Source organism: Ruegeria halocynthiae (assembly GCF_000743705.1).
In the GTDB taxonomy this organism is placed as follows: Bacteria; Pseudomonadota; Alphaproteobacteria; order Rhodobacterales; family Rhodobacteraceae; genus Ruegeria; species Ruegeria halocynthiae_B.
In genome coordinates this window covers 1-42,630 of record NZ_JQEZ01000009.1, presented here as the reverse complement: position 1 = coordinate 42,630, position 42,630 = coordinate 1, and the positions used below count along the sequence as shown (strand labels likewise).

Here is a 42,630-nt window from a genome sequence, read left to right as displayed (position 1 = left end):
TGTCAGTTCAGTCGGGCAATCATTAGATGTACAGCGGGAAAAGCTGAACGAATGCGACAAGCTGTTCGAAGAAAAGCGCAGCGGCACTACCGATGCCCGTCCTCAGCTCAAACGGTGTCTGGGATACGTTCGGAACGGTGACCAGCTGATCGTGACTCGCATCGACCGATTGGCGCGCTCAACTCTACACCTGTGCCAGATCGCCGAGACCCTGCGCGACAAAGGCGTTGATCTGGTGGTCCTTGATCAAAATATCGACACATCAGACGCAACCGGGCGACTGCTATTCAACATGCTGGGAGCCATCGGTCAGTTCGAAACCGAAATCCGCGCCGAGCGCCAAATGGACGGGATCAAGAAGGCTAAAGATCAAGGCGTTCAGTTTGGGAAGCGGCCTGCGCTTACAACCAATCAGATCGTAGAACTGCGCGCAAAACGCGCGCAGGGCACCTTAATCAAGGACCTCATGGCTGAATACAGCCTCTCTAAGGCCACTATTTATCGATATCTCGCTGAAGACGAGGCTTGAGCGCAATCACAGAAGCCCAATCCGAGCTTAACGCCCTATTCTGCACTCAGCCGGACTCGACCCCAATGTCGGAACACAGGATCAGGTCTCGAAACGGCTCAAGATATTGCTCGAGATATGAGGCGGGCAGGGTGGTCTCAGACTCTAAGGTGGCTTCTGCAGCAACCTTCAATGCTGCACGGCCAAGATCAGAGGCGCGTTTTTCCAATAGCTTGTTCATATCGGACCAGGTCCTCCCGATCTCAATAAATGACGACATCCCTGTCCACCAGCACGGTGACCATCGCGCCCTGATCGACATAGATGGTAGGCGCGATCGAGACCTGATCCGCGATCACGGAACTTGTGGCCTCTTCCAGATCTCCTGTGATTTCGCGGGCGACATCGCGGGCCAGGTCCTCCTCGATCTGATCGGCCGCCACCGCCGGGGCGGCGCCGATGATCGATATCAGGGCCGCGCCGCCGAAGCGTTCATCAAACTTGGTGTCGACAAGACCCGTCAGCCCTGAGCGTCCCAGCTGATCACCGCCAACGGATGCAATCTGCATCGATGTGCCATCCGGCGTGAGAACACGGGTCCACAGGATCAGGATGCGTTTCTGATTGACCTCGACGCCTGACCGGTATTGGCCAAAGAGGCGCGATCCACGGGGGATCAGTATCGCGTCCCCGGAAAAAGCGTAGACCGGCTCAGCCACCACGGCGACCACGTTCCCCGGCAGGTCGCTGTTGATTGCCGTTTGCAGGGCCGCCTGAAGGACCGAACCCTGCGCAAGCGTTCGGTCGGGCTGCTCCATACGAGCGGCCTCTTCGACTTCCAGCGGTGGTGCTGCCAGGCGCAGATAGGCTTCGTTTTCATTCAGAGGAAACTCGGCACCTGTCGTGCCGTCTGTTGGTCCACCTTTAGCTTGCGCCCTGGCTGTTGCACCGGTGGAATAGACCACGGCCGGAGATGTGATCTGGGCGGTCAGGAGCTGTGTCGCCTGATGTTCCGCCTCACGACGCTTTTGCTCCTCCTCTTGCCTGCGCCGTTCTGCGAGCAGTTGCTGATCCCGGATCAGTGCATTGTTGGCCTGCTCAGCTTCCAGTGCCTCCCGCCCTGCGCGTTCGGCTTCCAATTGGCTTTGCAGAGAATTGAGGCGGGCCGCATGCTCACGCTCCAGCTGGCTTAGCCTGGCATCCCGTTCATCGACCGTCGCTTCAAGGGTTTTGGTCTGATCGGCGAAAGCAGCCCGCAAGTCGCTGACGGCCGACTGGATCTCGGCGTTTCGTTCCGCCTGTGCTGCGGAAAGGGCATCGCGCAGCTCCGCCAGTTCGGCCAGGACGTCCGAGTTCGGTTCATCTGCAGCTTCGGATGGGGCAGGGAGTTCAAGCGCTTCTTCGATTGCAATCAATGCCTCGTTGACGCGCTGATCCCTTTCGTCGGCGGGAAACTCCAGCCGACCGCCGGTTGGGAGGCGATCCTCCTGAAACGGTTCCACATCCGAGGTTTGCAATAAATCCGGATCCGCATTCCAGTCTGCTGCAAGAAGATAGGCGATTGCCGCACCACCCAGACTCAGGACAAGCGCGATGGCTGTGACGCCAAACCTGCGTTGCGGCCCTGAACGTTTGGATCCGCTGAAGGTCTCGAGCCGTTTCCGGAGGTTTGGATCATCCGACATGTCTCAGTTCCTCACCGGTATCGCCGAGTTATCGCGATAGATGCAGAGGGCCGCCTCCCCGAGGCGCAGGGTCCAGTAGGTGCTGGTGCCGGACACCCGGACGGTATTGCCCTGCTGGGTCCAGTTCACCGTGCGTTCGCGACCCTGGCTGTCGGCCTTGAAGATCGCGGGTTGTCGTCCGTTTTGTGGAAAGGTGAAGTAGGTGAAACGCCCGTCATCATAGACGCCAACAGGCTGGAAATCGGCCTTGCCGGATAGTTTGTAGTCATAATTGCGCGGAGCAGCAAAACCTTTGGCCTGCGTGTTTGCCGAACTTGTCCGTCTCGCGTCTCCCGGATACCGAAACCGGACTTCAAAGAACATGCCGCCGCGGCCTGGAATGGAGCCTTCGCGCAGATGGAACGCATAGCTGCGGCGGTTGGTAATGACTGTCATGTTGGTCGAGGCATTCTGCACATGGGGTTTAATGGTCAGGATGTTGCCAAGCTCCGGGATCGGATCGACCTGAAAGCTCTCCGTGTCGCCCACGATCACGGCTTCAAACCTTTCCCCTGCGCCGAACCGGATGGTGGTGGAATGGCGCAGATCGGTTTCGATCCGGAAAACCTGGTCGCCGTCATAGACCGCATAGCGGATGCGCGTGTCTTTGGGCCCACCCTGCGGGGTGGTCTCAGACAGGGCAAGAATTGGAGCGGCTGTGAGAAGGAGAGCGATGAGGGGTGCGCGCGTCAGCATTGCTCAGTTCTCCAGGGTTTCAGCATCGACGCGGTAAGATGTCACGACAAATCCAAGCGGATTGGCCCAGACCTGCTGCAGGCGCTGGCGGGTCTCTGGCCGGAACGCATAGCCGAGGGTGGCCACATAGGGTCGTGTGACCGTTCGTGTGTCGCGCTGTTTGCGCAGGGTTTTGGTGAAACGCACCTGCGCCACGCCGGGTTCGATCTGGTTGACCGAGCGGATCACCACGTCAATCCTGGCGTCGCGCCCGTAGACGGTGATCGGGTAGTCAGGGTTTGTGGAAGACCAGAGATCTCGCAGCGTGCGTTCGGCATCTTCATCGGAACGCTGGAGAACGGAATTGATCCGCTGCTCGCCATCGCTCAGATCATAGGTTTCCCTGTCATCTACATAAGCCACGAGACTGGCCTGGATGATCGCATCGCTTTCATCGAGGCTCAGCGCTTCGACTGCGGCCACGCGATCCATCTCGCCCGTGTCCTTGTCCACAACAACCACAAAGGTCTCGATAGTTTTCAGGGGAAACAAGGTGACGGCTCCGATGAAGCCGGCCAGGCCAACGATCACGCCTGCCGCGGCGATCCCGTAAGCAAAGCGTTCTCTGCGTCGGGGTCCGAAGATGAAATCCGCTTCAAAGGCGTCCTGATCGAACTGGCCCCGGGTCATGTCTTCTGGGAAGCCATGAACGCACGGAAGGCTTTTATGCGTGCAAGCGACTGTGCGGGGGTGTTTCGGATAAGCTGATTGCTGGCCGTGGCTGCGCTGCTGATATTGCGGCGCAGCTCATATGGGGTCCGCCCGGTGAGAACACGCCCGGCACCACCGACTCCATATTCGCCTGCGTTGACCACGCCCTGGCGAGCCAGACCAGTGAGGCCGATGGCGTTGGAGGCAATCCCCATGACGCCGGTCAGGTTTGAGGCAATGAAAGGCACCGCGGCCATGATCCCGGCCGAGAGAAGAAGGATCACAAGGAAGGGCAGAATGAGGCTGACCGTTTCGACATTGCCGGGATCGACGGAAGCGTCTCCGACGGCTTCGGCAATCGCCACGATGATCCCGGCCGCGCCAGCTGCAGCAACCGGCATCAGGGCGTATCCGATGGTGGCGCGTGTCCAGGCCTCGAAGAGAGATTGAGTGGGTTTGAAGAGCGAGGTGAGGATCATGAAGGGGGCGATCACGATCATCAGGGTGAAGACGATCCTGGCATAAGCGATTATGCCCGCCGTGACCGCGGCGAAGATGGCGGAGAGAACAAAGAAGATGGCACCGAGGACCGCGCCAAACACCCAGCTCGCCCGGTCTCCGATGGCATCGCCATAGGCGGTGATCCGGTTCACCATGCTATCGAGGCTTTCGTAGACACCCGCTTCGTCGCCAGTGTCTGTGAGATCTAAAATTGAAGCTCCAATGCTTTCGGGGACATCGACTGCAATGCGGTAGACAACCGAAAAGTTGTCCCAGCTCTGGGCAAAAACGCCGATGAGCGCGACCTTTATGCCAAACGCAAAAGTACTGCCGAATGTCATCGGCCGGAGTTGCATGACCACATTGACTCCGATCAGGATCAACAGGACGGCCGAGCCAACGGACAAAACATCTCCAACCGCTCCGGCGGATGCAACGAAGCCTTCTTGAGAAACCGTATCAATGGCGTTGTCGACTTGGTCGAGTATGTCACGGATAATGCCCATCAGTTCGCACAAGCTGCGTCGCGTTCAGCAAGCAGATCATCCGCTCTTTCTCTCAGAACGGAAGTGTCGAAAGGCCGCTTGGGATCATCTGAGGATTGAAACGTGGGCCCTGCTTCCAATACCTCCTCCCATTTGATGACAGCCAGGAAGCAGTCGCAAGAACCTGTTTCCTGCCATTTCTCAGCAGCCATGATCCGCAGGATCGCGCGGTATCCGTTGCGAATGTAGGCTGTCTCGGCCAGGTCTTTTGGTGGTTTTGGCGCTTTGCACGCGACCTTTTCATCCGTTGGCTGCGCCATGGTTTCGAAGCTGCTGTGCGTGGATTGGGCCGCCGCGACAAATGGCAGGCATGCAATGGTGAGTCCTGTCAGAAACACGTGTATTGATTGGATCATTTTGGCACCTCCATGGAGCGGAATTTGCGTTCTTCGGCCAATGTGGCGGCATCAACAACGCCAAGCTGGCCGCCATTGACACCGGCTGCCGCCTCAAGCCGCCAGATCTGGGTGAGAATGATACCCAGCTCGGCGGTCACGCGGGTGTTGAGGTCGACGGCGGCTTTCAGCCCGTCCTGATCGTCGATCAGGCCGACCATTGTCTCAAGCCGCCCGAGGCTGTCTCCGGCCTCCGCATGGGCCTCTGAGGCTGCAACGGACAGCATGGCGCTTGACCCGGCTCTAGTGGCCAGCCTGTTGTCCGCTGGATCCTCGCTTGTGGCGAGAGATGACAGGCGTTCCGGTGTGAACCCGTTTCCGGACAGCACGCGCTCTAAAGCCGTATCCAGTTCGACCCCGGGGCGGAACCCGCTCAGGAAATCTCCGCTCGACAGGGCGTCAGCCGTGGCCAGCGGAGCGGTCAGCTTGCCTCGGACCCGTTCGAACTCTTCCACGGTCGCGAAAATCTGGCCCAGCTCATTGCCCTCGCTCAGCGAAGCCAGTTGTGCTTCGAGGTTCAGAAGCTGGCTTAGCTGGGTTTCCAGCTCCTGCCGCATGGTGGCGAGCTGCTGAAGCTGAACATTCAGATCTTCGGCCATGTGCTCGAGCTGCAGCACCAACTGGCGCAGGTTTGAATTGTCGAAGGTTGGAACACCCTGTGCACCGGCATGGTCGGGCAGCAAGCCAAGCGCCATCAGAGCAGTCGACAAACCAAAGACGGTCGTTTTCATCGGATCACCTCCATCTGCATGAAGCTGCGTTCCGCGAGACGATCGGCGGCAAGATGTTGGCCATGGGCCGCATGGCGCTGGTGGTTGGCGGCCATCAGACGCAGGCGCAGGTTGAGGATGCGGCCGATCTCGGCCTTGGCATAGGTGTTGAGCTCAATGGCTCGTTTGACGTCGGGCGTTGCGTCGATCTGGCGGATGATCGCGGCAAGCCGGTTGATCACCTGCCCGGATGTGGCGTGGTTGTCGGCGGCATAATAGACACTGGCCTCGGAAATGCTGTTATATTCCGCCAGCGCCCCATCGGATGGCGAGAGTGTGCCAAGCGCGTCGGCACCCCCAATGACGGCCAGGTATTCATTGTAGTAGCGCGCGATGTTGCGCACATAGCCCTGGGTTTCCGGGAAAGGTGGCACGCCCCCGTATTCCTGTACACGGCCGGGACCCGCGTTATAGGCGGCAAGCGCATGCGGGATGGTGCCGAAGGAGTGCAGCTGGGTTGTGATATAGCGCGCGCCGCCGCGCAGATTGTCCATCACATCATAGCGGTCCACACCCAGATCCGCAGCCGTGCCCGACATCAGCTGGGTCAACCCGTAGGCGCCAACCGGGCTTTGCGCCGAGACACTGAACCGGCTTTCCTGTTTGATAAGCGCCTGGAACAGGCATCGCCATTGGGTGGCGGAGAGGCCGGCGCGCCGCACCCCAGGGGCATCGGCGTATTCTCCAGCCACCCGGACGATCATCCTTTCTACGGTTTCCCGGCCATCGCCAAAGAGACGGCTGTCCATCGGATGGTTGGATGCGGCGGGATAAACCTCCTCTGCCGGGAAATCGGCATTGCCTTCGAGCGCGAGGATATCAAGCCCGGGTCCTGAAAGCGCTGCGGACATCGCTTCCAGAACGCGCAGCTGATCCGCCTGCACGGAAGAGAGCGTCCGGCCCGTTTCCATATGGTCACCCTGCGTCTCGAAGTCGTCACTCAGCTTGGACAGCAGCGCACCAAGCTGACCCAGACCCGCCGTGTCCTGAACCGGTACACCTTGCCCGTGACCTGACTGTGCGGCACAGGCGAGGCATAAGGTGAGGAGGGCAGCGGATCTCATTTGGGTGCTCCGATGTCTTCGAAGCTGCAGTCTTTTGTGGTGGAAGCAGCAAAGGGCAGGGCCGCGCTGCTGGCACGCGTGACGGCAGGTTTGCCGTCACTGCCAAAACAGGGCGAGGTTGCGTCGGTGTATTTCTCACAGGCGCTCAGGGGTGTGATCAGCAAGAGTAGGGGGGGTATCAGCCGCATGTCTGCCTCCAGAACTCTGGCGTGGCGCGCCAGTCTGTTCCGACCTGCGCCGCACCTGAACGACCGCCGCCCAGGATCGGCAGCAAAGGTCCAAGCGCGGAGAGATCAACATCCACAAACACGCTGTCGCCCGCCGAGCGCACCAGCGCGATACGTTGCCCGGTACTGGGTTGGGTCAGCAGGGCAGCTTCTTTTTCGTTCACGCGCAGCAAGTCATAATCGGTGGGTGTAGCGCGATCATTGGGAAACAGGATTTGTGTGGGCACGGTTTCAACGATGATCTTGCCAACCCGCGCCGCGCGTAGCTGGCTGGGATATTGCGTCAGCATCACAACGACGCAGTTCATCTTGCGCATGGTGACGAGCCAGTTTTCCAGCCGGGCCGCAAAATAGGCATCATCGAGCAGCTTCCAGGCCTCATCTAACACGATCACGGTCGGGCGCCGATCTTCCACGATCCGTTCGATCCGGCGCAGGATGTACGAGAGCACCGCCATGCGCTCGGTCGACATGTCGAGGATTTCGGTCATGTCAAAACCTGTGACATCGCCGTCCATGTCCAGTGCGTCGCCATCACCCGGCTCATCAAAGACCCAGCCAAACCGTCCGCCGGGAGCCCATTCGCCAACCCTTGCCTGCAACTCGCCCTCATCATCAAGCGCCTGAAACAGCGTCTGAAACGACCCAAAGCGTTGTAGCGATGCGCCGGCTCTGGCGTTCTGAGACACCGCGCTCTGGATCTGGCGCGATTGTTCTCCGGAAAGATCTCCGCCCCGCGACAGGAGCGTGGCCAGCCAATCGGTGAGCCAGGCCTGCCCGCGTTTGTCGGTTTCCGTTTGCAGCGGGTTCAGGCCGGTGGGGATGCCAGCCAGGATCGTGTTGTAGCACCCGCCAAGGGCCCGTACCGCCATTTCCAGGCCCTGGTCTTTGTCGAAAAAGAACAGGCGTGCGCCAATCCGTTGGGCCTGTGCTGCAAGGAAGGCAGATAGGAGCGTCTTGCCGCTGCCGGTCCGACCAAGCATGAGCGTGTGGCCTACCGTTGGTTCGCGCTCCGGCACCCCCGGTTCGTGAAAGTTGAAACTATAGCCGGAGGATCCGGACGTGGGGAACACCGTCAGTGGACTGCCCCAGGGTATCTCTGTGTCGGAGCGGCCTTCGACACATCCATGCAACGCCGAGAAATCTGCGAAATTGATCGTGGAGATGGGTGTTTTTCGGGCGCGGTATGCAAAATTACCGGGCGCTTGCGCAAAATAGGTCGCCTTCAGCGTCATATTCTCGCGCACGATCACGGCCATTATGTCTTGACCGAGGCGTTTGATCTCTGCGGCAGCATTTTCCAGCGACGCCTGATCCGGTGCGTAGACCGCGATCGACAGATGATGATCTCCAAAGGCAATGCGTCCGGCTTCCTGATCATCAGCGGCCTCCAGCAATTGCTCACGCAGGGAGATGGCCGCATCATCAGCCGCCCGCATCTGTCGGATGATGCGTTGAATGCGTTCCCCCATGATATTCGTGGGAATGGGAGAGAAGGAATTGGTCAGGATCACATCAAGCGGCAGATCGAGGCTGTCAAACAGGTTCACATCCGTCAGGGCCGGGTAGCTTTTGATGCTGAACAGCGCGCCATACCGCACCTGACCAGTTGTACCGCAGATAATCCTAGCGGTGTTGCCTTCAAACGTGGTGCGGCAGGTGCCCAGTGCATAAGCGAGGGGAAGGGGGGGTTGCGGTTTCGCGAGGGGCGCAAACTGGCCCGTGAGCAACGCTCCGAGATAGCCCAGCCACTCGCCCGTGGAATTGTTGAGGCGCACCGGTTTGGCTGCGGCCAGTGCGGTTTCAAAGAAACTGGTGACCTCATCCAACTCGCAGGCGCGTACATCGCGATCTTTCATCCAGGTGCGTTTGGCGACTGCACTCAACAGGGGCACCCGTGCGCCCAATTCGGGTCGCCTTAGTATGCTGAGATAAAGCTGGGGTTTCTTGCAGGTGAGGCTGGTGACATGCGCCTGCCATTGGCGGTCGATCTCAGCGGCGAAACTGTCGCCGCGGATCGGTCTGAGCGACAAGTCCTGCGGCACAAAGATGCGATGCACATAAAACCCAAAGAGATTGCCTGTCTGGGCAATAACGGCGGCCACGGCACGTTTCATGGCATCAAGGTCACCGTCCGGGGTTGTTGCAGCGGCCAGGCCCTCCAGGCGCAGGGTTGCCATCAGATCACCCTCGCGCAGGATCATCACATCCGGTTTGGCAAAGGAAACATATGGCAGATGCTCTGAGAGATAGCTTTCGCGCGCCAACGCAGAACCGCTGGTCTCTAGCAGGGCGGCGCTCAGTTTGGCGTATCGCAGCCCGTCAAACGCCATAGCTGTCTCCGCCATGAAACGCCCGGTTGCGTGTGCCACGCACGGCACCATATGAAACCCGCAGAACCTCGAAGATATGCGGTTCCTTGTCCGCGACAAACCACAAAACCGGATAGGCGAGTGCACCGGCGAGAAAGAAGATGAGCGACTTGGTCCAGATGAAGGGGAGAACGACGCAAAGGGACAGCATCACCAGGTACCCGACCGGAAGCCCGAGATATTTTGGGGGGCGGGCAAGACCAAGAAAGAGGGGGGATCGCATCATGTCATGGGGTTCCTGTTTCACGTAAACCCCGCCACGATTGTTCCGGCGGAGAAGATCAGCACGATCCCGATCACCACGGATGCAAACCAGCCCCAGTTCAGCCGCCCCATCATGCACATGAACCCGGTCCCGATGACGGCCAGCGTTGCCACCGCAATGCCGATCGGACCGGTCAGGGCGGCTTCGACGGTTTCCAGCATGGATTGAATGGGAGAGAGGTCCTGCGCGAGTACCGGGGCGGCCCATAATGAGAGGGCCGTGGCAACAAAGGGCAGATATTTTGAGGGTCGTCTGTGCATGGGTCTCCCTCGGTTAGATTATGGCCGGTTCACCTCTGCAGCGTTCGAAATCACGAGGGTCTCGATCTGCATTGCAGCCATCGAGCGTGATTTCCGTTCCATGATGTGAGTGGGTCGAGGTGAACCGACCGGTTTCAGCTCAGGTGCAATGGCAGAGCGCGTGTCTGCGCGCGCGTCCCTGCGGGTCCTGTCCTGAGCTGCCGTGTTCATCAGGCGCGTCCGGATCTGGTGCACGCGCGCGATATAGGTGCGGGTTTCCGGGAAAGGTGGAATTCCGCTGTATTCTAGGATGCGATGCGGGCCCGCGTTATAGGCGGCCAGGGCCTTGTCGATGTCCTTGAACCTTGCGAGCTGGGCCAACAGGTATCGTGCTGATCCGTCGAGGTTCTGGGCTACATCCGTCCTGTCGACGCCGAGTGCGCGGGCCGTGGCGGGCATGAGTTGACCCAGCCCGTAGGCACCTTTGGGGCTGAGGGCATGTGGGCGGTAAGCGCTTTCGGCCTCAACCAATGCCTGAAACAGGGCTTGCCAGTCAGCAGAAGAAAGACCCGCCTCAATAATGGCCCGGTTGCGTTCGTGACGTTTCGCGGTGGACTGGATCGCGGTCAGAACATCGGCAGATGCGATTGCAGATTTGCGCTGGTTATCAGGTGTACGCTCGGTATCCCGGACTTGCCCGTGAAACGTCCAGCCGTCAGTTGTCCTGACGCTTCCGTTTCGTGCGAAGATCATTGCCTCCGCCGGAAGGGTCGAAGGCAATATTGTAATCGTGGTCAAAACACAAAAGGCGACCATCGCCAAATTCACGGTGGTGCTTGAAGAGACCCGGCCAGAGGTTGAACAGCCGCGCATCAGGGCCATAGGGGCCGAACCGGGTTGAGACCAGAATGGCCTCAGGTTCTCCCTCACGCAGATAGACACATTGGTAGCGGGGCTTCCCATCGTCCGTGAACTCGACAAGCTCATACCGACAGCGGAAGTCGACTCCAGACCCGATGAGGTCTTTTACCCCATCAATTGTAATCAAAATCTGATCTCTGGCTATCGGCAAATGGACTCCCCCTCTGGGAGCCCTTCTTACAATCAGCAGGATTGCGCGCAAAGCCACTGCTTTGCAATATGACACATTGCACGTAATGCTATTTCGGCGGAAACTGGCCGAACCAGATGATGGAGGTCCTCATGAAACGCACATATCTTGCATCTGCCGTTCTCGCCATTAGTGTGTCGGTTGGGGGCCAGAGTGCACGCGCTTATGACATGGATTGCGCCATCATGCTCTGTATGGCGGGGGGCTTTCCCTCCAGCGCTGTGTGTTCCGCCGCGTATGCCGAGATGATCCGGCGGATCACACCTTGGCCCAGCCTGCCGCCGTTTGGCGTCTGCACCTACGCGGCGGTGCCTGTTTCACAGGGTGGACCGGGTGGCACCGAGGCCCTGGACATCTCATCCCCGGACTACAACTGGCTGCGGCGGACCCGCGTTCTTTGGTGGAGTGGGAGGTCTTACACGCGCAAGGACGAGCCACGCCAATGGGACTGGTCCGTCGAATCCTGCAATCATAAAAACCAGAACTGCCGCGACGTTGTTCGTGTTTCCGGCGCAAACAGGCCCTGGCCGCGATCGTTCACATCCGAAAACAGGCAGAGGATTCCAACGCCTAGGTCCAGTGGGGTTTGGTCGTATTCCAGCCGCGCTGTCATGATGGAATACAGTGACTATGAAGGCGCATTGGACTTCACCGATTGGGTTCACTACTGATCGGTGCGATTTAGCGATACGTCGCGTTCCTTGATGTGCGTGGGGCAGATCGATGTCGGGTCCACGAACCAACACCGCGTTGTTGTGCCTGTATTCCACAGATGCTCTTGCCACACGATCTGGGTGGTCTCGTCGGTTTCAACGAAACCCTCTCGAACTGGATAGGCAAATGTAAGACGGTCGGACATTGGTTAGCCCCATAGATGGGGACGTTGGATGGAACTCTACTTATACGGGACTCACGTGCCTCTGGCGCGCGTAACCGCGTTTTGATCGGAGATCAGGCAATATGTTGCCAGTCCACACTGCCCTGGTCGCGGGCCGCACCTATCTTTTTGAAGGCCTGCTCGGGTCCGGGGCATGTCAAAGATATCAGCCTGTGCGTGATACGCATCGCGATGCCAGTCTGTTATCTTGGGCCGCAGAACCAACTGCAGGCGCGGCATTCTTAAAGCACGAGAAAATCACCAAAAGACTGTACCCTTTGCGTTTATTAACCGGGCCATGTTAAGATTCAGCCATGAAGAAAAACAGCTCCATAGCGCGCTCTGCAGCCTCTGGCCGGTTCATTGCCAAACCCCTCGGCAAGAATAAAGCGAAGAAGTTTGCGCAGGTTGAAGGTATGTCGTTGAACTCGCAATCGGCGGGTGCAATCTCGCGCCTTGAGGAGCGCGGGTTGAAGGGTGACGCGCTCCGTTCCGCGATCACTGGACAATTTATCGCAAAGCGAGGCTGATGAGTCGGTACGACGCGACTGAAGATCCTCTCTGCTACCCCGGCACGCAGGTTCTTAGGAATAAGGCTAACCTGAGAGATCAGGAAGAACTGGATCAGTTTGAACAGTTGATGTTTCTGACCCGGTCTGAAGAAGCTCTCCCAGGCGGAGATCTTGACTACGGGCACTACAAAAGAATCCACCATCACTTTTTTCAGGACGTTTACGATTGGGCCGGCCTGCCTCGCGAAATTCGAACCGCCAAAGGTGGGAACTGGTTTTGCTATCCGGAATACACCGATGCACAGATGACAACGCTGTTTAATCAGCTTGCCAATGAAGATCATCTGACTTCACTGGAAGACCCTGAGGAATTCGCACCACGTGCTGCACACTACATCGCTGAAATCAACGCGGTCCATCCATTCCGGGAAGGTAACGGGCGGTGTCAGCTAACGCTTCTGAACATCTTGTTGGATATTTCCGGATTTGAAATGAACGAAGATCTGATTGAGCCAGATCAGTTCATGAGCGCTATGGTTGCCAGCTTCCATGCGAACAACGACCCTCTGACACGGGCGATTTTAGCCATGATGGAATAAATTCTTTGGTAATTGCCGAAGACGCGACATCTTCAACTAAATACACCGAACAAGTGCTTTTTGAAGCATAATTTAACCATAATAAGTCTTATGGGGCGTAAAGCCGGCGCACTGAGCACGCAGGATTCGGACAACCGGCCAACGCTCGGATGTCGCTATTGCTTCCCGGAGCCACAGGCATTGACTCCAGTGCAATTGCTGTCCTTTTTAGGAGCAGCATCAGGGGTTGGTGGTTTCTTCATCGTTACGGTCCTCTCTTGATGTTTGAGGAAGGCCCCGGATGGCTTTGGGGCGTTTTTCTGGTCCTGCCGGTTGTTGGCGCAACCGACAGGACCGTTCTTTGCTCGACTAGTTTTCTTCCTCTTGCTGCATTCTACTCTCCGATCAGATGCACCAGGACTGGCGTTTGCTGCCGCTATAGGGTCGGGCGAGACCTTCGGAAATCAGGATGGTCCCGACGTCCTGACCATCCACGCGTCCGACCGCCAGAAAACGATCGTGCTTGTCCAGTTCTGGTTGGATGACCAACTCAATTTGGCCCGCTGTTTGGATGATCTCTGTCAGCCTGCCTTTCGCCTTCAACCCCAAAACCTTCTCTGCTGCACATTGCGGCCGGTAGGTCTCAGGCGTATCGAAGCCGACAAGTCGATACCGATCATCGCCATGGCCAAGTGTGTCGCCGTCAACAGCAACAACCTCTGATGCGCTCAAAACTTTGGTGTTCTGGCTGAGGTGATGGATTGCAACCAGCAACCCAGCCAGCGCTGCACTGGAAAGAAGGAGCTTTTTCATGCGCCCTGCCCTCCCTTTTGCATAAGAAAGTCAGGACCTGAGGCAACGGGGCAGCGACCATCAACGGGTGTGCCCCCTACCCCGTGCCGTTCCTGGTGAGTGGAGAGACTTGGTTCTTTATCGACGTCTGGCAAAGAAAGGATTTGGCTCAGACGGCTATTAGCCTGAGCCCGTTTGGAGTGGGATGCCGATCTACGAAGTCTCGCTGTCGTCTTCTGAGCCGCCCTGTTCGGGCTCTTTATCAAAGTCCAGGTTAATCTTTCCCCGAACCCCATCTGTCGTGATCGTAAGATCATTGTGCAGGGTGATATCAGTGCCCTGTCTGAAGCGGTTATGGAAATTGAACAGGCCCGGAAACAACGACAGTCTGCGAGGGACAACGCCTTGCGAAGTCGCCCTCTCAGAGATGAGGACGTTGTCCTTTCCATCATAGCGATAGATGCAAATGTATTGCGGACGTCCATTTTGTCCCAGCTCGACTAGGTCATACCGAAATTCATAGTCCTTACCTGATTCAACAAGGTCACGTGCTTCGCCTTGTGTGATCAATGGAAAGTTCTTTCTGTGCGGCATGGTCGTCCCCCTGTGGGACGACTTCTTACATCCTTTCGAAACCTGCGAAAGTTTTGATCTGGTTTTTTCAATAATGTAAAATTTGAAATTTGCAAAACATAAAATATCGTGTTCTAACTTTTTTGCGGAAATCAGCGCACACGATTCACAAAATCACTTCTTCTTGAAAGGATCCTACCATGTTTCGACTGACGCTCCTGGGATGCACGTCTGCCCTGGCACTTGGATTTTCTAATCCAGCACACGCCTATCCTATCGACTGCGCAATTTTTCTTTGCCTCGCTGGGGGCTGGCCGAATGATCCAGATTGCAATGCGGCGAGGGCAGAGTTCATTCGGCGTATAACGCCCATGCCTGTTGAGCCGCCGCTGCAACTCTGGCGCTGCCCGATGGGTGTTGCCGCAGGCTCATCCATACTTACGCCGATGCAGCGCCTGGAAGCTATCAAGGCCGCAAGTGCAACACCAATCCCCGAGCTGCCCGGCGAAGAAGAAACGCCTTTGGTTGTCGAAGTCTCGTTTGCATCTGAGTTGTGGCCAACAACTGGCGCGGACGAAGGTGCAAGCTGGACCCCCCTCGGCGCATCACGACGGCCATGGGCAAAACTGGGTGACGGTTCTCCTGCCCTGGCCGTGCCAACATTGGCAAGCGTTGATCTATCTTCATCAGACTTTGATGTAGTTCGGAGCATCCGTGTCTGGCATGTCAGGCACTATAGCTATCGAGTGCGTGAACGCGAAGGTCCATGCGAACCCCGCTTAGATATGGCTGTTGGTACCTATGACGAGAACGCCAATTCCCACTGGTCAGATCGTGCCCCTGGACCAAAACCAGATTGGCTTCCCCTCCGCAAAGACTGCCCAAGCTATTTCAGGGGTGTCGGAGTTGAGTGGTCAGACATTTTTGGGCGCTACGACTATGAGCTGGTCCCTTACTAAGCGCCAATCAAGAATTGCCCAAAATTCAACCCATCGCACGGAGTTGGCTTGCGGAGCCAGAGAGGAGGAAAACGCCTTTCAAAATTGATGGGCGCTAGTTCGCGCCAGTGTGGGTGGGGCCCGTTCCGGTAGTGGGCAGGATCGTACGTTAGTGAAACCAGCCGTTTGTACCGCGCGCAGCGATTGCTACAAAAGAGCCCTTTGTGGCCGTTCCCCACGGCCTAACAGGTGAGAGTGGTTTCTGTGCCTGTTGATAGGTCGAAGATACTTCTCTGATGTATGGCGAATTGCAAAACACAAGCCCGACCCAACCCCAATTACAGACAGCGCAGCATAATGAGCATTCGCCTGCTTCACCCGTAGTGAACCGGCGGCGCCCCCTCGGGTGCCGACCTTGAGGCTTCTACGGCCCAGCTGCTGGGACTGGATCCACCAGCAGCCGACGCGCCTCTCTACCCCATCAGGCCGACTCCGCTTGTGCACGAAAATATTGATCAAATTCATCTGCGGACATCGGAGGTTCCGAATACGCGTTCCTGAGCGCGTTCCACGCTTGTCTAAGCGTACCCTTCCGGACGGCAGGCTCCCACTTAGATTCAGTCCGATCGTGCGCCACTCGAGGCTTCCTGTTCCTACCAGCAACGTAGCCCTCCTGCGTTGGCCAATAGGTGTCAGACAGATCGCTGACTTCCAGAAGGACCCGTCGCCGTTGTCCTGCTCCGAGTTCGTCTAAAAGTGCATGAGATCGGTCCAGTCCGCGGATCCAGTTCCTCATGAGGTGGCTATGTGAGATGAACCTCTTTCCCCCTCTTTCTTCCACGATTGTGCCATCGGACAACCACACTTCACCGGGGCTTTCTAAGAAAGCCGCTACATTGAAAACCGAAATTTCCGAACCGTTGCTGGATTCTGGCGGCATCCAGTAGGCGAGGTATCCATCCTGGAACGGCCCATGGTCGCCCGACGTTCCCGCGCCGTAGGGCGCATAGAGCGTCGCTTCGGCCGACAGCTTATCAAGCATGGCGATCGGCGGAATGTCTGAGGGCCACTCCGCTGGGGCGACTCTAAGGACGGCCCTTGGCACTAGTTTTGGCAGCACCGACTTTTCTTGACCGAAGGCCGCTCGGTGAATCGCAGGCCAATGTCCCTTCCAGACCCCAGGTCTGTGCCTGTCCTCTTCCGCCATCTCGATCTCGGTATGCTCTGTTTCGATCCGTTTGATCGCTTGCAGGTTCGCTACAAGTGCGATCGCGAGATCATTCGTTAGCTTCGCTCGCGCCTTGTCTCGGGTCGCGGAATCTGCCTCTAATGGAAGGTTGTAGGTCAAGATCCGCCTGTGGCGAATGTCGAAAGGAAGGGCCTCAGGACCAGTTCCACAGCCGACGTTCAGGACGGCAATGATCCTCTCATGGCCGAGCGCACGCATAGCGTAGCCAAGCTCAATCATTACGTTTGGATTCGGGACGGCTTTCCCTGCCTCGCTTGTCGTAACAGGTGTAACGTCCGCCACGAAAATGGCTGCCTTGGCAACCTGTTCAAAGATCGTTCCTACGATGTCCGCCATACCCTGCGCGGACTTCGTGTCGTGGTCGAGCGCGATCTTCCGCTCAGGTTCGTCGAGTTGCAGCTCCTCTTGTGCCTTGCCCCTTGCAGCATCCAAGGCGGCCCTAATAAATGAACGGTTCACCTTCGGGTTGAGATCAGCCTGCCAAGACCAGAATACCGTCTCCGTCATCCACGCTTCCTATCATTTGTTTGATCCGCCGAGCGGGCCATACCACTTGGTGCCACTTGATTTAAAGTGCAGAAAAGCAACTTGTATGACTTCGAACAGCACTTCTGAGATAGGTTTTCATTTGTAAATGGCCGCTTCGTCCGCATCCTCCTAGTTCGTGCTCCTCGCAGCGAAGGGCAGGTGTGTCCGGATATGAAGGGGCATCTGAGAATTATATCGTGCTAACTTTAAGACACCTCCAGAGCAGGATCTCATGCAAAACATGCGCGACGTGCCGCTGTAACGCTGAACGAACCTCATAAGGACACTAACGTACGATCCTGCCCCCTACCGGAAAGGATCCATGGGTGCCGGAATGCCTAGCTCACGTAGCGGCGCTTCAAACGATAGTAGTAATGTGTAGTCACCTGACAGTATAACGCTTACCCCTGCCCCTGAATACGTCATTGATTTTCAACCAATGCCGCACGACTTGATGGGTCCGATGCTATCAGCGCTTCGTCGCTTGAAGTTGAGAAAAGCCGGCATATTTGGGCCAACACGTTCTCACGAACCTTTGGTGTCTCATAAAGAACATCGTGCCTTGCGCCCTGTATCAATTCCAATCTCCCACCAGGCCAGCGCGCCATTCGATCCTGTATTGCCGCAATGGCTACGATTTCATCTTCGGCGCCGCAGAACGTGATACATGGTATGTCGGGGGACGGCATTTCTGACAACGACCTGGTTTCTTTAAGCGCCTGAAACAGCCACCCCATACTAGGCCCGCCAATCACTTGTTCAGGCAGATTTTCCGAAATATTCGCATAGTATTCGTACATATCAGGATCATGTGTCAGCCTGTTGTCTTTGAAATCAGTCGTCAAGACATAGCTCACCCCACGCGTGCCTGGAGCATAGGTGCCACCTTTCCCAAGTGTCTGAAATGCCCATGTCAAAGGCCAGGCGCCGATGCGCTGCAATCTTGGAAGATTTATGTCCCACAAAGGCGCCGTGAACGCGCAGGCAGATACCGGGAGCCCTTCAGCTATTGCCCGTAGCCCAACACACGCCCCTAGCGAGTGCCCGATCAGATACCAAGGCTGCGGAAGATTTAGCGATCTGGCTGCGTCAATCGTAGCAGAGACATCCTTCTGGTAGTCGGAGAACCGAACAACGTGCCCCATCATCGGATCTTCAGTGAGCCTGTCCGAAAGCCCTTGTCCGCGCCAGTCTACAGCGAACGCAGTGTAGCCAAAGCTATGCAGATACTCGACGGTACGCCCGTATTTTTCGATGTTATCCGTTCGCCCCTGGAACAGAAAAACCGTGCCTTTTGATGGCTTGGAAGTCGGCCAATGAACCACCCTCAGCCGCACGTTGTCATCGGTGTGAATCCAATGAGCTGTCACGTTGCCTGGCCCTTCAGCTACCTGGGGATGAAAAGGGGCCTCATTCAGGACATTAGACCGATGCATCATACTCTCGCTTTGTTGAAGATATTTTCCGCCCTGAGGCGGGTCGAATGGTGAAATACGCGGCCACGACAAATGATACGATCAGCAGGATAGTGAATCCGGGAAACACACCAACAAGGATGTACGTTGTCGTCAACAGTACCATGACTCCGTTCATCACTACCCAGGGGATGCGGGACGCGGCATCCCGATTTAGTGAACCCACATGAGCCAATACAGCCCGTATTCTGGCAGCGCACACAATAAAGACAGCGACTATGATAATCAGGCAAAAGAAGCTGTAATAGTGCCCCGGCGCACTCTGGCCGAACCCATATTTGTAGAACTGCATCCTATCAGAACGGAATGCGTTGAGACCGTCGACTGCCATCCACTCAACAATATCCACACTTTCCGACAGCAAGAAGCTGGCTTGTAGCTTCATCAAAATGGTGATCATCAAGCCCAGAGATGTACATCGAAAGACCCCGACCATTATTGAACGGCCCACTCTTTCAACAAACCCGCGCTGTTCGACGGGCGCGCTGCGCCCAAGTTTTCTCACGAAGTCAACGAAATCATCCGTAACTGAATAGAGAATAATGAGGCCAGTGAAGAAGAGGTAAGAGCCAAATGCGTTAAGAAGAAAGACAAGGCCGGAAAACACGATCGCGCTTGGAGCTGATATCAAGTCGGGACGGAAGATCGCTATTCTGCCCCAATCGACCGCCCAATTTCCTGCCTTCCCGGTCAGCAGAGGGATCAGGTGGGTCTCCACCCAGTTGAAGCCCGAAGCGATCGCCACAGTCACACCAAACACCGCCCAGTACGCATAGGAGGCCATCGCCACCCTACCCGCCCAACTCGGGTTGCGTGACTTTGGGTCTGTCAACTTTGACAGGTTTGGTCGCCATTCATTCTTCCACGTCCTCAATAGATTGATCAGTACTGCAAAGTACGCCGGCAGAAGTGCCATGAAGACAATTGTCCAGTTCGGCGCCCACAAGAACCCAACCTGTTTTGGCATTCCCGTTGGTGGTGTGAAAACAACGCTGTGGATATTCAGCGAAAACGACATGAGCCCTAGCGCTGTAGCAGCGGCAAAGACGATGACGGGCAAACCCAAAGAGGCATGAGTGCTAAAGATTGCTTCCGTTCTTCCGGCTAAACCAGGCATCCTTATTGGCTTAGCCATATCCGCGCGTCTTGGATCGTTTCCGCTAGTGTCAGTTTCGACGCCTTCAACCGCTTCGGTCGTAGGTACTACACCAAGTTTCTGACCGCTTCGCTTGTCCCGTCTTTTTGCGGCAAGGCGCCCGTTGGCAGCACTAAGTTCCACTCGCCACGCGCTGACCGCGTCGGGATCGTCACAGCCGAACACACGTGCCAGCCAATGAATATTGTCGGTGCTTATTCCCCTGTCATTTTCCTGAAACCAATGCTGAACCGTCCGCAATTCGACGCCGGACTCGTTGGAATCGAACTGTGAGATGGTGCTGGCAAGTAGCTCTGGGGTCCAGGAGCCCGCAGGAAGACCCGTCTGGTCAGCGGGTAAGCCAGCCCCCACAGATACCAGATACTTGAATAGTTCCTTGAAGTCGCTGCTATCGTTCAGCGGAGGAACAAAGTATCTTCCACGTTTTATCAATGGTTTACACGATCGTATTTCGTTCCATTTCGTCCTGTTTCGTTGCAGTTCGTGCGATTGTCAACGCGTCGCTCTACTCTCCCCCAAGTTGAGCAGTTATCCGCTCCAGGTCTTGGGGTGAAGTGAAATAGTCGAACCGCAGAAAGAGCCCTACCCGCCCTCGCAATGCTAGGTTTCGAAGGTTGGGTCCTAAGATTACCAAGGAAAGAAAATGTCGACACAGCAACAAAACGAACGCGCAAAAAAAGGCGAACCGATCATTGAAGTGCAGGACGCCACTACAGGCAAAACAATGGCGGTTGTCTACGCATGGAACAATGGGCAAGTCAGTGTGACGTCAAACAGCGAACTAAGAGTTGTAGAACTTTCACCCGCCGCGCGTCTTCGCCTTTGAGCTCAAGAAGTCGGATCGCACAGCGAGCGCGGGAATATCCCGCAGTCAGCCGACCGGTCTCAATTCTTCGGTTCTTGGATAATTGAACATATAACGGATTCTCGGCTCCTTGCCTGTACTCGGGTGCACGCTACTTCCTACTGCGACTCCTATTAGAAACCAAAGGGTTCTCTAATGAGGAGATCATGGCATGAGCGCTGTATATTCGCAATTGAGCATCGAAGAACGCCGTAGGATTGAACGCTGGAGGTATGCGAAAGTTCCTGTTCGAGAGATGGCACGTGTGTTGAAGCGCTCGAAAGCCACAATCCATCGAGAGATCAAGCGGAACTATTTTTCGGATCCCTGCTTGCCAAAATGCGATGGCTACTACGGCTAGTCTGCGCATCGGAATGCTGCGGATCGGCGCTTCAGGCAACGTAAACTGATCCGCCATCCTGAGTTGCGCAAGCGTGTCGTCGAGCGGCTGAAGAATGGATGGACGCCGGAACAGATCGGCAATCGAATGATCTATGAAGGCGCCAAGCTGCGCGTCTGTGAGGAAACGATCTACCGCTACATCTATTCCAGCGAAGGCATGGCCGACGAGCTCTGGTGGTATCTGCCTGAGCACAGAATGTATCGTCGCCCTCGCCGTGCAAGGAAGCGTCAGGTGCCCAAATTCGACCACTATGTCAGCATCCTGTTTCGCCCCGATGCCGTGGCGCATCGGCGCCAGTTTGGTCACTGGGAGGGAGATTTGATGCTGTTCAAACAGAGTCTTGGGCAGTCGAACGTGACATCCCTGGTCGAGCGCGTCAGCCGGTTCACGGTGCTGCTGAAGAACCCGAACAAGCGTACGAAACCAGTCATGGGAAAATCATGAAAGCGGTGCGTGATCTGCTCCACCTAGCGCGCAAATCCATCACCTTCGACCGCGGCACCGAATTCGTCAGTTGGCCGCATCTGCAAGCCGAGATTGGCACTCAGACCTGGTTCTGCGACCCATCCTCTCCGTGGCAGAAAGAAACCGTTGAGAACACCAACCGCAGAGTCAGGCGCTGGCTTCCCCGCAAGCGCGACATCTCGGCGGTCTCAGATCATGACTTGAAAATGATCTGCGACCGCCTCAACGCGACGCCCAGAAAATGCCTGGGATGGAAGACGCCAGCAGAGGTGTTCCGGGAAAAGATGATGGTGGAACTGGACCAAGCCCCCTACCCTCAGAAGCAATAGGAGTCGCGGTTCAGGTATCGCTCACAACAGGCAGAGTGTACCCTATCTTACCGTTTGGTTCATAAGCGAGCCAGTGCCGAGCCCAGATGACAGGTTCCTTCAGAAAGCAGCAAAAGGCTGCTTTCCACGGCTTTCTATAGGCTCAGAATGCCCACTTCAGACCGGCTTTGACGAAGGGACCTTGGGCGTCGTCGCCGATTTCCTGTTCTGCATTCACCTCCAGTTTCAGGCCGGAGACAAAATCCTTTTCATAGCCAATCAGAATACTTCCGCCGGTAAAATCCGTGCTGGGGAACGCCAGAGAATTCGTCGTCGAGAACACAGTCACATCAGTTGATGCCTCGCCCAGATCACGCCGCAGGACACCGCTGAGTTGGCCGATCAACGCACCTCCTCTGCCGACGGATTTCTCGACTTCGATCCCAAGCCGGGCTTCGATAACCTCGGTGGTCGCCTCACCGACCGTCGCATTCGCAAGTGAGTCGGTTTCGGTATAGCTGTCATCGTCCTGCCGGGTGTAGCGAACGTTACCAAAGCCCAGCAGGTCGAATTCACTTTGCAAATCGAAGGATCGCTCGACGCCAATGCTCAACGTATACAGGGTCGATTCATAGTCCCCCTTGGCATCCGGACTGCCAATGATCTCACGGGTCTTGTCATTCGACAGGAAGCCCACACCGATATCGGCTTCAACCGTATAGGCGCCGAATTGGCGGCCAGCGGCGAGGCTCAGATAAACGGCGTTGGTATCGAATGAGGTCGTGTCACTGTCCCCGTCGGCTGTGAACACACCGATGCCAAAGGCCAGAGCCGTCCCGTTGTCCAACTGGCCCGCGAAGCCGAAGCTGCCGTTCAGGATATTGACATCGGTATCAGACCCACCGGATTGCTCGAACTGTTTCGCTTGCGCGTCGACCATCGCATAGGGGCGGAATGCGTTCACGAAGCTGTCCCGGAATGCAAAACTACGCGAGACCTGCGCCGGTGCGCTGTAACCCAACGCCTGACCGGCGCTGCCGACCAACCCGCCGTAGGTCGCGATGACGTCTCCTGATGTAAACATATCCGCAGAATCAACACTCGCATAGATCGGGTTGGAGCCGCCTTCGTCCTCGACAAACCAGGCCGAGCCATCATCTGAAACTGTCGTCGTGAAGGTGCCGGCATCCGTGGCCGCGTCCTCGAAAAAGAACACGTTGCTTCCGCCGCGCGCGTCGAGGTTCACATCATGCGCTGCGACCCGCATGGTGCCAGTCACTCGATCCTCTGTATCAACGTTCAGCGTGCCGCTGCCGCTTCCCAGGTAGATGGCATAGGCGTCGCCGTTATCGGAGGTGGCCGAGATCGTGCCAACATCCGTGATCACGCCGTCGAAAGCGTCGATGTAAAGACCATAGGCATCCGCCCCCGCCCCCGACGCCGTCGCGCTGATCGCCCCGCTGTTGGTGATTACGCCGGATGTCTCGCCGATGAAGACCCCGGTTGCGACGGTGGATGCCGCGCTGGATTGCGCATTGGCAGCTATGGCTCGGATCGCCCCACTGTTGGTGAAATCCCCATCAAGCGCACCAAAAATGTAAATACCCGACGCGTCTATGTAGGAACCGTCGCCCCCCGCGGTTGCGATCAGCGTGCCAGAGTTTTCCACGTTGCCCGTTAGCGCACCCAAGAAGATCGCAGTAGCAGTTGCCGAGACGCCACCATCAAGGTTTTCTGCAGTTGCGCTTATGGACCCTGAATTGATCAGATCACCGACGAAGCCGGTGTTCACTGCCAATCCATTAGCATAGGCATAAGATGCTCCATCAGCGGCAGCCGAAATCGTGCCGCTATTGGACAACGTGCCGTTCATACTGCCGCTGATGTTGATGCCAGTTGCAGTTGCGGAGCCGATCCGGTTACCGGTGACAACTGCGCTGATCGTGCCGGCGTTCTCAATGTCTGAGTAAACGTCGCGACGGACAAAGATACCCCTCGTGTTGACGTACGAGAGACCCTCGTTCTCGATGCGGCTCAAGATCGATCCGGTGTTGAGGATGCCGCCGCCTGCGCCCAGATTCTCTAGTATTACAAGGCCCGCGACATATGCAGAATATACACTGCCGGTGACATTCGCCACAATTGTTCCGGAGTTTTCGAATGTGCCGTTCAGATCGCCGTCAATGTAATAGCCCCCGACTGTTGCGTCTGTAGATCCATCGCCGTGTACGTACACCGATCCACTGTTGGTAATGTCGCCGGTGGAGTCGTCGCCGACATACAGGCCATAGGCCTCCACCCCACCAGAGCGAGAAACCCCGTTTACCGAAACCGTGCCCGAGTTCGAGAAATCCCCACTCAACTGCCCGCTGATGTGAAAGCCTGACGCTCCTGCCGAGACCTCACCCTCGGCAGAGACACTAATCGTGCCGCTGTTAGAGATGTTTCCCGCCATATCCTCGTTGACGACAAGGCCGTCAGCAAAGGCCAACCCGAAAGCATTGGATGTCCCATTGTCAGCAAATGATGTTGTGGAAATCGATCCTGAATTCGAGAAGTTTCCGTCGAAGTTTTCGTCGAAGTAAAATCCGGCAGCTCCTGCCAACGCCCCGTGCGTGTCCGTGTCCAGTCCCAGATTTGCGGCGACAGCACCGGATGTGATTGAGCCCGAGTTCGAAACATCGCCGGTGAAATCGTCATCAACATACAGACCAAACGCCCTCGCCGCTTCCGTCTGATCTGTAGCGATGGTGATTAAAGATCCGGAATTGGTGAAATTGCCGTTGAGAGTATCGTCGATGTAATACCCTGCAGCGGTCGCATCCGTTGAGCCATCAGCCTGAGCGAAAACCGTCCCGCTGTTGTGGATATCACCGACCATCTCGCTTGCGACAAAAAGGCCATAGGCCTCGGCGGTGGCACCTGTCACATCGGTTCCAATAGCGGTTATTGAGCCGGAATTGGTGAAGTTTCCGGTAAATTTATCATCAATGTAAAAACCGGCCACCTCCACCGAGGTTGCATCTACGGCCCGCGCATCGACAATGCCACTGTTGGCGATATTCCCGTCAACATCATCTTCGATGTATGCACCATAGGCGTCGGCATCGTCACCCGGGGCGGTGGCCGTTACATTGATTGAGCCGGAATTTGCAAAATCTCCATTCAGGTCATTCAGGATGTAAAGGCCGTAGGCTAAGGCATTATCGTCGGTGGTATCCGCCGATACCGAAACCGTGCCCGAGTTCAGAAAGTTCCCGTTCAAATCTTCTTTGAGGTGAAAGCCCGAAGCGGTCACAGATCCTCTGTCGGTTGCCGTGGCGCTGACCGTAACTGCTCCTCGATTTTCGATGTCTCCCTGAACGATGTCGTCAACGAGCAACGCAGCGGCAGTGGGGTCGCGAAGAAATGGAGGTAAAGGGGGGCGTCCTCTGGATGCTGACAAGCCCGCGGTGGCAGTGAGGCTGCCGGTGTTTGTGAAATTACCGGTCAGAGTACTACCAAGCTGGACGGAAAAAGCCGTCGCAGATGTATGTGCGTCGGCGCTTGCCGAGATCGCTCCGCTGTTGGTGATGTTGCCGACAGCTTCGTCGTTGATGTGCAAACCGGTAGCTTGGGCAACGCTGCCGTTTTCCACAGCGATTGCCTGTATTGTTCCGGTATTGTTGATGTCTCCGTACAACGCGCGACTAAGGTCAAGACCTGTCGCCGACAGGGTTGAAGCGTTTTCAGCTGTCGCGTTAACTGTCCCGCTGTTTGTGATGTCTGTATTGACATCGTTGTCAAAGAACAGACCCGTAGCTAGTGCTCTACTGGAGGATCCTGAACTGGCTTTTACCGAGATAACACCGGAATTCCTGACGGTCGCAGTAGCTTCCACGTCGCTGTCAAAGTCAACGCCAAAGGCGAGCGCAGGCCCGCTAGAACTGTTGTCCGAGTTGACCGTGATCGTGCCCGTGTTGACGACGTCGCCAGCGACTTGCCCATCGAGGTAAATGCCTGTCCCCGCAAGAAAACTCGATCCGTTCACATCGATGTCGATCGAACCATTATTTACGACCTGGCCAGTTGCCTCCAGATCCCCATCCACCAACAACCCTATCCCAAGCTGGTCGCCTGTCGCTGGACCCGAGATTGTACCATCGTTCGTGAACGTACTGGAGTAGTCATCGGTAATTACCACCGCATCGCCAGCACCTGTCGTCAGATCGACGGAACCCGTAGCAGTGATCGTATGATCCTCGTCGGTATTGAAAACAGCCTGCGTATTCTGCGGGGACGAAATGACATCCGCTACCGCCATCCCGACCGATAACGCCGCCACTGACACAGACGCCAGGAACAGCGAAGGCGCCATACTCGCCACTGTTCCTTTCCATTTCACTACTCGACCGCCACGGATCACGTGATTTTTCACGTGCCGACCAGATTTCCTACTATTCACCGACCGATCCCTTCGGAACTATTTTTTGTTTTGCCCGGCCAATGGGTTCATTCACCCAGACCAGCGCCACCCGCAAAACCGGCTTGCCCCCGTAAGCCGGCGAGGTCGAAGTCATACGCTGATTTCACTTGTATTCCTGCGACCACCTTTGCCTGCGCTCGCGAAGTAGCTGGAACGTTTTACGCGTTTAGCGGCGTGTGAATCTGCACCCACAATTCCCATTTTTTTAACTTGAAGTTGAGTTGGGATGTGGAATTACACAAGAATTACACCTAAACAGCAAAAAAGAACGGCGTGAGGTTGTGCAGCATGAACTTTGACCCCTATTCGATCAGCTATGGGCGCTGGAGTTTCGATGTTAAGCGAAGACTGCTGTATGTCGACGGTGAAGTCGTGCGATTGCAACGAGGTGTCCTAAAGCTGCTTCAATATCTGGTTCGCCGAGAGGGTGACGTGGTGACGAAAGATGAGCTCGTCGAAGCTGTTTGGGATGGTCGGGAAGTCTCTGATGCCGCGATTTACAATCGGGTCAACGCGTTGCGAAAAGCACTGGCGGATGACAAAAGCCCGGAGCATTGCATTCAGTGGGAGTATGGCAGGGGGCTTCGTTTTTTTCGTCACATTGGCAGTCGAATGGAAAGCAATTTTGTCGGGCCAGAAACCACGCCATTTCCGACCCACCAAAACCTGCCGGTCGCCTCAGATAAAAAAGAATACGATGAACCAAAAGAGCGCTTCATTGGCGCCAGCCCACTCAAGGATTGGCGGTATATTCTTGGAATTTACAACACGTTTTATCGCACGCCGTCATGGCCTAATGCTATCAAGGTAGGTGTGACTGTTCTAAGGGAAGTTGACGGCCAGGTCGCCGTTTGGACGTCGGAACGCGGTGAGGACCGCAAAGTTGGAACAAGGCAAAGGGCACGCTATCTGGGCTCCGCAATTTTCATAAACGGACGCATGTATGTGACGGAACAAAACTCTGAACGACCACATTCTGTGTGCCTGTCAACTCTGGATGCGCCTCATAAATACAGACCCGATATCATGACAGGCCTGATGCACGGCAGTTCATGGCGGCTGGGAGGCGCTCCTTATGCTACAAGAGTGGTTTGGCGTCGCGTACCACCCGGAATGCACCTTCGGGGAGCGCTTGAAATGTCAGGGCCGTATCCGGATGACACTGACCTTATCGAACCCACCATTCTCACGAGTGTCGGGTCTGACTGTCTTACATTTCATGAACAGACAAGTGCCCTCTGAGGATGCAGGCATCGTGTGGCTGGCTACTGATTGGACAGTCTAAATTTTATGGGGAGCAAGAGCTGGCAATCAGAAAGAAGAGTCCGATCCCTGCCAACATTGAGACGATGGTCTAAACGCTGATCTATGATGGCACCACCTTCACGACGGGTATGCCAACCGACAATGCGGTCACAGACACAGACGCAAAGAATAGCGAGGGTGCCACGCTTGCCACTGCGCCATTCCATCTCACTACGTGACCGCCACAGTCCACGTGGTTTTCACGCGCCACCTCAACTTAGTATTGTTCACCGACTACTCCCCTCGGAACTTTCCAACATTCGAAGAGGGTGCGTAGAAGTTAGTTGGGGCGCGAAAGTGGCATACTTCGAAAGCTCTCACGAGTTTCGTGCTATGGCCCGAAGGACACACTACATAGTGATGCACCTCATAGGCGGCCAACAGATGGACGAGCGGTTCACATTCCCCTAACACATGCCGGTTACCACGACGCACGAAGGGAAATCCAACCTTCATAACGCGTCTAAGACAGGAGTTGTCAGCATGACTCAAGGCAAGCAGATTTCAGTCCACGACGCCTTTCAGCACGGCATGGCACGGTACCAGAATGGTCAGCTGAAACCGGCAGTGCAGCTATTCTCAGACATCGTGTGCGCTGCCCCGAAATTTGCGCCGGCGCATCAGATGCTGGGCCTCATTGCATTCCAGACTGGCCAGATGGAACCTGCCGTGAACGCGATGACTGAAGCGGTCCGCTTGCAGCCCGAGAACGTCAGTTTCCTGACGAACTTCACCGAAATCCTGCGGAGCGCGGGCCATCTGGACCACGCGCTTGAGATCGGCACGCGCGCCGTGCGTCTGGCACCGGGAAACGCCGCAGCCCATTCCAATCTGGGTCTGGTCCACTACGATCAGGACAATCTTGCGGCGGCCCAGACCTCGCAGGAACGCGCTCTGGCGCTTGATCCGGAATTTGACCGTGCAATCAACAATCTTGGCAGCATCGCCCGCGACAATGGCGACCGGAGCGAGGCCGCTGCACTTTATCGCAAGGCGCTGAAGATCAAACCTGACTCCTCTGAGACCGTGAACAATCTGATCTCGGTTCTGATCGAAGACGAAAATGTCGCCGAAGCGCGCGCCGTTGCTGAATCACAGCTGGAGCGGTCGCCGCGTGATGCGGAGCTACACCGCAACTTTGGCCGGGTGTTCATGCTGGAGAACAATCTGGACAAGGCAGAAAACGCCTTCCGAAACGCAATCTCCCTAAACGGGGAAAAAGCCGAAAGCTATGTCGGGCTATCGCAGGTTCTTTATGAAAAGAACCACCCCAAGCTGGCCTTGATCGAGGCGGAACAGGCCCTGCGACTTGATCCGGAAAACGCCGCCGCATGCCACCAGATTGGCATAGCAAAGGCGCATCTTGGCGATGTTGAGGCCGCCATAGGTTCTTACCAAAAAGCGCTGGAACTGAAGTCTGACATGTCTTCTAGCCGACTTGCTCTGGGCCATCTGGAAATTGAGCGCGGTAACTTCGACGCAGCCCGGGCGCATTTCGAAAACGCAGCGGCGACCTCGGAAGACAAGCTGAGCGCAACAATCGCATTGGCAAAACTCGAGGAAATCTCGCCGGACAGCCTTGTGTTTCGGGCTCTGGAAGCAGCGTTGCCCGATGCCCCCACCATGCTGCCGCAAAAGGCCGCCGCCTATTACTATGCGCTAGGGGAGTGCTATGAAAAGCTAAAACGCCACGAGGAGGCGTTTAGCCAGTTCGAAGCTGGCGCCAGAATCAAACGCTCTCTCATCGACTATGATCCAGCCGAAAATGATCGCCTAACGGACGAATTGATCGCGACGTTCGATCAGGCAATGATCGAACGGCTGCGGGAATGCGCGGTGTCCAGTGATCGACCCATCTTTGTTCTTGGGATGCCGCGGTCCGGGACGACGCTGACGGAATCCATTCTGAACGCGCACCCCAAAGTGTTCGGCGCTGGTGAGCTCAACGATCTGCAGAACATCTTCGGTCGACTGGCCGATGGCACGACCAATGTGCCGCAGGAGGTCAAGTCCGTGACCGATGACAAGCTGGCCCAGCGGGCGGAAAGATATGTCGAAGCCCTTGCACAGCACGCCCCGGATATGCCGCACGTGGTCGACAAGATGCCAGCTAACTTCCAGCTGGTGGGGCTGATCCACAGCATCATGCCCAACGCCAAAATCGTTCACGTCACGCGAAACCCGTTTGACACCTGCCTGTCCTGCTACACGCGTCTGTTCGAACGGAGCCAGTACCATAGCTATGACCTTGTCGAGCTTGGCCGCTATTACAACAACTATGCCCGCCTTATGAACCACTGGCGTAGTATCCTACCGGACGGCGCATTCCACGAGGTAAAATACGAAGCTCTGATCGACGACTTCGATGCCGAGGCCCGCTGCTTGATAGACTATTGCAGCCTGGAATGGGATGACGCCTGTCTCGAGTTCCATAAAAGCAAACGTCGCGTCCGCACCGCCAGCGTTCAACAGGTGCGCAAACCGCTTTACGCGTCGTCCAAAGAAAAATGGCGGACGTACGAGGCTCAACTCTCCCCGCTAATTGATCTGTTCGGAGCGAATATTGAGTAAGGGAGGTGACCTGCTCCCCTGTGAGTCCGCGTTTATAAGTTAGCTCTGTTCAGGTTTTGGCCTCCATTTGGCCGGTTAGCATATTCGTGTGGCGTCAGACCAGCGAGGCTGGACTGACGCCGGTTGTGGTTGTAGTCGGTGCGCCATGCCGCAATCATGCGGCAGGCATGGCGAATAGACGAGAACAGGTGTTCGTTCAGGCTTTCCTCGCGCATCCGTCCGTTGAAGCTTTCGACAAGGCCGTTCTGCATGGGCTTGCCCGGCGCGATGTGATGCCCGTCGACCTTGCGGTCTTCCTGCCACTTGAGCATCGCATTGCTGGTCAGTTCGGTGCCGTTGTCCGAGACCACCACGGCGGCCAGGCATTCCCGGCTGAAGTCATCGATAACATTCAGCACACGGAACCTGCGGCCATCCTCCAACGCATCCGACACGAAGTCGAGCGACCATCGCTGGTTTGGTCCTTGTGGGATCGCCATCGGTGTCCTGGTGCCCACAGCCCGCTTGCGTCCACCCCGTTTACGGACGGTCATCCTGGGCGAGCGCCGCCAGCCCCGCGGTCCCCTTGCGCATATCCGTAACACCGCAAGCCAGATACATACGCACACCGGTGCCGGGGCCGATCATGCGGCTTCCACCGATCGGATCAGAAACGACGGTGCGGCCGGGTTCATTGCGCTTTCAAAATGCAAACTGCGACCTCCCGGCAAGCGCAATTCAACTGCGGTTGGTGGAGATGCCTCAGGGGCAGACAGCTGCGGCACAGAAACCCCGGTCGTGACCGGAACATCAACAGAAAAAAGAGCGCCCCTGCATCGGGTGACCAAAGCCCTTTCTTCTTCAACTCATGCCGCCAAGCGTAAATCTGTTGTCGTGCAATCTCGTGGCGTTGCGCCACCTGGGTACCGTTGCCCCGCCGACACCAATCGACGTGATAATCTCTAGTTTGTCCTCGTCATGCCAGAAACGCCTCCGTTCCTGACCAAGAATTTCACCACCCATCGCAGACCCCGCATAAGACACGTCGCTAACGACGTCGTAAAACAGTGTCATAGATCACAAACCCAAGCTCAGGCAGACGGTGCCAATCGAGCGGTTACAATTCACCCGACTGTCACTGTGCCTTTAATTACTGGACGCAGATACATTCTGGGACATATGACCTGATTTTGTGTCCTTAATTCTTGGATATCCACAAGTTGCCCACCCGGGATCTCAAATAGCTTGGTGAGGGATAACAAGGGTCGCTGTACCTGTTCACTTCTGACTGACACGCGACTTATCCCCAGAATGCACAGTCCGGCAATTAATGACACAGTCCAGAAATTAAGGGCACTATTTGGGACTGATTTTGCTCAACTTTCTGAAGCCAGCGTTCAGCAATTAAAGGCACAGTGACACTATTGGAAGCGACTTTGCGCTGAATTGGTCTCTGAAATTACTCCAACTGCACAAAGATCCGTCTTTGTGACAATCCACTATCATCCTCAAAACATCCAACGTGCAGTAACCGACAAATCACCTGTTCGGGAGTTTTCTGAGAAACTTCCACCTCCTCGGATGGTGATCCGTGCATTCTCCTCAATTTGATAGTCCAAACCAAGGCGAAATTCGGCGGCGTAGCGATCATAGTTGAACACATGAGCCATCTGCTCATCACTACTCAAGCCAATCAAACTGCCGTTAACCTGATTGCTTGGATCAGTCAAATTTGCCGATAGCCCGGCAGAGGCGTAAACTCGTCCGAGAGCACCACCCTCTCCAAACAGATGGCCAAACTCCAGGGTCGGTCTCAGCACCACATCCGTATCGTCTGAACTTTGAATGGCCCAATTCAGGTGACCATCTCCAGACTCCTTAAAGCCATTCTGGCGGGTATGATACAGCCCCAATCCCATCCCCCAGCGCAAATAACTCGCTGTGAACTCCTGAAGGTAAGTTACGCGCGCATCAGCTGAGAAGCTGTGGCTCGTCACATCTGAATTGGCTTCGTAGCCCGCCCCACCGACAAAGTATTGACGCTGCTGATCAAGGTTCTGATGACCATAAGCCGTTGAGAAGGAAAAGGTTACCGGACCGTTTTCGTACTTGAGAACAGCAGCTGCAATGAATCTATGGCCATCTTGGTCAAAACCAGATCCAGAAAGCGCAACGTCTTCGCCTTGAAGCAGCCCGCCCAGGATCAACCCGGAGTCTATGATGCGCTGTCCACCGGCAATGAACCCATAGGTGCTTTCGTCGACGGAAGCACCTCCTCCGGCGTTTTCATAGGTGCTTACACTTCCAGTAAAACCAACCCAACCACAATCGTTTTCGCGCATGAATTCACCAGTGCCAGCTTGACTAAGCGACGGACAGGAGCGCAGATGATTGTGTATAGCGTGGCTGGCCTGACGCGCCGCGAACAACGCAGCCCCCGTTTCATCGACAATATGCGCTGCAGAAATTGTTTCGAGCTCCTCAACGCTTTCAGCGTTCAGGAGATCATTAAAAACCGACGCGATAGCATCTTGCACATTTTGGCCATTTACATCCGTACCGCCAGAAGCGTCCGAGTCATCCGATCCTGTATCTCCAGAGTCATCCGATCCTGTATCTCCAAAGTTATTGCGTCCGAGATAGCGGATGAGGTTCGTCGTATTCTCGTTTACACCGGAAGGCCTTGCATTGAAGGTATAGCTCAACTCGACCGCATCGGTGTCCGAATAAGTTGTACCATCGATTGTGACGTCTTCGCCCGAAACAAGCGCAACTTCATAGTCAACCAGCAAGCTGTCCGATATTGTCAGGTCCTCAGCACTGAGGTCATCGGAAACAAAAACGTAGACAGACCCGCTGCCCCCGCCGGAAATATTGTTAACCCCGGTGGCGTTCACCTTCAAAGATCCATCCAGAGATGTCACATTGTTGGCAATGATCACGTCAGCGTTCTCGTCATCTGACGCTGTGTTCATCTCCAAATCTATCAGAAGCTTGCCAGTACCACTCTGCACAAGCGTTCCACCTGAAATCGTAGTCGTGAATACATGATCTGATCCGCCGGGTGACAAGATACCCGAGTTGCTCAGCGTACCGCCACCACTACCCAGATCGACAATGGACCCCATGTTGAACACCCCACCGGACTCGTTCTGAAACGTACTGCCCGTCGCATTTTCAAACAGTTTGACCGAGCCCGAAATCGTCCCGTAGTTGGAAATGGTAATCGCGCCTTGGCCGTCCATGCCAGAGCTGTCGTAATCGTCGCTGGAGACATCCGTATAGATCACATAAACGTCATCTTCGCGGCTTGTGTCGGTGAAGTCTTCGTCCGCGATCGTACCGTAGTTGTTGATCACATTGCTGTTGCCGTCGTAAAGCGAAATCACATGAGCATTGCCGTCGCTGCCGGAAATCGAGCTGCCTTCTCCAACGTTGATGGAGATCGCACCAGCGCTGTCATATCCAGTCGATGCGGCTAAGATAGCCCGGCTGTATTCTCCTGACACATCGATGTTTGATGCGTTGGTAAGGCTGATATTCACGTCACCGGAATCGTACGAGGCGTCCCCGTCATAAGTGAAATAATCATCCAGATCGCTGACATCAGATGTTTCATAAGACCCACTGCTTGATTGTGCAAAGACCCCAAACGAATAGTCACCGGTCGAAATGACATTTGCGCCGTCCAGCGCCACGTCAACATCACCGCTGTCGCCCTCTGCGCCATTTGAACCCGCGATGTAGAAGGACAGCGCGATACTGCCTGCTGTGCCGCCGCCGCCACCCACAGATTGTGCCCAGATACCCACCGAATTTTCACCAAAGGTATTGATGTCGGCATTTGTGGACTGCACCGAAACGTCGCCACCGTCACCCCCATTGCCTGCGTCGCCGTCATAGTTTGCACCGATATCAATCGAAAAATTGGTGCCGACAAGATCGTCAATGCCTGCCCCAAACGCGCCTTCGACATCACCGGCATCACCGCCGCCGCCGCCAACCGACTGCGCCCAGATCCCATTGGCGCGCACCCCGCTTGTGGTGATATCGCCCGAGTTTATAACGTTTACAGAGCCGCCATGCCCACCCGCACCTGCGGTTCCGCCGATCTCCACCTTGGTTTTAATCGAAGCTCCGGTGCCTGTACCGCCGGACCCGCCACCACCGCCAACCGACTGGGCATAGATCGCGGTTGAATCGACACCATAGGTGGTGATTGTGTCGCTGTTGTTTACATCCACCTCGCCGCCATCCCCGGCCGCGCCACCATCCCCACCAATCGAGACAGTCCAGTTGGTGAAATAGCTGCTGTAGTTCTGGTAAAGGGAATAGAGCGTGTAAGTGCTTACACCAGTGTCCCAAACATCGCTGGCAATTTCTTCGGCGATATCGACCCAGGATGTCGACCCATCCGAAGACGACGAACTGGTCGATCCGGATTCCCCGCCAGTCCCGCCGCCGCCCCCGACAGATTGCGCGAAAATGCCGACTGAGACGTCATTTGTCGTGACAATTTTACCCTCGTTGACCACGTCAACTAAGCCACCGTCACCGCCGCTGCCGCCCGAACCACCAAGTTCGACACCGACCTCAAAGCTTACGTTTTTATAATCATCTGCACTTGAAACATAGGCTATGGAAGTCGCCTCGGCCGAACCGCCATCACCACCACCTCCACCAACGGACTGAGCAAAAATACCGTCGCCGCTCGACCCACCCGTATGGATCAAGCCGGAATTGGTTACGCGGACAATATCACCGTCATTTCCTGTTCCACCCTCGCCACCAACGGCGAGTGAGAGCGAAACACCGGCACTGTTCCCAGTGCTGCCTGTGTAATCCAACACGTATGTCGTAGCGGAACCGCCATCGCCGCCATCGCCACCGATGCTTTGTGCATAGATGCCTGCAGCCCCATTGTTCAGAGCCTTGATAACACCGTTGTTTACGATGTCTACTTCGGCACCGGCAGAGCCATCACCACCTTCGCCCCCAACGGCAACCGAAACACCCAAATCAAATTTTGTTGTCGTCGAAAGCCCGACTGCGGTGACACTGCCACCACTACCGCCGGACCCCCCAACACTTTGCCCAAAAATGCCGTGGGCATAGATGCCGTCTGTGATGATCCGGTGATTGTTGACGACTTGCACTGTATCTGATGCAGCCCCGCCGGCACCAGAGCCGCCAACCGACACTTTGAACGTCGCAGATGACGTCGACAGGAAATTGAAATCAAACGTGTATACGGAACCGCCTGATCCACCGTTGCCGCCAATACTCTGAGCCAGAATGCCATATGCCTTCTCACCCGAGGTCGAAATTTTGCCGTTGCTTTCCACGTAAACTGTACCGGCGGAACCTCCGTCGCCGCCACTACCACCAATAGCGACTTCGACGTCACCCGATATGCCGCCCGTATCATCAGCCAAAATGCCGCTCAGAAGATCTGCGCTGATCACCGTGCTGGCGTTCCCCCCTGCACCACCGATGCTTTGCGCCAGAATTCCGTAGCCCAGATCTTTCGACGTCGTGATTGACCCATAGTTATAGACGCTTGTGTCATCCGCAGTACCGCCTGCGCCGCCACCTGCCCCGATACCAACACTAATGGCGTCAGCCGTAATCACTGACGTCGCGATAACAGTGCCGCTGTTTCCGCCCTCGCCGCCTTGGGAATTGGCGTAGATACCCACACCGTTGTCGCCGTTTACGGTTAGATTGCCATAGTTTTCGACATAAACAGTGCTTGCGGTTCCGCCATCGCCGCCTTCACCGCCCACCGCAGCATCCACTGTTCCATACGACGCCACATCAAAGGCCATGACCGACCCCGATTTGCCGCCGCTGCCCCCGCGGCTTTCGGCATAAATAGCGCTTCCGTTCGAGCCTGAAACGGTAACGTCGCCCATATTCTTAATACTGACCGCCCCGGATGCATCTCCGTCACCGGCATAACCGCCGATCGCAACCGCAACATCGGCACCCGAAATCCCCGAGCCGGAATAGGTGCTGCCAGAATTACCGCCACCGCCCGCGAGACTTTGAGCAAAAATGCCGTCAGAGTTGTCACCTTTTGCGGCGATCTTGCCCGAGTTGGTCACGGTCACGACGTCTGAACTTCCGCCATCTCCGCCGGTGCCGCCCACAGAGACCGTCACCGATGCCGTCGACACAGCATCAAACGAAAAGGTCGTGCCGGAATTGCCACCGCCACCGCCGACAGACTGGGCATAGATCGCCGTGGAGCTTTCGTCGTCTGTTGTAACATTTCCCGTGTTGTTTACCGTGACCGCGGCTGCGTCTCCGCCGTCACCGCCAGACGCCCCGGTAGAAATCGCGACAGAATCTACTGAGGATGAATTGATCGTGTAGATGCTGCTGGATTTGCCGCCACTGCCGCCCGCTGACTGCGCATAAATACCAAAGGAATGCGCCGAAGACGTCGAAATATCACCGTCTGAGGTTACGCTGACCGCCCCGCCATCGCCTCCAGTGCCACCGGCCCCACCGGTCGAGACGGAAACCGCCCCGAAATCATACCCGGCATCGACATTCACCAACTGGCCCGCATTGCCGCCGCCGCCGCCATAGCTTTGCGCAAAAATACCGTCGGAATGCTCCCCGAAGGTCGTGATATTCGCATGGGTTTCCACGGATACCGTATCTCCGTCACCACCGCTCGCGGCGTCTTCGGTTGATCCCACCGCGACCCCAACACCAACACTTGCCGTAATGTTGGTGACACTGCCGGAATTGCCGCCGCCGCCGCCGCCGGACTGCGCCGAAATGCCTGCCGAGTATTCCTTGGCCGTGGTGATGGAGTAGGCTGTGTCATCCTTGTCGGAATACGTGACCGTTCCACCGTCGCCGCCATCCCCGCCGGTAGAGCCCACGACAACGCTAACCTCTACGCCGATATCCATGGACGAGGCACCCTTGCCACCACCGCCGCCGATGGATTGCAGATCGACACCGTCGGAATCTATGCCTGATGTGGAAATGTTCCCAAGAACATGCTCGACGGAAACGGCGTCAGAACTGCCACCGGACCCGCCGGACCCGCCGACGCTTTCAAACAGACCATCTGTCGAATGCCCTACGCCACCGCCGCCGCCAAGCGACTGTACAAAAACGCCTTCGGAGTAGTCGCCTTTAGTCGTGAGGTCAGCGGCCAACGACACGCTGACCTGGCCGCCATCGCCACCGGTTCCGCCCGTGCCACCGATTGTCGCCAACCCTGATCCGCCGCCGCTTTTGCCGCCGCCGCCGCCGACAGATTGCGCGCTGATGGCTGCTGAATAGTCGTTTGCCGTTGTGATCGTTGTATCGCTGTCGCTATCGACAGTGATTGTAACCTTACTACCGTTGCCTCCGGCGCTGCCATCGCCGCCAATAGAGTCGATTGCGTCTGCCGATCCGCCTTTGCCACCGCCACCGCCAATGGATTGCGCTTCGATACCGACGGAGTATGTGCCTTGTGTTTCGATGGTGCTGCCGGATAGCACTTCTACTGTAACGGTACCTGCATCACCTGCACTTTCGGATGACGCACCCCATGCAACAAACGTCCCACTAGAATCTCCGGCATCGCCTGAAAACCCGGCAACCGATTGCGCAAGAATGCCGCTGGACGTGGTTGTGTAGTCGTCACCATCGTCATCGGAATCATCGCCACTGCCGGTCGTCGTTAGGGTTCCTCCAAAAGTGACGTTGACATCACCCGCATTGCCAGAGCCACTGGACGATCCACCGTCGCCGTCAAGAACGTCGGAGTTACCGCTACCACCATCACCACCGGCACCGCCGTAGGATCGCGCGAGAATACCAATTGAATCGTCGCCATTCGTCGTCAGCGTTGCGTCATCAATTTCAACTGTGACAGTTCCGCCATCCCCGCCCGAAGCACCATCGCCGCCATAGGCATCACCGATACTGTTGGTCGCATCACCACCGTCGCCGCCATCGCCGCCTCGGCTGATCACCTCGACAGCGTGCGCCAATTGACCGTCTGTCTCAACGATTAGGGTAGACCCCTCATATTGATAAAGATTCGCGTCTCCGGCCCGACCGCCGTATCCTCCGTCCCCGGCATACGCCGCGAAACCACCGTCGCCGTCACCGCCATCATTCCCGTCACCGCCAGAGCTGAGGACATAGATACCGGCCTGTTCCTCACCATTGACATTGATATTGAGACTCGCATTCAAATCAATATTCAGTTCAGCCGTCGCGCCATCACCACCATTGCCGCCATCGCCGCCCGTACCATCAGTGATCGTCGCGTAATTCTTGCCGTGACCACCGGAACCACCATTGCCCCCAGATGCCGTGACTTCCACCGCACTAAAGCCGTCGCCGCTGACAGTACCTTCTACAAAGGTTAAGATTTGTGCGTCCTCAAGAGTACCGCCATCACCACCATTGCCGCCATTGCCGCTACTGGTGACACTGGTCCTGTCTTTGCCCGAGTGACCATTCCCGCCAGCACCATTAAGTGACATGACAGGCGTATCGTCGCCCCCACTGACTTCGATAGTGGAGTCGCTCCCGTCGTAATAGACAAGGATACCGTTGACGTCGTCGCCATTATCACCGTGGCTGTTGCCTTCGTCGCCGGTATTGTCAACCGAGAACACATAAGTGCCTTCGTATTCGGACGAGTTGATATCGTTAAAGATGATTTCGCTGATATCGTCATCAAGGTCGGTTGCGTCAATGTTAGTTTCCAAAACATCGCCGGTACAAAAGTACTCAGTCGACGAAGTTTCGCTAGTGTCACACGAGGCCGCTGTGGCTGACGAGGCCGTTACTATCCAAACGCCCATCAGACCGACCGAAGCTGAAGGCAAGTTCAGATAGCCTGACGTCTTGAAACGCGCGCCAATTCGGATCAAATCAGTTACACTCTGCAATGCAGTCGTCACCTTGAGAAGGCTGACACATTCACTTTGCGTAAGGTGTGTTTTTAGACCATTCATCAGGTTTTCCCCAACTGCTTGCTTGGTGATTTTGGATCGGGCCAAAGATTTCAAAACGACCATCGCACCCCGGCCCGGAAATTTGGTCCCTGTGCGTCTCTGCCGATTTCCTGTTCGGCATTCACTTCGAACAGCATATCTGTGACAAACTCATGCTCGTATCCGACCAGAACACTTGCCCCCGTGAAATCGGTGGAGGCAAAGGACAGCGACTGAGTTGATGAGAATACGGTCACTGCGGCCTCGGTATCTCCCAGGTCCCGGCGCAGGACGCCGGACAGTTGACCAATCACAAGACCGCCGTCGCCCAGCGATTTCTCGGCTTCGACGCCCAGACGGACCTCAATCACATCGGTGGTGCTGTTGCCGACAGTGGCGTTTGCTGAGGATCCGGTTTCGGTGTAGCGGTTATCCTTCTGACGGGTATAGCGGAGGCCACCAAAGCCCAGCAGTCCAAAACCGTCACCAACATCAAACGCGCGCTCGGCTCCGACATAAGCTGTAAGCAGCGTGCTGTCGTAATCCGCATTTGCATCCGCGCTGCCAGTGATCTGGCGCGACTTGTCGGTCGACAACCAGCCATAGCCCAGTCCAGCCTCAATTGTGTAAGCACCAATCTGACGACCCACAGAAGCGTCCAAATAAAAGCCGTCAGTGTCGAAGTCGGTCGTATTGGTATCCCCATTCGAACGGAAGACACCCAGACCCAGTGCTACGGCAAGGCCGTTTTCCAACTGGCCGGAATACCCGGCGCTGCCGTTGAACAGGGTGACATCAGCATCGGTGTCGGGCAGGTTCTCAAACCTGCGCGTCGCGGCATCGACAATGACATAGGGGCGGAAGGCGCCAAAGGTCAGGCCAGATACATGGCCCGTGGTTGTATTGCGCGTGACCTGTGCTTGCGGCGCATAGCGCAGCGCGGCTGTGGAGGAACCAACCACACTGCCATAGAACGCCGTCACCTCGCCCGAGTTCAGCACTTCGGATGCATCAACACTGGCGTAGACCGGGGCTGCGCCGCCTTCGTCCTGTACAAACCAAGCCGACCGGCCGTCTGAAGCAGTGGTGGTAAAAGTTCCTGCGCCCGGAGTAGCGTCTTCGAATTCGAAGATCGCACTGCCGCCGACCGCGTCCAGCTTGACGTTGTGGTCCTGTACGCGAATCAGGCCGCTGACCTTGTCCGAGCTGGTCAGGTTGAGGATACCAGAGCCGGTACCAAGGTAGATGGCATAAGCATCGCCGGTATCGGAGGTTGCCGAGATCTCCCCAACTTTCGTGATCTCACCGTCAAAGTTGTCAAAATACAATCCATAGGCGTTCGCCTCGAACGCAGCCGCGGCCTTAGCCGTGACTATGCCGCTGTTCGAGAACGTCCCCTGCATGTCATCTGCCCAGACACCAACCGCCATCGCCGCAAACGCATCTGTATCATTGGTAATTGTCGCCGAAGCGGACAATGTGCCCGTATTTGTGACGCTGCCCGTGAAYGCATCCTGCAAAGAAATCGCATGTGCATCTGCTTCGGTTGAACCGGTGGCCGATGCCGAGATCGTGCTTTTGTTAGTGATCGTTCCATCTGAGCCACTGCGCAAATGGACGCCCCGCGCATCCGCACCTTTGCTGCCCGAGGTGCTTGTGGCAGTGATCACACCGGAATTTGACAAGGTCCCCTCAAACTCGGAGACCACGATGCCATACCCGATCGCATCTGCGCTGAATCCGCGTGCCGTGACTTGAATCGTGCCGCTGTTCGACACGTTACCTGTGGTTTTGTCGCGGCTGTAAAAACCAAAGGCTTCAGCTGAATCGGTGTTATCGGTCACAAGCACAGTGATCGATCCGCTGTTGGCAAACTCACCTTCCAGACCTTTGGTAACAAAGACGCCAGCCCCCGTAGCTTCTGTTTGACCCTGGGCTGAGATGTTAATTGAGCCACTGTTGACGACATCACCCGTCATGCCGCTAGTAACATACAGACCATAAGCCTCAGCGTCTTCGGTCCCGCTGCTCGCCTGCAGCGAAATCGTGCCGCTGTTGTTAAAATCACCGCTCAGCCCACCGCTGATTTCGGCAAAAACGGCTTCAGCGCCGGTTGCGGCTTCAGCAAGTAGTGTAACTGTTCCGCTGTTGGTGATGTCGCCGGTCATCCCCCCGGAAACGTCCAGAACAAAAGCTTCTGCCTGTTCGGTTTGGTCATTCGCAGTCGCTGTAATCGTGCCTGAGTTGGTGAAGCTACCCACCAGGCCGCCGCGGATATCGAATCCGATCGCGGTTGCAGAGGACTGCCCTACAGCCTGCAAGCGGATGGTGCCACTGTTGGTGATGTCGCCGATCATTCCGTCGTCGATATCAAGGGCCAGTGCTTCGCCCTCCCAATCCAGACCGTCAGCAATCGCAGTTATCGTACCGGTGTTGGTGAAATCCCCATCCAGGACCCCTGAAACTGCAAACGCAATGGCTGTCGCGGAATATTCCGCATCAGCCTGTAGGGAGATGCCACCACTGTTGGTGATATCGCCATCCATGTCACCTTCAACTCGAAAGACAAAAGCTTCGGCATCGCCGGCCTGGCTGTTTGAAATCGCGGTGATTGTACCTGAGTTGGAATAACTTCCGTCGAAGTTACCCAAGACTTCAGCTGCGACAGCGGTTGCATCCAACTGCGCAGCAGCCTGCAAGACGATGCTGCCGCTGTTGGTGATATCGCCAGCCATCTCGCCATCGACTCCAAGAGCAAGGGATATCGCATCTTCGGCCTGCCCGCTTGAGGTCACGGTGATCGTGCCGCTGTTTGAAAAACTGCCGTTCAGCCCACCTTTAATGCCAGCGAAGATCGCCGTAGCATTGTCGCCGCCGTCGGCCACGATAGTGGCATCACCGCTGTTACTTATGTCGCCGGTCATTTGTCCGGCAACATTCAGGGCATAGGCGTTCGCCTCGAACGCAGCCGCGGCCTTAGCCGTGACTATGCCGCTGTTCGAGAACGTCCCCTGCATGTCATCTGCCCAGACACCAACCGCCATCGCCGCAAACGCATCTGTATCATTGGTAATTGTCGCCGAAGCGGACAATGTGCCCGTATTTGTGACGCTGCCCGTGAATGCATCCTGCAAAGAAATCGCATGTGCATCTGCTTCGGTTGAACCGGTGGCCGATGCCGAGATCGTGCTTTTGTTAGTGATCGTTCCATCTGAGCCACTGCGCAAATGGACGCCCCGCGCATCCGCACCTTTGCTGCCCGAGGTGCTTGTGGCAGTGATCACACCGGAATTTGACAAGGTCCCCTCAAACTCGGAGACCACGATGCCATACCCGATCGCATCTGCGCTGAATCCGCGTGCCGTGACTTGAATCGTGCCGCTGTTCGACACGTTACCTGTGGTTTTGTCGCGGCTGTAAAAACCAAAGGCTTCAGCTGAATCGGTGTTATCGGTCACAAGCACAGTGATCGATCCGCTGTTGGCAAACTCACCTTCCAGACCTTTGGTAACAAAGACGCCAGCCCCCGTAGCTTCTGTTTG

Annotated in this window: 31 protein-coding genes and 2 pseudogenes; 9 read left to right on the top strand and 24 right to left on the bottom strand. The window is 56.2% G+C overall.

Annotated elements, in window-relative coordinates:
* Positions 1-529: recombinase family protein (locus JT51_RS20465; protein ID WP_037317529.1), on the top strand; the 529-nt coding region annotated here is incomplete at its 5' end.
* Between the two features lie 46 nt (positions 530-575).
* Here JT51_RS20465 and JT51_RS22010 read toward each other — a convergent pair.
* Genes JT51_RS22010 through JT51_RS20405 form a run of 13 tightly spaced genes read right to left on the bottom strand, consistent with a single transcriptional unit; the run spans position 576 to position 10,749 of the window.
* A complete protein-coding gene (locus JT51_RS22010) occupies positions 576-749 on the bottom strand; it encodes a hypothetical protein (RefSeq protein ID WP_160175204.1) in 174 nt (57 codons plus the stop codon).
* Positions 750-771: 22 nt separating this feature from the next.
* The gene (locus tag JT51_RS20460) at positions 772-2,193 is read right to left on the bottom strand and encodes a TrbI/VirB10 family protein (RefSeq protein WP_037317525.1); all 1,422 of its coding nucleotides are present in this window, start codon (positions 2,191-2,193) and stop codon (positions 772-774) included.
* Positions 2,194-2,196: 3 nt separating this feature from the next.
* Positions 2,197-2,928: a TrbG/VirB9 family P-type conjugative transfer protein gene (locus JT51_RS20455; protein ID WP_037317522.1), complete on the bottom strand. Its 732-nt coding sequence runs from the start codon at positions 2,926-2,928 to the stop codon at positions 2,197-2,199.
* A gap of 3 nt (positions 2,929-2,931) precedes the next feature.
* Positions 2,932-3,597 carry a virB8 family protein gene (locus JT51_RS20450; RefSeq protein WP_037317519.1) on the bottom strand — a complete coding sequence of 222 codons (666 nt, stop codon included), beginning with the start codon at positions 3,595-3,597 and terminating at the stop codon, positions 2,932-2,934.
* Positions 3,594-4,625 carry a type IV secretion system protein gene (locus tag JT51_RS20445; RefSeq protein ID WP_037317516.1) on the bottom strand — a complete coding sequence of 344 codons (1,032 nt, stop codon included), beginning with the start codon at positions 4,623-4,625 and terminating at the stop codon, positions 3,594-3,596. The genes JT51_RS20450 and JT51_RS20445 overlap by 4 nt, the downstream gene beginning before the upstream one ends.
* Positions 4,625-5,002, bottom strand: a complete 378-nt coding sequence (locus JT51_RS20440; RefSeq protein ID WP_235216220.1) for a hypothetical protein — start codon at positions 5,000-5,002, stop codon at positions 4,625-4,627. The genes JT51_RS20445 and JT51_RS20440 overlap by 1 nt, the downstream gene beginning before the upstream one ends.
* 14 nt (positions 5,003-5,016) lie before the next feature.
* Complete coding sequence (locus tag JT51_RS20435) at positions 5,017-5,754, bottom strand: type IV secretion system protein (protein WP_419177316.1); 738 nt, start codon at positions 5,752-5,754, stop codon at positions 5,017-5,019.
* 32 nt (positions 5,755-5,786) lie between these two features.
* The gene (locus JT51_RS20430) at positions 5,787-6,893 is read right to left on the bottom strand and encodes a lytic transglycosylase domain-containing protein (RefSeq protein WP_037317510.1); all 1,107 of its coding nucleotides are present in this window, start codon (positions 6,891-6,893) and stop codon (positions 5,787-5,789) included.
* Positions 6,890-7,081, bottom strand: coding sequence for a hypothetical protein (locus tag JT51_RS20425; protein WP_051927678.1), 192 nt, complete (start codon positions 7,079-7,081; stop codon positions 6,890-6,892). Before JT51_RS20425 ends, JT51_RS20430 begins: the two co-directional genes overlap by 4 nt.
* A complete protein-coding gene (locus tag JT51_RS20420; RefSeq protein ID WP_152563412.1) occupies positions 7,072-9,468 on the bottom strand; it encodes a type IV secretion system protein B4 in 2,397 nt (798 codons plus the stop codon). The genes JT51_RS20425 and JT51_RS20420 overlap by 10 nt, the downstream gene beginning before the upstream one ends.
* Complete coding sequence (locus JT51_RS20415) at positions 9,443-9,718, bottom strand: type IV secretion system protein VirB3 (protein WP_037317547.1); 276 nt, start codon at positions 9,716-9,718, stop codon at positions 9,443-9,445. The genes JT51_RS20420 and JT51_RS20415 overlap by 26 nt, the downstream gene beginning before the upstream one ends.
* Positions 9,719-9,735: 17 nt before the next feature.
* Positions 9,736-10,017: a TrbC/VirB2 family protein gene (locus JT51_RS20410; protein WP_037317504.1), complete on the bottom strand. Its 282-nt coding sequence runs from the start codon at positions 10,015-10,017 to the stop codon at positions 9,736-9,738.
* An 18-nt stretch (positions 10,018-10,035) separates the two neighbouring features.
* On the bottom strand, positions 10,036-10,749 hold the full coding sequence (locus JT51_RS20405; protein WP_081894770.1) for a lytic transglycosylase domain-containing protein: 714 nt from the start codon (positions 10,747-10,749) through the stop codon (positions 10,036-10,038).
* A gap of 450 nt (positions 10,750-11,199) precedes the next feature.
* Here JT51_RS20405 and JT51_RS20400 point away from each other — a divergent pair, with 450 nt between their 5' ends.
* Positions 11,200-11,778: a hypothetical protein gene (locus tag JT51_RS20400; protein ID WP_037317541.1), complete on the top strand. Its 579-nt coding sequence runs from the start codon at positions 11,200-11,202 to the stop codon at positions 11,776-11,778.
* On the opposite strand, the gene JT51_RS20395 is transcribed toward JT51_RS20400, so the two are convergent.
* Entirely contained in the window at positions 11,772-11,966 is a 195-nt protein-coding gene (locus JT51_RS20395; RefSeq protein WP_037317501.1) for a hypothetical protein, read from the bottom strand. The two genes, JT51_RS20400 and JT51_RS20395, sit on opposite strands and share 7 nt — an antisense overlap.
* 332 nt (positions 11,967-12,298) lie before the next feature.
* On the opposite strand from JT51_RS20395, the gene JT51_RS20390 reads away from it, so the two are divergent.
* Together JT51_RS20390 and JT51_RS20385 are read left to right on the top strand one after the other, a co-directional pair.
* A complete protein-coding gene (locus JT51_RS20390) occupies positions 12,299-12,514 on the top strand; it encodes a hypothetical protein (protein WP_037317498.1) in 216 nt (71 codons plus the stop codon).
* Positions 12,514-13,095, top strand: coding sequence for a Fic/DOC family protein (locus tag JT51_RS20385; protein ID WP_037317495.1), 582 nt, complete (start codon positions 12,514-12,516; stop codon positions 13,093-13,095). The genes JT51_RS20390 and JT51_RS20385 overlap by 1 nt, the downstream gene beginning before the upstream one ends.
* A 384-nt stretch (positions 13,096-13,479) precedes the next feature.
* Here the strand turns inward: JT51_RS20385 and JT51_RS20380 are convergent, their stop codons facing one another.
* Both JT51_RS20380 and JT51_RS20375 read right to left on the bottom strand, forming a co-directional pair.
* Complete coding sequence (locus JT51_RS20380; protein WP_051927677.1) at positions 13,480-13,887, bottom strand: thermonuclease family protein; 408 nt, start codon at positions 13,885-13,887, stop codon at positions 13,480-13,482.
* Between the two features lie 192 nt (positions 13,888-14,079).
* Complete coding sequence (locus JT51_RS20375) at positions 14,080-14,460, bottom strand: hypothetical protein (protein ID WP_037317492.1); 381 nt, start codon at positions 14,458-14,460, stop codon at positions 14,080-14,082.
* A 179-nt stretch (positions 14,461-14,639) separates the two neighbouring features.
* Here JT51_RS20375 and JT51_RS22310 point away from each other — a divergent pair, with 179 nt between their 5' ends.
* Positions 14,640-15,398, top strand: coding sequence for a hypothetical protein (locus JT51_RS22310; protein WP_235216219.1), 759 nt, complete (start codon positions 14,640-14,642; stop codon positions 15,396-15,398).
* Positions 15,399-15,858: 460 nt separating this feature from the next.
* Here the strand turns inward: JT51_RS22310 and JT51_RS21345 are convergent, their stop codons facing one another.
* The 3 genes from JT51_RS21345 to JT51_RS20360 form a co-directional block, all read right to left on the bottom strand.
* Entirely contained in the window at positions 15,859-17,133 is a 1,275-nt protein-coding gene (locus JT51_RS21345) for a hypothetical protein (RefSeq protein ID WP_051927676.1), read from the bottom strand.
* A gap of 443 nt (positions 17,134-17,576) precedes the next feature.
* Entirely contained in the window at positions 17,577-18,524 is a 948-nt protein-coding gene (locus JT51_RS20365) for an alpha/beta hydrolase (RefSeq protein WP_235216218.1), read from the bottom strand.
* Between the two features lie 52 nt (positions 18,525-18,576).
* Entirely contained in the window at positions 18,577-20,217 is a 1,641-nt protein-coding gene (locus tag JT51_RS20360; protein ID WP_037317489.1) for an RcgA family putative transporter, read from the bottom strand.
* Positions 20,218-20,428: 211 nt separating this feature from the next.
* Between JT51_RS20360 and JT51_RS20355 the strand changes: the two genes are divergently transcribed.
* Positions 20,429-20,611, top strand: coding sequence for a hypothetical protein (locus JT51_RS20355; RefSeq protein WP_037317486.1), 183 nt, complete (start codon positions 20,429-20,431; stop codon positions 20,609-20,611).
* A 190-nt stretch (positions 20,612-20,801) separates the two neighbouring features.
* A pseudogene (locus JT51_RS21645) lies at positions 20,802-21,826 on the top strand (IS30 family transposase).
* A 142-nt stretch (positions 21,827-21,968) separates the two neighbouring features.
* Here JT51_RS21645 and JT51_RS20345 read toward each other — a convergent pair.
* Positions 21,969-26,222: a beta strand repeat-containing protein gene (locus tag JT51_RS20345; RefSeq protein WP_152563411.1), complete on the bottom strand. Its 4,254-nt coding sequence runs from the start codon at positions 26,220-26,222 to the stop codon at positions 21,969-21,971.
* A gap of 336 nt (positions 26,223-26,558) precedes the next feature.
* Here JT51_RS20345 and JT51_RS20340 point away from each other — a divergent pair, with 336 nt between their 5' ends.
* Positions 26,559-27,512 (top strand): winged helix-turn-helix domain-containing protein, encoded by a 954-nt coding sequence (locus JT51_RS20340; RefSeq protein WP_037317480.1) that lies wholly within the window; start codon positions 26,559-26,561, stop codon positions 27,510-27,512.
* 546 nt (positions 27,513-28,058) lie between these two features.
* The gene (locus tag JT51_RS20335; protein ID WP_037317477.1) at positions 28,059-30,146 is read left to right on the top strand and encodes a tetratricopeptide repeat-containing sulfotransferase family protein; all 2,088 of its coding nucleotides are present in this window, start codon (positions 28,059-28,061) and stop codon (positions 30,144-30,146) included.
* A gap of 32 nt (positions 30,147-30,178) precedes the next feature.
* Here JT51_RS20335 and JT51_RS20330 read toward each other — a convergent pair.
* The 4 genes and pseudogenes from JT51_RS20330 to JT51_RS20315 all read right to left on the bottom strand — a co-directional run.
* A pseudogene (locus tag JT51_RS20330) lies at positions 30,179-30,691 on the bottom strand (integrase core domain-containing protein); the annotation flags it as partial.
* A gap of 295 nt (positions 30,692-30,986) precedes the next feature.
* Positions 30,987-31,199: a hypothetical protein gene (locus JT51_RS22005; RefSeq protein WP_081894768.1), complete on the bottom strand. Its 213-nt coding sequence runs from the start codon at positions 31,197-31,199 to the stop codon at positions 30,987-30,989.
* Between the two features lie 434 nt (positions 31,200-31,633).
* Positions 31,634-38,860: an autotransporter outer membrane beta-barrel domain-containing protein gene (locus tag JT51_RS20320; RefSeq protein WP_152563410.1), complete on the bottom strand. Its 7,227-nt coding sequence runs from the start codon at positions 38,858-38,860 to the stop codon at positions 31,634-31,636.
* 299 nt (positions 38,861-39,159) lie between these two features.
* Positions 39,160-42,630 (bottom strand): beta strand repeat-containing protein (locus JT51_RS20315; RefSeq protein ID WP_037317468.1); only part of this gene is annotated, 3,471 nt, incomplete at its 5' end.

Bases quoted from the DNA above. Each gene is read 5' to 3' on its own strand.
- JT51_RS20420 (WP_152563412.1), bottom strand. From the start codon at position 9,468: ATGGCGGAGACAGCTATGGCGTTTGACGGGCTGCGATACGCCAAACTG.
- JT51_RS20355 (WP_037317486.1), top strand. From the start codon at position 20,429: ATGTCGACACAGCAACAAAACGAACGCGCAAAAAAAGGCGAACCGATC.
- JT51_RS20450 (WP_037317519.1), bottom strand. From the start codon at position 3,597: ATGACCCGGGGCCAGTTCGATCAGGACGCCTTTGAAGCGGATTTCATC.
- JT51_RS20390 (WP_037317498.1), top strand. From the start codon at position 12,299: ATGAAGAAAAACAGCTCCATAGCGCGCTCTGCAGCCTCTGGCCGGTTC.
- JT51_RS20460 (WP_037317525.1), bottom strand. From the start codon at position 2,193: ATGTCGGATGATCCAAACCTCCGGAAACGGCTCGAGACCTTCAGCGGA.
- JT51_RS20375 (WP_037317492.1), bottom strand. From the start codon at position 14,460: ATGCCGCACAGAAAGAACTTTCCATTGATCACACAAGGCGAAGCACGT.
- JT51_RS20445 (WP_037317516.1), bottom strand. From the start codon at position 4,625: ATGGGCATTATCCGTGACATACTCGACCAAGTCGACAACGCCATTGAT.
- JT51_RS20335 (WP_037317477.1), top strand. From the start codon at position 28,059: ATGACTCAAGGCAAGCAGATTTCAGTCCACGACGCCTTTCAGCACGGC.
- JT51_RS20380 (WP_051927677.1), bottom strand. From the start codon at position 13,887: ATGAAAAAGCTCCTTCTTTCCAGTGCAGCGCTGGCTGGGTTGCTGGTT.
- JT51_RS20405 (WP_081894770.1), bottom strand. From the start codon at position 10,749: ATGATCTTCGCACGAAACGGAAGCGTCAGGACAACTGACGGCTGGACG.
- JT51_RS20430 (WP_037317510.1), bottom strand. From the start codon at position 6,893: ATGAGATCCGCTGCCCTCCTCACCTTATGCCTCGCCTGTGCCGCACAG.
- JT51_RS20410 (WP_037317504.1), bottom strand. From the start codon at position 10,017: ATGCACAGACGACCCTCAAAATATCTGCCCTTTGTTGCCACGGCCCTC.
- JT51_RS22010 (WP_160175204.1), bottom strand. From the start codon at position 749: ATGAACAAGCTATTGGAAAAACGCGCCTCTGATCTTGGCCGTGCAGCA.
- JT51_RS20415 (WP_037317547.1), bottom strand. From the start codon at position 9,718: ATGATGCGATCCCCCCTCTTTCTTGGTCTTGCCCGCCCCCCAAAATAT.
- JT51_RS22005 (WP_081894768.1), bottom strand. From the start codon at position 31,199: ATGACACTGTTTTACGACGTCGTTAGCGACGTGTCTTATGCGGGGTCT.
- JT51_RS22310 (WP_235216219.1), top strand. From the start codon at position 14,640: ATGTTTCGACTGACGCTCCTGGGATGCACGTCTGCCCTGGCACTTGGA.
- JT51_RS20340 (WP_037317480.1), top strand. From the start codon at position 26,559: ATGAACTTTGACCCCTATTCGATCAGCTATGGGCGCTGGAGTTTCGAT.
- JT51_RS20435 (WP_419177316.1), bottom strand. From the start codon at position 5,754: ATGGCGCTTGGCTTGCTGCCCGACCATGCCGGTGCACAGGGTGTTCCA.
- JT51_RS20400 (WP_037317541.1), top strand. From the start codon at position 11,200: ATGAAACGCACATATCTTGCATCTGCCGTTCTCGCCATTAGTGTGTCG.
- JT51_RS20385 (WP_037317495.1), top strand. From the start codon at position 12,514: ATGAGTCGGTACGACGCGACTGAAGATCCTCTCTGCTACCCCGGCACG.
- JT51_RS20455 (WP_037317522.1), bottom strand. From the start codon at position 2,928: ATGCTGACGCGCGCACCCCTCATCGCTCTCCTTCTCACAGCCGCTCCA.
- JT51_RS20425 (WP_051927678.1), bottom strand. From the start codon at position 7,081: ATGCGGCTGATACCCCCCCTACTCTTGCTGATCACACCCCTGAGCGCC.
- JT51_RS21345 (WP_051927676.1), bottom strand. From the start codon at position 17,133: ATGACGGAGACGGTATTCTGGTCTTGGCAGGCTGATCTCAACCCGAAG.
- JT51_RS20395 (WP_037317501.1), bottom strand. From the start codon at position 11,966: ATGTCCGACCGTCTTACATTTGCCTATCCAGTTCGAGAGGGTTTCGTT.